44 protein-coding genes and 2 tRNA genes (1 of these 46 running past the window's edge) are annotated in these 51,103 nt (G+C 39.2%); 31 read left to right on the forward strand and 15 right to left on the reverse strand.

The window, feature by feature from the left end; translation table 11 throughout:
* The 4 genes from KTH84_RS16545 to KTH84_RS16560 all read right to left on the reverse strand — a co-directional run.
* Positions 1-228: the start of an ABC transporter permease gene (locus tag KTH84_RS16545; protein WP_262474288.1), read on the reverse strand. The gene continues 486 nt to the left of window position 1, outside the view; 228 of the gene's 714 nt are visible here — the first part of the coding sequence; it begins with the start codon at positions 226-228; its stop codon lies off the left edge, out of view.
* On the reverse strand, positions 225-914 hold the full coding sequence (locus tag KTH84_RS16550) for an ABC transporter permease (RefSeq protein ID WP_080027501.1): 690 nt from the start codon (positions 912-914) through the stop codon (positions 225-227). The genes KTH84_RS16545 and KTH84_RS16550 overlap by 4 nt, the downstream gene beginning before the upstream one ends.
* A gap of 91 nt (positions 915-1,005) precedes the next feature.
* Positions 1,006-1,791 (reverse strand): ABC transporter substrate-binding protein, encoded by a 786-nt coding sequence (locus tag KTH84_RS16555; RefSeq protein ID WP_262474292.1) that lies wholly within the window; start codon positions 1,789-1,791, stop codon positions 1,006-1,008.
* 174 nt (positions 1,792-1,965) lie between these two features.
* Entirely contained in the window at positions 1,966-2,994 is a 1,029-nt protein-coding gene (locus KTH84_RS16560) for a LysR family transcriptional regulator (protein ID WP_042897199.1), read from the reverse strand.
* Positions 2,995-3,191: 197 nt separating this feature from the next.
* Here KTH84_RS16560 and KTH84_RS16565 point away from each other — a divergent pair, with 197 nt between their 5' ends.
* Genes KTH84_RS16565 through KTH84_RS16575 form a run of 3 tightly spaced genes read left to right on the forward strand, consistent with a single transcriptional unit; the run spans position 3,192 to position 9,083 of the window.
* Positions 3,192-4,412 carry an efflux RND transporter periplasmic adaptor subunit gene (locus tag KTH84_RS16565; protein WP_262474295.1) on the forward strand — a complete coding sequence of 407 codons (1,221 nt, stop codon included), beginning with the start codon at positions 3,192-3,194 and terminating at the stop codon, positions 4,410-4,412.
* Between the two features lie 6 nt (positions 4,413-4,418).
* A complete protein-coding gene (adeG, locus tag KTH84_RS16570; RefSeq protein WP_262474297.1) occupies positions 4,419-7,595 on the forward strand; it encodes a multidrug efflux RND transporter permease subunit AdeG in 3,177 nt (1,058 codons plus the stop codon).
* Between the two features lie 12 nt (positions 7,596-7,607).
* Complete coding sequence (locus KTH84_RS16575) at positions 7,608-9,083, forward strand: efflux transporter outer membrane subunit (RefSeq protein ID WP_262474300.1); 1,476 nt, start codon at positions 7,608-7,610, stop codon at positions 9,081-9,083.
* A 62-nt stretch (positions 9,084-9,145) separates the two neighbouring features.
* Here the strand turns inward: KTH84_RS16575 and glyA are convergent, their stop codons facing one another.
* A complete protein-coding gene (gene glyA / locus KTH84_RS16580; RefSeq protein ID WP_133972496.1) occupies positions 9,146-10,399 on the reverse strand; it encodes a serine hydroxymethyltransferase in 1,254 nt (417 codons plus the stop codon).
* A gap of 59 nt (positions 10,400-10,458) precedes the next feature.
* Here glyA and KTH84_RS16585 point away from each other — a divergent pair, with 59 nt between their 5' ends.
* Positions 10,459-10,620 (forward strand): hypothetical protein, encoded by a 162-nt coding sequence (locus KTH84_RS16585; RefSeq protein WP_133972494.1) that lies wholly within the window; start codon positions 10,459-10,461, stop codon positions 10,618-10,620.
* Positions 10,621-10,643: 23 nt separating this feature from the next.
* Here the strand turns inward: KTH84_RS16585 and KTH84_RS16590 are convergent, their stop codons facing one another.
* On the reverse strand, positions 10,644-11,873 hold the full coding sequence (locus KTH84_RS16590; RefSeq protein ID WP_262474304.1) for an alpha/beta hydrolase: 1,230 nt from the start codon (positions 11,871-11,873) through the stop codon (positions 10,644-10,646).
* A 247-nt stretch (positions 11,874-12,120) separates the two neighbouring features.
* Here KTH84_RS16590 and KTH84_RS16595 point away from each other — a divergent pair, with 247 nt between their 5' ends.
* The 11 genes from KTH84_RS16595 (at position 12,121) to KTH84_RS16645 (ending at position 21,281) form a co-directional block, all read left to right on the forward strand.
* Positions 12,121-12,807, forward strand: coding sequence for a 3'-5' exonuclease (locus tag KTH84_RS16595; RefSeq protein ID WP_133972490.1), 687 nt, complete (start codon positions 12,121-12,123; stop codon positions 12,805-12,807).
* Between the two features lie 148 nt (positions 12,808-12,955).
* Positions 12,956-13,588, forward strand: coding sequence for a hypothetical protein (locus KTH84_RS16600; RefSeq protein WP_133972488.1), 633 nt, complete (start codon positions 12,956-12,958; stop codon positions 13,586-13,588).
* A 99-nt stretch (positions 13,589-13,687) separates the two neighbouring features.
* Positions 13,688-13,764: transfer RNA gene (locus KTH84_RS16605), tRNA-Arg, on the forward strand.
* A gap of 116 nt (positions 13,765-13,880) precedes the next feature.
* Positions 13,881-14,816: an ABC transporter ATP-binding protein gene (locus tag KTH84_RS16610; protein WP_003650650.1), complete on the forward strand. Its 936-nt coding sequence runs from the start codon at positions 13,881-13,883 to the stop codon at positions 14,814-14,816.
* Positions 14,813-15,586 (forward strand): ABC transporter permease, encoded by a 774-nt coding sequence (locus KTH84_RS16615; protein WP_262474307.1) that lies wholly within the window; start codon positions 14,813-14,815, stop codon positions 15,584-15,586. Before KTH84_RS16610 ends, KTH84_RS16615 begins: the two co-directional genes overlap by 4 nt.
* Positions 15,583-16,395 carry an NADPH-dependent 7-cyano-7-deazaguanine reductase QueF gene (queF, locus tag KTH84_RS16620; RefSeq protein ID WP_262474309.1) on the forward strand — a complete coding sequence of 271 codons (813 nt, stop codon included), beginning with the start codon at positions 15,583-15,585 and terminating at the stop codon, positions 16,393-16,395. The genes KTH84_RS16615 and queF overlap by 4 nt, the downstream gene beginning before the upstream one ends.
* A gap of 23 nt (positions 16,396-16,418) precedes the next feature.
* Positions 16,419-17,069 carry a hypothetical protein gene (locus tag KTH84_RS16625; RefSeq protein ID WP_003650645.1) on the forward strand — a complete coding sequence of 217 codons (651 nt, stop codon included), beginning with the start codon at positions 16,419-16,421 and terminating at the stop codon, positions 17,067-17,069.
* 127 nt (positions 17,070-17,196) lie between these two features.
* A complete protein-coding gene (gene rodA, locus KTH84_RS16630) occupies positions 17,197-18,339 on the forward strand; it encodes a rod shape-determining protein RodA (RefSeq protein ID WP_262474311.1) in 1,143 nt (380 codons plus the stop codon).
* A gap of 19 nt (positions 18,340-18,358) precedes the next feature.
* Positions 18,359-19,360 carry a lytic murein transglycosylase B gene (gene mltB, locus KTH84_RS16635; protein ID WP_262474313.1) on the forward strand — a complete coding sequence of 334 codons (1,002 nt, stop codon included), beginning with the start codon at positions 18,359-18,361 and terminating at the stop codon, positions 19,358-19,360.
* Between the two features lie 289 nt (positions 19,361-19,649).
* A complete protein-coding gene (locus KTH84_RS16640; RefSeq protein WP_003650639.1) occupies positions 19,650-20,261 on the forward strand; it encodes a septal ring lytic transglycosylase RlpA family protein in 612 nt (203 codons plus the stop codon).
* A 570-nt stretch (positions 20,262-20,831) separates the two neighbouring features.
* Positions 20,832-21,281, forward strand: coding sequence for a DUF962 domain-containing protein (locus KTH84_RS16645; protein ID WP_133972478.1), 450 nt, complete (start codon positions 20,832-20,834; stop codon positions 21,279-21,281).
* 47 nt (positions 21,282-21,328) lie between these two features.
* On the opposite strand, the gene KTH84_RS16650 is transcribed toward KTH84_RS16645, so the two are convergent.
* The 6 genes from KTH84_RS16650 to rpsB all read right to left on the reverse strand — a co-directional run bounded on the left by KTH84_RS16650 (position 21,329) and on the right by rpsB (position 25,705).
* The gene (locus KTH84_RS16650) at positions 21,329-21,643 is read right to left on the reverse strand and encodes an AzlD domain-containing protein (RefSeq protein WP_262474315.1); all 315 of its coding nucleotides are present in this window, start codon (positions 21,641-21,643) and stop codon (positions 21,329-21,331) included.
* A 1-nt stretch (position 21,644) separates the two neighbouring features.
* The gene (locus tag KTH84_RS16655) at positions 21,645-22,361 is read right to left on the reverse strand and encodes an AzlC family ABC transporter permease (protein WP_262474317.1); all 717 of its coding nucleotides are present in this window, start codon (positions 22,359-22,361) and stop codon (positions 21,645-21,647) included.
* A 93-nt stretch (positions 22,362-22,454) separates the two neighbouring features.
* Positions 22,455-23,279: an AraC family transcriptional regulator gene (locus tag KTH84_RS16660; RefSeq protein WP_133972472.1), complete on the reverse strand. Its 825-nt coding sequence runs from the start codon at positions 23,277-23,279 to the stop codon at positions 22,455-22,457.
* A 105-nt stretch (positions 23,280-23,384) separates the two neighbouring features.
* A complete protein-coding gene (locus tag KTH84_RS16665; RefSeq protein WP_262474318.1) occupies positions 23,385-23,873 on the reverse strand; it encodes a DUF3465 domain-containing protein in 489 nt (162 codons plus the stop codon).
* Positions 23,874-23,938: 65 nt separating this feature from the next.
* Complete coding sequence (gene tsf, locus KTH84_RS16670; protein ID WP_042897221.1) at positions 23,939-24,814, reverse strand: translation elongation factor Ts; 876 nt, start codon at positions 24,812-24,814, stop codon at positions 23,939-23,941.
* Between the two features lie 138 nt (positions 24,815-24,952).
* Complete coding sequence (gene rpsB / locus KTH84_RS16675) at positions 24,953-25,705, reverse strand: 30S ribosomal protein S2 (RefSeq protein WP_003650626.1); 753 nt, start codon at positions 25,703-25,705, stop codon at positions 24,953-24,955.
* A 209-nt stretch (positions 25,706-25,914) separates the two neighbouring features.
* Between rpsB and map the strand changes: the two genes are divergently transcribed.
* The 4 genes from map (at position 25,915) to KTH84_RS16695 (ending at position 31,186) form a co-directional block, all read left to right on the forward strand.
* Positions 25,915-26,739, forward strand: coding sequence for a type I methionyl aminopeptidase (gene map / locus KTH84_RS16680; RefSeq protein ID WP_042897223.1), 825 nt, complete (start codon positions 25,915-25,917; stop codon positions 26,737-26,739).
* Between the two features lie 206 nt (positions 26,740-26,945).
* Positions 26,946-28,040 (forward strand): OmpW/AlkL family protein, encoded by a 1,095-nt coding sequence (locus KTH84_RS16685; protein WP_262474320.1) that lies wholly within the window; start codon positions 26,946-26,948, stop codon positions 28,038-28,040.
* Positions 28,041-28,452: 412 nt separating this feature from the next.
* Complete coding sequence (locus tag KTH84_RS16690; RefSeq protein ID WP_262474321.1) at positions 28,453-29,799, forward strand: MFS transporter; 1,347 nt, start codon at positions 28,453-28,455, stop codon at positions 29,797-29,799.
* Between the two features lie 172 nt (positions 29,800-29,971).
* Positions 29,972-31,186, forward strand: coding sequence for an MFS transporter (locus KTH84_RS16695; RefSeq protein WP_202741549.1), 1,215 nt, complete (start codon positions 29,972-29,974; stop codon positions 31,184-31,186).
* A gap of 243 nt (positions 31,187-31,429) precedes the next feature.
* Here the strand turns inward: KTH84_RS16695 and sthA are convergent, their stop codons facing one another.
* Entirely contained in the window at positions 31,430-32,842 is a 1,413-nt protein-coding gene (sthA, locus tag KTH84_RS16700; protein ID WP_017387960.1) for a Si-specific NAD(P)(+) transhydrogenase, read from the reverse strand.
* 196 nt (positions 32,843-33,038) lie between these two features.
* Here sthA and lipA point away from each other — a divergent pair, with 196 nt between their 5' ends.
* The 3 genes from lipA to KTH84_RS16715 all read left to right on the forward strand — a co-directional run bounded on the left by lipA (position 33,039) and on the right by KTH84_RS16715 (position 37,286).
* The gene (gene lipA, locus KTH84_RS16705; RefSeq protein ID WP_004790988.1) at positions 33,039-34,052 is read left to right on the forward strand and encodes a lipoyl synthase; all 1,014 of its coding nucleotides are present in this window, start codon (positions 33,039-33,041) and stop codon (positions 34,050-34,052) included.
* A gap of 281 nt (positions 34,053-34,333) precedes the next feature.
* Positions 34,334-36,796 carry an acyl-CoA dehydrogenase gene (locus tag KTH84_RS16710; RefSeq protein ID WP_262474323.1) on the forward strand — a complete coding sequence of 821 codons (2,463 nt, stop codon included), beginning with the start codon at positions 34,334-34,336 and terminating at the stop codon, positions 36,794-36,796.
* A gap of 106 nt (positions 36,797-36,902) precedes the next feature.
* A complete protein-coding gene (locus KTH84_RS16715; RefSeq protein ID WP_262474325.1) occupies positions 36,903-37,286 on the forward strand; it encodes a carboxymuconolactone decarboxylase family protein in 384 nt (127 codons plus the stop codon).
* A 38-nt stretch (positions 37,287-37,324) separates the two neighbouring features.
* Here KTH84_RS16715 and KTH84_RS16720 read toward each other — a convergent pair whose 3' ends face one another.
* Positions 37,325-37,861: a cysteine peptidase family C39 domain-containing protein gene (locus tag KTH84_RS16720; protein WP_262474327.1), complete on the reverse strand. Its 537-nt coding sequence runs from the start codon at positions 37,859-37,861 to the stop codon at positions 37,325-37,327.
* A gap of 222 nt (positions 37,862-38,083) precedes the next feature.
* Here KTH84_RS16720 and ahcY point away from each other — a divergent pair, with 222 nt between their 5' ends.
* The 6 genes from ahcY to KTH84_RS16750 all read left to right on the forward strand — a co-directional run bounded on the left by ahcY (position 38,084) and on the right by KTH84_RS16750 (position 47,943).
* Positions 38,084-39,466 (forward strand): adenosylhomocysteinase, encoded by a 1,383-nt coding sequence (gene ahcY / locus KTH84_RS16725; protein WP_042897237.1) that lies wholly within the window; start codon positions 38,084-38,086, stop codon positions 39,464-39,466.
* A 74-nt stretch (positions 39,467-39,540) separates the two neighbouring features.
* Positions 39,541-40,377: a methylenetetrahydrofolate reductase [NAD(P)H] gene (gene metF, locus KTH84_RS16730; RefSeq protein WP_042897238.1), complete on the forward strand. Its 837-nt coding sequence runs from the start codon at positions 39,541-39,543 to the stop codon at positions 40,375-40,377.
* 18 nt (positions 40,378-40,395) lie between these two features.
* Positions 40,396-41,118: a 16S rRNA (uracil(1498)-N(3))-methyltransferase gene (locus KTH84_RS16735; protein ID WP_075431479.1), complete on the forward strand. Its 723-nt coding sequence runs from the start codon at positions 40,396-40,398 to the stop codon at positions 41,116-41,118.
* 134 nt (positions 41,119-41,252) lie between these two features.
* Positions 41,253-44,105, forward strand: coding sequence for a putative bifunctional diguanylate cyclase/phosphodiesterase (locus KTH84_RS16740; RefSeq protein WP_262474330.1), 2,853 nt, complete (start codon positions 41,253-41,255; stop codon positions 44,103-44,105).
* A gap of 237 nt (positions 44,106-44,342) precedes the next feature.
* Complete coding sequence (locus KTH84_RS16745) at positions 44,343-46,613, forward strand: NADP-dependent malic enzyme (protein ID WP_262474331.1); 2,271 nt, start codon at positions 44,343-44,345, stop codon at positions 46,611-46,613.
* Positions 46,614-46,704: 91 nt separating this feature from the next.
* A complete protein-coding gene (locus tag KTH84_RS16750) occupies positions 46,705-47,943 on the forward strand; it encodes a multifunctional CCA addition/repair protein (protein WP_133972454.1) in 1,239 nt (412 codons plus the stop codon).
* Between the two features lie 42 nt (positions 47,944-47,985).
* Here KTH84_RS16750 and KTH84_RS16755 read toward each other — a convergent pair whose 3' ends face one another.
* A complete protein-coding gene (locus KTH84_RS16755) occupies positions 47,986-49,161 on the reverse strand; it encodes a S1C family serine protease (RefSeq protein WP_133972452.1) in 1,176 nt (391 codons plus the stop codon).
* 194 nt (positions 49,162-49,355) lie between these two features.
* Here KTH84_RS16755 and KTH84_RS16760 point away from each other — a divergent pair, with 194 nt between their 5' ends.
* The 3 genes from KTH84_RS16760 to KTH84_RS16770 all read left to right on the forward strand — a co-directional run bounded on the left by KTH84_RS16760 (position 49,356) and on the right by KTH84_RS16770 (position 51,103).
* Positions 49,356-50,114, forward strand: a complete 759-nt coding sequence (locus tag KTH84_RS16760; protein ID WP_262474335.1) for a Nif3-like dinuclear metal center hexameric protein — start codon at positions 49,356-49,358, stop codon at positions 50,112-50,114.
* A 144-nt stretch (positions 50,115-50,258) separates the two neighbouring features.
* The gene (locus KTH84_RS16765; protein WP_133972448.1) at positions 50,259-50,885 is read left to right on the forward strand and encodes a superoxide dismutase; all 627 of its coding nucleotides are present in this window, start codon (positions 50,259-50,261) and stop codon (positions 50,883-50,885) included.
* Between the two features lie 146 nt (positions 50,886-51,031).
* Positions 51,032-51,103: transfer RNA gene (locus KTH84_RS16770), tRNA-Asn, on the forward strand.

Here is a 51,103-nt window from a genome sequence, read left to right on the forward strand (position 1 = left end):
CAGCAATTGGATGTACAGTGGTGTGCCACGGAAAATATAGGTATACAACCAAACTGGGCCACGTAACCAAAGATTTTCTGATACTCGTGCAAGTGACAAAGGCACAGCAAGCACAAAACCAATACCAATAGAAAGTACCAACAACCAAGCAGTCATCGCCACTCCGGTTATTTGTAAACCATCTGTCCAAAGGTATGCCTGCCAATATTGTTGAAGGATTTCAATCATAATTGTCCCTTCCTCACACCGGCAGAATAACGACGTTCAAGCCACATTAAAATCAGGTTCGAGACGGTAGTAATTGCCAAATAAATCGCAGCAGCCACGATGCTGAAAAAGAACAGCTGCATGGTACCTCTACCTGCATCTTGCGTAATTTTTACAATGTCAGTCAGGCCAATAATTGAAACCAGTGCGGTTGCCTTAATCAAGACTTGCCAGTTGTTACCAATACCTGGCAACGCAAAACGCATCATTTGAGGGAATAATACACGGCGAAAAACCTGCCAAGGGGTCATACCATAGGCCATTGCTGCTTCAATTTGCCCTGTTGGAACCGATTGAAATGCACCACGAAAGGTCTCGGTAAAATATGCACCATAAATGAACGCTAAAGTAATCACCCCAGCCACAAATGGGTTGATATCAATTTGGTCCATTTGCAGTGATTCAGTAATTTGGTTTAGACCCAACTGCAAGCTATAAAATAACAGCAGCATAATCACCAAGTCAGGCACACTACGAATGAGTGTGGTATAGGCGGTCGCAATATAGCGTAAGGCTTTAAAACTAGAGAGTTTTGAGCTCGCACCAATTAAGCCAATAATGACAGAAAGCAAAAGTGACAACAGCGCAAGCTGGAGGGTCATCCATGTCCCGCTGAGAAGGAGTGGCCCATAGCCAGATAAAAACATGACTCATCTTCTCCTTAAAAACAATATCTAATATTGATGAGATGAGAATAGATTTAAAAATGTCGGCACTCAGCCGACATTTTTCACATCATTAGTAAATGTTAAAGGAGAAATATTTTTTCTCTAGTTTCTTGTATGTACCATCTGCAATGATTGCTGCGAGTGCTTTATCAATATTCGCTTTCAAATCTGCATCTTCTTTGCGTAAACCAATCGCTGCGCCTACACCCAGTGTTTTTGCATCAACTACATTGCCACCGACAAAACCAAAGTTTTTGCCTTTTGGTTGTTTTAAGAAAGCACCATCAACCATGATTGCATCTTGTAACGTTGCATCTAAACGACCTGACATCATGTCTTGATAAATCAAATCTTGCACTGGATAAGGTACAACGGTTACACCTTTTGGTGCCCAATAGGTTTTAGCATAAGTTTCTTGAATTGTGCCCTGTTGTACACCTACACGTTTACCTTTCAATGATGCAGCTGTCGGTAATAACGGCGAGCCTTTTTTTGCAACCATGCGCGTTGGCGTATTGTAGATTTTGCTACTAAACAAAATTTGTTTTGCACGTTCATCAGTCACCGTCATTGATGAAAGAATGCCATCAAATTTTTTCGCTTTAAGTGCTGGAATCATCCCATCAAAAGAGTTTTCAACCCAAACACATTTGGCTTTAAGTTTTGCACAAATGGCATTACCCAAATCAACATCAAAACCAGTTAACTTGCCATCTGGTGTTTTATATTCAAACGGCGCATAAGAGGACTCAGTACCAAAACGAATCACCTTCCAATCCTTTGCTTGCACATTCGACGCAACAGCAGCCAGAACTAAGGTTGTTGAAACGAACATTTTTTTCATAAAGCTTGCCATCTTGAAGCTTCTCCTTGAAATCCAAATAAGGTGATAAAAACTTGAGTATTTCAAACTTACTCTTCTGCCGAAATAATTGCAATTTTTATACCATAAGTTAAAGAATCAGGAAGATGTCAAAACAGCAGATCTTATTAACCGATTAAATGTTGAAAAAACAATCAAATTGAAAAGTTAGTTTTTGAGTGTATAAGCCTCTGCCATATTTTCATTTTCGACCAATGTCCGAATGGTGTATTCATGGTTATGTTCTTTGGCGCTGGCAAATTCACATTTCTGATCCCATACCATTGAGCAACCACTCAACAATGGACAACCTGCAAATAATTCGGCAACCCAATCAACAAACACACGAACTTTAGGCGATAAATGACGGTTTTGTAGATATACGACTGAAATTGGCATGGGTGCTGGCAACCATTCAGTCAGCACTTCCTTGAGCGAGCCATCCTCCAGATGTTTCGCCACCATATAATATGGGCACTGAATTAAGCCAAAACCCTGTACAGCCAAATCGACATATGAATCACCATCGTTGACAGAAACGCGCCCTTTCACGCCAACGCTATGAATCTCATCATCAACCATAAAATCCCAGTCGATATTACGTCCGGTACGACTATTAAAGTAATGCACGACCTGATGTTTTTTTAAGTCATCAATAGTTTCCGGTTCGCCATGTTCCGCCAAGTAACGAGGTGCAGCAACGGTCACACACTGAATTGTTCCGATACGACGGGCAACTAAACTTGAATCTTTTAACTGTCCAATACGAATGACACAGTCCACCGCATCTTGCACCAAATCGACTGGGCGATCACTCATTCCAATCACCAAATCAATATCGGGATACTTGGCATGAAAATCACAAAGCATCGGAATGAGAATCAGCCGCCCAATCGAGGCTTTAACATCAATACGTAGTCGTCCTCGTGGCCCACGTTCCGAATCATGAAAATTCGATTCAACATCTTCAACATCGGCTAAAATTCGTGCAGAACGTTCATAATAAACCGCGCCATCGGGTGTCAAACTGAGTTTGCGGGTGGTTCGGTTCAATAACCGAACTTGTAAATGTTTCTCTAAACCCTGAATGGTTGTCGTCACAGAAGCGCGCGGTAAGCCTAAACTGTCAGCCGCTAAACTGAAACTATTTGTTTCGACAACTTTGTTAAATACTTTCATGGCATGAAATAGATCCACACGCACACTCCTATTAATGCATTTTTTAATTCAAACACATCAATTGTTATAAAAATACGAATAGTGTTATCGAATTTAATATATTTATTCGTGATTGACAAACTTTTATGCTCCGTTCATCCCATAAACCCTGTTTCTCCCATACGGACCATAACTAAAAGTCTGAAAACAGGTATCCAAATAAGTAGGAGCACCTCATGTCATTTTCTCGCAAACAGTTCGCGCTGTCTGCCATCTTTGTCGCCATTTTGGCAACGGGTGGCAGTTTTATGTTTTTACATAAAAATGCCGATGCAAAAGCTGCACCGACCACAGCCCAACAAGCTGCTACTGTTGATATTTCTAATGTCATCAGCAAAACCATTACCGATTGGCAAGAATATTCCGGTCGCTTAGAAGCTATTGATCAAGTTGATATTCGGCCTCAGGTTTCAGGAAAACTCATTGCCGTACACTTCAAAGATGGTAGTCTGGTTAGAAAAGGCGATTTACTTTTTACCATTGACCCACGTCCTTTCGAAGCAGAACTGAATCGTGCAAAAGCTCAACTTGCTTCAGCCGAAGCGCAAGTCACCTATACAGCAACCAATCTTTCCCGTATTCAGCGTCTAATCCAAAGTAATGCTGTATCACGCCAAGAGCTGGATCTGGCAGAAAATGATGCGCGTTCAGCCAGTGCTAACCTACAAGCAGCCAGAGCAGCCGTTCAATCTGCACGCTTAAATCTGGAATACACACGTATTACTGCACCAGTCAGCGGCCGAATTTCTCGTGCGGAAGTGACCGTGGGCAACGTGGTTTCTGCTGGTAACGGAGCACAAGTTTTAACAAGTTTAGTGTCTGTATCCCGACTCTATGCATCTTTCGATGTTGATGAACAAACCTACCTCAAATACATCAGCAATCAGCGCAATTCAACACAAGTACCAGTCTATATGGGGCTTGCCAATGAAACTGGATTTTCTCGTGAGGGAACCATCAACTCAATCGACAATAACCTAGATACAACCTCAGGTACGATTCGTGTTCGTGCGACTTTCGATAATCCAAATGGGGTTTTACTTCCTGGCTTATATGCTCGAATTCGTCTTGGTGGTGGCCAACCTCGTTCAGCAATTCTGATTAGTCCAACAGCTATTGGGGTCGATCAAGATAAACGTTTTGTTGTGGTTGTCGATGCTAAAAATCAAACGGCTTATCGCGAAGTGAAGCTTGGTACACAGCAAGATGGCTTACAAATTATCAATAGCGGTTTACAAGCGGGTGACCGTGTAGTGGTGAATGGTCTACAACGTATTCGACCCGGTGATCCTGTTACGCCGCATCTCGTTCCAATGCCGAATGCACAAATTACTGTAAACACAAACACGCCTCAACCTCAGCCAACAGAAAAAACATCAACTCCGGCAAAAGGTTAATAAAATATGAATATTTCTAAATTTTTTATTGATCGGCCGATCTTTGCTGGTGTGTTATCAGTATTACTTCTACTTGCTGGTTTACTTTCAGTATTTCAGCTACCAATTTCTGAATACCCTGAAGTTGTTCCGCCTTCTGTGGTAGTCCGTGCTCAATATCCAGGTGCAAACCCAAAAGTCATTGCTGAAACCGTTGCCTCTCCACTTGAAGAATCGATCAATGGCGTAGAAGACATGCTGTATATGCAGTCACAGGCCAACAGTGACGGTAACTTAACCATTACTGTGAACTTCAAACTCGGTATCGACCCGGACAAAGCTCAACAATTGGTTCAAAACCGTGTGTCGCAAGCATTGCCTCGTTTACCCGAAGACGTACAGCGCTTAGGGGTAACAACCCTAAAAAGCTCCCCCACATTAACCATGGTTGTGCATCTGACTTCACCAGATAACCGCTATGACATGACTTACTTACGTAACTATGCCGTACTTAACGTGAAAGACCGTCTGGCACGTTTACAAGGCGTAGGTGAAGTTGGCTTATTTGGTTCGGGTGACTACGCCATGCGTGTGTGGCTCGATCCGCAAAAAGTGGCTCAGCGCAACCTTACAGCAACTGAAATTGTAAATTCAATCCGTGAACAAAACATTCAGGTTGCAGCAGGTACGATTGGTGCCGCACCAACTAATTCACCTGTACAACTTTCAGTCAATGCTCAAGGTCGTTTAACCACCGAACAAGAGTTCGCAGATATCATCTTAAAAACTGCACCCGATGGCGCAGTAACCCGATTGGGTGATGTTGCTCGTGTTGAACTTGCAGCCTCACAATATGGCTTACGTTCATTACTCGATAATAAGCAAGCTGTTGCGATTCCAATTTTCCAAGCACCGGGTGCTAATGCTTTACAAGTTTCTGATCAAGTGCGCAGCACAATGAAGGAACTTTCAAAAGATTTTCCATCTTCCATTAAATACGACATTGTGTACGACCCAACTCAATTCGTTCGTGCAAGTATTAAAGCAGTCGTTCATACCCTGCTTGAAGCCATCGCACTTGTCGTTTTAGTTGTGATTTTATTCTTACAAACATGGCGTGCCTCTATCATTCCATTGCTTGCAGTACCGGTTTCTATTATTGGTACATTTGCACTTATGCTTGCCTTTGGTTATTCCATCAATGCACTGTCACTGTTTGGGATGGTACTTGCCATCGGAATTGTAGTCGATGACGCGATTGTGGTCGTTGAAAATGTCGAGAGGAATATTGAAGCTGGTTTAAGCCCAAGAGACGCGACCTATCGTGCTATGCGAGAAGTAAGTGGTCCAATTATTGCGATTGCTTTAACCCTTGTTGCTGTGTTTGTTCCGCTTGCCTTTATGACAGGTTTAACAGGCCAGTTTTATAAACAATTTGCCATGACCATTGCCATTTCAACAGTCATTTCGGCATTTAACTCGCTTACACTTTCCCCAGCTTTGGCGGCTATGTTACTTAAAGGACATGATGCCAAACCTGATGCATTAACTCGCATTATGAACCGTGTGTTCGGCCGTTTTTTTGCACTGTTTAACCGCGTATTTACACGTGCGTCAGACAACTATGGTAAAGGCGTAAGTCGTGTGATAACTCATAAAGCATCAGCAATGGGTGTCTATGCTGCTCTTCTTGGGTTAACAATAGGTATTTCTTATATTGTCCCTGGTGGTTTCGTACCGGCACAAGATAAACAATATTTAATTAGCTTTGCTCAATTGCCAAATGGCGCTTCATTAGATCGTACCGAAGCGGTTATCCGCAAAATGAGTGACGCTGCACTTAAACAACCTGGTGTAGAAAGTGCTGTTGCCTTCCCTGGCCTATCCATTAACGGTTTTACCAACAGTTCAAGCGCTGGTATTGTCTTTGTGACTTTAAAGCCATTTGATGAACGTAAGGCTAAAGATTTATCTGCAAATGCAATTGCAGGTGCTCTCAACCAGAAATATTCAGCAATTCAAGATGCTTATATTGCAGTTTTCCCACCGCCACCGGTAATGGGTTTAGGTACCATGGGCGGCTTTAAACTCCAACTTGAAGACAGAGGTGCCTTAGGCTATTCGGCACTGAATGATGCAGCCCAAAACTTTATGAAAGCAGCACAATCAGCACCGGAACTCGGTCCAATGTTCTCAAGTTATCAAATTAATGTGCCTCAACTTAATGTAGATTTAGATCGTGTTAAAGCCAAGCAGCAAGGTGTCGCTGTAACCGATGTCTTTAATACCATGCAGATTTATTTAGGTTCACAGTACGTTAACGACTTCAATCGCTTTGGTCGTGTTTATCAGGTTCGTGCTCAAGCCGATGCCCCTTTCCGTGCTAATCCTGAAGATATTTTGCAACTTAAAACTCGTAACAGTGCTGGGCAAATGGTTCCGTTATCTTCATTGGTAAATGTGACCCAAACTTACGGTCCTGAAATGGTTGTCCGCTATAACGGCTATACCTCAGCTGATATTAACGGTGGTCCTGCACCGGGCTATTCATCTAGCCAAGCCGAGGCTGCTGCTGAACGTATTGCCGCACAAACTTTGCCACGTGGCATTAAGTTTGAATGGACTGATTTAACTTACCAAAAAATCTTGGCAGGTAATGCAGGACTTTGGGTCTTCCCGATTAGTGTATTACTCGTATTTTTGGTATTGGCAGCTCAATATGAAAGTCTAACTTTACCTTTAGCTGTGATTTTGATTGTACCAATGGGAATCTTGGCAGCTCTGACAGGTGTCTGGCTGACAGGTGGAGATAACAATATCTTTACTCAAATTGGTCTAATGGTACTGGTCGGGCTGGCCTGTAAAAATGCCATCTTAATTGTCGAGTTTGCACGAGAACTCGAAATGCAAGGCGCAACTGCGTTTAAAGCGGCGGTTGAAGCAAGTCGATTACGTTTACGTCCAATTTTAATGACTTCAATTGCCTTTATTATGGGTGTTGTACCATTAGTCACTTCTACTGGTGCCGGATCTGAAATGCGCCATGCCATGGGTGTTGCCGTGTTCTTCGGCATGATCGGGGTGACACTGTTTGGATTATTCCTGACCCCAGCATTTTATGTCCTGATTCGTACATTGAGTAAACATAAATTGCACTCGGCCGCTGTTCATGAAGCACCACTAGCCAACCCACATGATCACTAAGGAGCACATTTGATGACAGCATTGAAACAAAAATGGTTAGTGTCCTCACTCATGAGCAGCCTGCTCCTTGCAGGCTGCTCATTGGCTCCGGAATATCAACCTGCAAAAGTCATAGTTCCTGTTAAATTTAAAGAATCTGACCAAAAACTTGAAGATAACAACTGGAAAATTGCTCAACCTGCCGATGCACAATCTCGTGGCGAATGGTGGCGTGTTTTTAATGATGCGCAGTTAAACGAACTAGAGCAACAAGCAATTGCTGGGAATCAGAGCCTTAAAGCCGCAGCAGCTAATATTCAGGCTTCACGCGCTTTAAGATCGGCTGCGCAAGCAGAACGCTTGCCTAGTATTGGTGCTGGCTTTGGACCGACACGACAAAAGCCTTCTCCTGCTTCATTAGGTTTAGATGAAAATGCTCATACATCTGCACAAACATTATGGCGTGCTCAAGCTAGTGTTTCATATGAACTTGATTTATTTGGTCGTATTGCCAGTAGCGTTAACGCAGCGACGGCCGATGTACAGCAACAAGAAGCTTTATATCAGTCGGCACTTTTAGCGTTACAAGCAGATGTTGCTCAAGGTTATTTTCTGATTCGTCAGTTAGACGCTGAACAAGCAATTTATAATCGTACTATTAAGCTGCTTGGCGAGACACGAGACTTAATTCAAACACGTTTTCGTAATGGTCTAGTCAGCGAGCTAGATGTTTTCCGTGCACAAACTGAACTGGCTACAGCCCAAACCAATGCGTTAAATATTGCTCGTAATCGAGCAAGTGCAGAACATGCGCTTGCAGTATTGCTAGGGAAAACACCAGCTGACTTCAGCTTAGCCGCTCAGCCATTAACTACAAACAGTATTCGCCTTCCAGCCGGTTTACCCTCTGCTTTACTTGAGCGGAGGCCAGATATTGCCGCCGCAGAACGCGCAATGGCAGCAGATAATGCCCGAATTGGCATTGCTCGCGCTGCTTTTTTCCCCAAGTTAGATCTGACAGGCGCTCTTGGCTATGAGTCATCAAGTTTAGGTGATTTAGGCAAATGGTCGAGTCGTACATTTTTGCTTGGTCCAGTCGCGGGTACAATCTTATCTTTACCGCTATTTGACGGGGGGCAGCGTAAAGCTGGAGTTGCTCAAGCGCGAGCAGCTTATGAAGAAAGCATCGCAAATTATAGACAAACAGTGCTGAATGCATTTCGTGAAGTTGAAAATGGTTTGTCCGATCAACGTATTCTTGATCAGCAAATTCAAGCTCAGAATCAAGCCCTCTCTTCTTCACGTCACGCAAATCAACTCTCACATTTACGTTATCGAGAAGGCGCTATCAGCTATCTAGATGTAATTGATTCTGACCGTACTATTTTGCAACAAGAGCAACTTTCTGCTCAACTTAATGGTAGTAGAGTCATTGCCAGTGTAGATTTAATCCGCGCATTAGGTGGTGGATGGCATAATACCGAGTCATCGGTAAAATCTAAAAGTTAATTCTCACATAATTAACTTGATATAAAAAAAGCGCCATATGGCGCTTTTTTTATATCTACAACTTATTGTGCATATACAGGGAATTTTGCACAAACAGTTTCAACTTTCGCTTTTACGTCAGCAATAACTTTTTCGTCACCTTTGCTGTCGATTACATCAGCAATCCAACCAGCAAGTTCACGAACTTCAGCTTCACCGAAACCACGAGTTGTTACCGCTGGAGTACCGATACGGATACCAGAAGTCACAAATGGAGAACGTGGGTCATTTGGAACTGAGTTTTTGTTAACAGTAATGTGAGCAGCACCTAACCAAGCATCAGCTTCTTTACCAGTTACGTCTTGTTTGATTAAAGATAACAAGAACAAGTGATTGTCAGTACCGCCAGAAACAACGTCATAACCACGAGCGATTAATACTTCAGCCATAGCTTGAGCATTTTTCACAACTTGTTGTTGGTAAGTTTTAAAGTCATCAGACATCGCTTCTTTGAAGCAGATTGCTTTAGCAGCAATCGCATGCATCAATGGACCACCTTGGTTACCAGGGAATACAGCTGATTGAAGTTTTTTCTCGATTTCTTCATTCGCTTTCGCAAGGATTAAACCAGAACGCGGACCACGAAGTGTTTTGTGAGTCGTAGTTGTTGTTACGTCAGCAATTTGCACTGGGTTTGGATATACACCAGCAGCAACTAGACCTGCAACGTGAGCCATATCAACAAACAGGTAAGCGCCAACTTTGTCCGCGATGTCACGGAAACGTTGCCAATCCACAACACGGCTGTAAGCAGAGAAACCAGCAACGATCATACGTGGCTTGTGCTCTAATGCTAAACGTTCAACTTCTTCATAATCGATCTCACCTGTTTCAGAGTTTAGACCGTATTGAACTGCATTATAAGTTTTACCAGAGAAGCTTACTTTTGCACCGTGAGTCAAGTGACCACCGTGAGCCAAGCTCATACCTAAAACAGTATCGCCTGGGTTAAGAAGCGCTAGATAAACAGCAGAGTTAGCTTGTGAGCCAGCGTGTGGTTGAACGTTTGCGTAATCTGCACCAAAAAGTTCTTTAGCACGATCAATCGCCATTTGCTCAATGACATCCACATATTCGCAACCGCCATAATAGCGTTTACCTGGATAACCTTCTGCATATTTGTTCGTAAGTTTTGATCCTTGCGCTTCCATCACAGCAGGAGAGCAATAGTTTTCAGATGCAATTAACTCGATATGTGCTTCTTGACGCTCACCTTCAGAAGCAATTGCTTGAGCTAATTCTGGATCAAATTCAGAAATGGAAATATTGGCAAACATTAGCGGGGGTCCTATAAGTAGGGCTTTTAAGCCGTGCTAAGATTGCGACATATTGTAGCATGAAGTTTATAATTAAACAGAATCAAGTTAGCTCAGTTTTAAATAAAAATGGCTCAAGTTTTATAAAAAATGAGCCATTGTTTATAAATCAATTAAAAAGCTCGCTTAAAGCTTATATTTTTAAATTTCCCATCATTAACTTTATCTTACAACATTGTTAAAAATACTTTAAATATCAATAGCTCTATTGCGCTGTTAGTAAAATTTGAACATTGCCAACAATGTTGTCCACATTACTACTCATTGCTGTCCCATGGTCCCAGTTACCCGTCACATAACTATTAATTTTATTACCTACTACTGTGGCATTAGATATCAAGATATCCGTTGCTACTTTAGGTACTGTGGTATCGCCCAACCCTTGATAAATAATGATTGGTGTAGTGACTTTGGCTTGTAGCGGCTGCGAATCTTTATCTAAAAAGGTTTTAACTAACGGTACGGCCATAAAATTAGGCTGTGTGCGTGTGTAGTCATCCAGTGTTCCATTATGTTTTGTAGCATAATCTGTCATGTCAGCTCCAAAGGCTTGCCCCAATGGTCCAGAACAAATCGTTTCTGCTTGTGCTGCAATACCTGAGATTTGCGAAGTAAATACTTGCCCATAATCAAAGCTCGGCTGTGTGTTACGCATCCCTGCTGTAACCAAAGCTGTATATGTATTAAGTTGTGCATACATTGGGATCTTTTTATCCAAGGTTGCATTCGCAACAGATTGCTCTCCAGCAATTAAAATAAAACCCAAATTAGAGGCTGGCGCTACCGCTACCGTACCTTTATAGTCTAGCTGCGCACGACTCGCATATTGCGCAGCACCCAGCGCAGCATGCCCACCTTGTGAATGCCCTACTGTCATCCATTTTTTTGACGTTAACAAATTACGTTGTGTTAAGTAGTTACGCGCTGCAACCACAGCATCTGTAATTGAAAAGGCCTCGCTTTTAACATTTAAAAATGGGTGGATTCCTGGTGTCCCCAAGCCTTCATAGTCAGGTGCTACAACAACATAACCTGCTGCAAGTAATTTACTAATTAAATCTTTTGTACTGTCTGCTAAAGCGGCTTTACTTGGCGCACAAGCATCTGCAACACCTGTGGTTCCATGTGCCCAAACCACAATTGGCCAACCACCTACTGGTGGCGGTGTATTTGGTGTGAATACTAGACTAGTTGCCTGCACTTCTTGTCCACTTTGGCCCAACATTTTATAAGTCAAAATACTACTTTCAGCAGCAACTGATCCTAAATTGGTACTTGTGTAAGCATCAACTTTAACAACTGGATTTTGAATATTATTGTTTGGAGTACCTGATGGATCAACAATTGGTGAGTCATCATCACTGCTCCCTCCTCCACAGGCGACTAAAAATAAACTCGTGCTAAGAACGCTCGTCATTAATAGTTTCATTTTCATTGCTATATCCCTTAAATTCCATTTTTGTTGTGCTTTAGTTTTTTAATCAACATTTTAAATGTCTTAAAAAGAATTACGCCTAATCTTTATTTTCCGCAAGTTATATTTGATGAAAATATACACTGAATATTCTAATTTTTTAATCTAAATTACCCTTGTAGACTGCTTTCTATATTACTTCAGGTTTTAAAGTGAATAGCCAGCTGTTACCATTCATAACTATTCGTAATTGTTTGAAGGGCCAAATATGCAAGCCATTATTTTAGATACAGAAACTCATACACTAAATGGTTTGCCTATTGAAATTGCGTACGCCCCGATTGAACTTAATGGAGGCAAGCTCACCTTAGATAAAAGCAAATTGTTTGATCAGCTCTATCAGGTCGGTGCCCCTATCTCTTATGCTGCGATGGCAGTACACCACATATTAGAAACAGATTTAGAAAACCAGCCACACTATAAAACCTTTAAATTGCCAGAAAGTACGACTTATATTATTGGTCATAATATTGATTACGATATTGCCGCGATTGCTCGTTGTGGCGTAGATGTATCGAATATTAAACCGATTTGTACTTTAGCTTTAGCGCGCAAAGTTTGGGCAGATGCAGAAGCTCATAATATCTCAGCACTGATCTATATGATTTCTCAAGGCAGCAGTAAAGCTCGGGAAATGCTTAAAGGTGCTCACCGTGCCGATGCCGATATTATTTTAACTGCTAATATTTTGATGCATATTGTCTATCATTTAAATATTCAAGATATTGAAGAGCTTTACCGAGTTTCTGAAGAAGCACGTATCCCTACTACGGTTAACTTTGGTAAACATAAAGGCACAGCAATTGCTGAACTTCCTAAAGACTATATTCAATGGTTATTACGCCAAGATGAGCTTGATGTCTATCTTCGCAAAGCATTAGAAAGTGCCTTTTAATAATTTAACCAAATGATATTTATAGATTATTCATCATATTGTCATTTTTAGGTTTTATTGTTAACCCCATTTATATTTTATTAAAAACAGTACTGTTCGACTCAGAAGATTGAACAGTCTGATTTATTTTTTATATTGGGGAAAAGTAATGGCTGGTTTTTATAGAACCAATTTGGGAAGAGTTGCGCTTCAACAACGCAATATTGTTTTAAATGCAAAACAAAGACGTTTATTACTATTAATAGACCATGAAGATTTTCAAAACTTAAATGGTGAATTTAAAAAACGTATTGCATCTCCAGAACTGATTCAACAGCTTATTGAATTAAAACTTATTGCCCCAATTGCTTCTACCGAAACATCTACTGGTGAAGAAATTATTTTTAAAACATCAGCCATAAATAAAGTAGAAGAAAATCAAAAAGAATCTGTTGATAGCTCTATGCCGCATTCCGCTCATCTTGTTGGAGAAATCCAGCTTTCCGAGCAAAAAACTTTAGATCAGCCCAGTACTACATATTTTCAACCAGTAATATCTTCTGAGGCTCTTTCTTTCGAAGAAATACAACAGTTAATGATAAAAACACTTGCCGACCATTGTGGGCTTATGACTAAACCGCTTATTTTAAAAATAGAGAAAATTACAACAATACAAGAGCTTAAAATATGCCAAATACAATGGATTACCAGTTTGCAGGAATCACGTATTTCTCCTAATCAACTTGCCCACGCCTTGCATACAATTAACTATTCAATTCGGCTTATTCAACAAAGCATATAAATATTAAAGAAAATGCTGTTTAATTAAGCATTAAACTCATTTTGCATGTATTTCATGCTTTACCTGCAAGTGTTTTTTTCCTATGATGTGCCCCAGCATGCGCTCGTAGCTCAGTTGGATAGAGTACAGGTTTCCGAAACCTGGGGTCGTGGGTTCGATCCCCGCCGGGCGCACCAGCTTTTATATAATAATTTCTAAATTTATCTTAATTTTATAAAATTCCGACTATTTTACTTGGTTTATTAATCATTATCGCTCAAAATATACCCCTCTTTCATAATGTGAGAATTTCATGACTGATGCTTTGGTTTTAAGAGATTTGTCCAAAACATATCGTAATGGTTTTCAGGCGTTAAAAGGTATTAACCTCACTGTGCCTGAAGGTGAATTTTATGCGTTGTTAGGCCCAAATGGTGCCGGCAAATCAACAACCATTGGTATTATCAGCTCGCTCACGAAAAAAACCTCAGGAACAGTTGAGATTTTTGGGCATAATCTTGACACTCACCCATCCCTAGCAAAACAGCAGCTTGGCGTCGTTCCTCAAGAATTTAACTTTGGTCAGTTTGAAAAAACATTCGATATTTTAGTCACTCAAGCTGGCTATTACGGTATCCATAAAAAGATTGCAGAAAAACGTGCCGAACATTATTTAGAAAAACTCGGTCTGTGGGAAAAACGTAATATACAAGCGCGTATGCTGTCTGGTGGAATGAAGCGTCGTCTGATGATTGCCCGTGCCATGATGCATGAGCCTAAACTTCTTATTCTAGATGAACCTACTGCGGGTGTAGATATCGAATTACGCCGTTCTATGTGGGATTTTCTGACCGAAATGAACGAAAGCGGTACTTCTATTATTTTAACGACTCACTATTTAGAAGAAGCAGAAATGTTGTGTCGTCGCATTGCGATTATTGACCGCGGTGTAATTAAAGAAGACACCAGCATGAAGAGCTTCCTGAATCAGCTCAATGAAGAGTCATTTATCTTCGATTTAGCCGAACCGATTGGGCCGCTCCAGTTAAACATTATTGGTGTCAAGTTCAACTTAATTGATAGCAATACTTTAGAAGTAACGATGGATAGAGCACATACATTGAATGACCTATTCCAGCTATTAGAATCTCAAGGTATTCGTGTTCATAGTATGCGTAATAAATCGAACCGTTTAGAAGAATTATTTGTCAAAATGGTCGAGAAAAATCTTGAAGGAGAGGCAAAATGAATTTTAGCCAACTGCAAATTGCTCTCTGGACCATCGTTCGTAAAGAAGTACGCCGTTTTCTACGCATTTGGCCACAAACCTTATTACCACCGGCAATTACAATGAGTTTGTACTTCGTCATTTTTGGTAATTTGGTTGGTTCACGCATTGGACAAATGGGTGGCGTGAGCTATATGCAATTTATTGTGCCTGGCTTAATTATGATGGCTGTCATTACTAATAGTTATGCCAACGTGTCTTCCAGTTTCTTTAGCGTAAAATTCCAAAAAAGCATTGAAGAACTCATCATGAGTCCTGTGCCACTACATATTATTTTGTGGGGCTATGTGATTGGTGGTATTTGCCGTGGGGTATTGGTTGGTACAATTGTGACTGCAATGAGCATGTTCTTTACTGACCTTTTCATACATAACTGGTTCGTAACTATATATACAGTCTTAATTACTTCGGTTCTTTTCTCATTAGGTGGTTTTATTAATGCAGTCTATGCAAAATCATTTGATGATATTTCTATTATTCCAACCTTTGTTCTTACACCTTTAACCTATTTAGGTGGTGTGTTTTATGCCATTAGTGCACTTGGTCCTTTTTGGCAAAAACTTTCTTTAATTAATCCTATTGTTTATATGGTTAATGCTTTCCGTTTCGGCATTTTAGGTCATAGTGATGTGAATGTTTCATTCTCTTTAATCATTGTGACATCATGCTGTGTTCTACTTTACGGAATTGCTTACTATTTACTTGCTCGTGGTTCAGGAATGCGTGAATGAGTGTCGAACAGTCCTTATTGGGGAAAGAAACCCAATATCCAACTAATTATCAACCTGATGTTTTATTTCCAATTGCCCGTGCTCAGTCTCGTGAAAGCTACTCGCATATTGAAGGCATTACCCAAGGTAAAGATTGGTGGCATGTTTTTGAAATCTCATGGTTAAATGCTCATGCTATCCCGCAAGTTGCAATTGGCAGAATTACACTGCCCGCTTCTTCGCCAAATTTAATTGAGTCAAAATCATTAAAACTTTACTTCAATAGTCTTAATTTCACTCAGTTTGATTCTAAACAAATCTTCATTGAAACTGTTGAAAAAGACCTATCGGCGGCAGCGGGTGCAAAAGTTGAGTTAACCCTATTTCAGGTTGATGATTTAGAGATTTCTAAACCTCAAGGCATTTGTATCGATGACCTTGCTCCAGAACGTTTAGAACAACATCCAGATGCGACCCTTTTAAAACGAGATGAGGCTGGTGAAGAAGTTGAAATTGAACTGTATTCTCATCTTTTGAGAAGTAACTGCCCAGTCACGGGACAGCCTGATTGGGGTACAGTTTTTATCCGTTTTAAAGGCAAAAAACCTTGTTATCGTAGTGTTTTAGCTTATATTATCTCGTACCGTCAGCATAACGGCTTTCACGAACAGTGTGTCGAGCAGATATTTGCCGATATTTGGCAAAATCTAGAGCCTGAAAAGCTGATGGTTTATGCAACTTATACTCGTCGCGGCGGACTTGATATTAACCCCTGCCGAGTATCGGATCTTTCATGGATGCCAAAACCGATTCGATTGGCACGACAATAAAACGAATAATTTGAGGATACACCATGCCGTTTTTTGGTTTTACCCCTTCTGAAGGCTTATTAAACGATATGCAAACTGGAATTGCGAATAAAAATTCTAGTGAACCTTTATATCCACTTCGCGATAAGATTGCTTTACAACTGAATGAAGAAATTATTAATAATGTCTTAATTAAGTTAGTTCAGCATTTCCCTGCAAGTGAAAAACGTGATACTGCCGAAAAACTAGCAGGCTATGTCAAATCAACTGTTGCTGTTCTTTTAAAGCAATTGTTAAGCAAAGCGCCAAATGATGTGGTTAAACAGTCAGTAGAATTTTCTGAAAAAAGCTTATTTAAAGACCCACAAGGCCAATATAAAGTAGGCGTAAATTTAGATGCAGGTTTAGTGACTAACCTTAAGCATAACTTTGCTGAGCTTGAAGCTGGCAATGATATTAATAAAGCCGCTTTAGCTGAATTATATAAACAATTCGGCGATGCCATGATCAAACACTTCATGTCTGATTTTAATAAAACATTAGACCTTGGCATGATCAAGCGTAAAGCAGCCGACATTGGTGCAGCAGCCGTAACAAAAGCTGTTCACATTGCAATCGATAAACTGATTCCAAGCTTAAATCGCACTGAACTGAAAGCGATGGCTGAATATCATGATGGCCTATTCTTTAACTAATAAAAAATAGACTATCGGAAACCTAGCGCGAGCTAGGTTTTTTTATTGCAAAATATTGATATACATTGCCATTAACCAGGTTTATGTTAGCATGCGCCAAGCACTGATTGACCTTAGTTAACGCCGCATGTCTCCTAGCCCACAATATAAATTTTTACGCCAAGCTCCTCGAGATGGTCTTAGCACCGCTATGCAACCATCAAAGTGGCAACAACTCCATGTTGACCCTTGGTTATGCCTATTTCTGCTCTTAAATGCTTTATTAGGTTTAACCGTACTATATAGTGCTTCTGCACAGGACGTAGGGTTAGTGAGTAAACAAGCCATGAGTTTTGGTATTGGCTTTTTAGTTATGTTTGGTCTGGCCCAAATTCCGCCCAAGGTCTATCAAGCTTTTTCACCATATTTTTATTTGTTTGGCTTATTTTCACTTGTGGCAGTCATGGTGTTTGGTGAAGTCCGAATGGGTGCTCAGCGCTGGATTGATATTCCCGGTGTCGGAAGTGTCCAACCCAGTGAGTTCATGAAAATCGGCATGCCCATGATGGTTGCATGGTTCTTAGCACGAAAACCCCTTCCCCCTAGCTTTTCACAAGTTGTTTTATCATTAATATTAATTGGTATTCCTTTTTTATTAATTGCAGAACAACCAGATTTAGGGACTTCCGTGTTAGTGCTAGCAAGTGGCATATTTGTCTTATTTTTAAGTGGACTATCATGGCGTATGATCGGTGCCGCAGGAGCTTGTGCTGCGGTCATTATTCCGATTGCTTGGGAATTTCTTTTACACGACTATCAACGCCAAAGGGTTTTAACGTTGCTTGATCCAGAGGCAGATGCGCTCGGTACAGGTTGGAATATTATTCAATCTAAAACTGCAATTGGTTCTGGTGGTTTTTCAGGTAAAGGATTTCTTGAAGGAACTCAATCACATTTGCACTTTTTACCCGAAGGTCATACCGACTTTATTATTGCTGCGTATTCCGAAGAATTTGGGCTCATCGGTGTACTTATTTTAGTTATTCTTTATTTTGCTATTATTTTTAGAACATTCCAAATCGGTTTACAAAGCTTCCATAACTATGGACGTTTAGTTGCTGGCGCCTTTGGTTTGTCTTTTTTTGTTTATGTATTTGTAAATGCGGGAATGGTCAGTGGTATTTTACCTGTAGTAGGTGTTCCTTTACCTTTTATGAGTTATGGCGGAACAGCTATTATTACTTTAATGGCCACTTTTGGTTTAGTCATGTCCATTCATACACATCGATAATCTGGAATTTAAAAACGATATGTTGTCTCAACACTTAAACAAAACTTTAAAAATGCTCGCTTTGTGTACTGGTTTAATCAGTACAAGTCATTTCGCTCAGGCCAACGATTTTGCAACACATCCTGATTATGTAAATTTTAAACAAAAAACCATGAGCGCTTATGGGTTAAGTGGCGATCAGGTTGATGCGGCCATGAATGGTGCAAAAAATTTACCAAACATTCTAAATATTATGACTCGCCCAGGGGAAAGTAAACCTTGGTATGACTATCGTTCTATGTTTTTGGTTGAAGGAACAATTCAACGTGGTGTCCGTTTCAAAAACCAATATACAGATGCTTTAAACCGTGCTGAACAACAATATGGTGTACCTCAGGCTGTCATTTTAGGTATTTTGGGTGTTGAGACAGGTTATGGCGCGAATAAAGGTTCTTTTATTACACGTGATGCCTTAGCCACACTTGCTTTTGGCTACCCTCGCCGCGCTGAATATTTTGGTGATGAGCTAGCTGCCCTTATTGCATGGACTTATAAAGAAGGCTACCCAACAAATAGTATTGTAGGTTCATACGCAGGTGCAATTGGCTATCCACAATTTATGCCGAGCAATATTAGTAAATATGGTGTCGATTATGACGGTAATGGGCATATCGACTTAAGAAACTCTGCGGAAGATGCAATTGGTTCAATCGCAAACTACTTAGCAAAACAAGGATGGCAACGCGATCAACCTATCGGGTTTATGGCACGTTACACGGGATCAAATCCGGAAAGTATTATTGCTAAAGATTTAACTCAGCCTTTTCCATATGGTGCATTAAAGACACTAGGGATTTCACCCTTAAATCCTCTAGTTAAAATTGATGATCTGGATATGGTGAATGTTATTCAATTACAAGACTATAACGGTCCAATTTACTATTTAACTTACCCGAATTTCCAAGTAATTACGACCTATAATAAAAGCCGTATGTATGCGACTGCTGTATGGTTATTAGGCACTGAAGTGGCTAGCCGATAGGCTAGCTTTTTTATGAGTTATGTAAAAGTCAATAAATATTTTTGTTAAATAGATCACAATATGCACAAATTTAATATTTTGTTACACTTTTGATTATTTTTTAACCCAGAACTGTAAGTTTTTGCCCTTTTTGTAACGATTTCTCGTTAAAGACTAGACACTCTCCGTAAGCGATGAATATTATCCACCCCAATGTAGCAATTGCAAAAGTGAATAATCAGACATGTTCACTTTAAATTTCAGCCCATAGCTGAAAGAAAAAAGTACATGTTCTCAGGAGTTTATACAAATGCAGTTATCGCTGAAATACGTTCTTGCACTGACGGCTAGTTTAAGCATGGCCCCATTGCACGCTGAAATGGTGCAATCATCATCATTAAATAGTGATGTAGATGGCTCTAATTTAGCAGCTCGTGTATTGAGTAAAGATACTCAAAATTTTAATTCTCGTTTTTCTAACATTAACAGTCTTTCAATCACTGAACGTTCTGGCGATCAAATCCGTCGTCAAGCGATCGCAGCAAAAATTGAAATCCCTGAAGATGAGCCTTCAGTGATTGAAAAACTTAACACAGTAGCTTCAAACACTGTTCGTAAGTTTAGCCAAACTGGCATGGCTTCATGGTATGGTCGTCAATTCCATGGACGCAAAACAGCAAGTGGTGACACATTCGATATGAATGCTCTCACTGCTGCTCACCGTAGCCTACCATTGAACTGTTACATCCGTGTAACCAATAAAGACAATGGTAAAAGTGTGGTTGTAAAAGTAAATGACCGTGGTCCTTTCCATGGCAATCGTGTACTTGACCTATCATACGGTGCAGCTAAACGTCTTGGTATTACCAATGCTGGAACTGCAAAAGTAAATATTGAACGTGTTGATGGTCCAACTTCATAAGTTATAGCCTCTAGAGTTCATGTAAAAAGCCGCAATTTTTTATGCGGCTTTTTTATGTTTTAAACTATAAAAATAATTTCTAGCTTAGGCTTAAAAAATCCTCTTTTTTAACCCTTCTCCAACATCAAATTTGCATATTTTTCACACAAAAGAATATGTTTATTTTATCCAAGCTTATTTGGCTTCTAAATTGCGTTTAGAGCAACTTTATTAAATTTAAGCTACCCCAGTACCATTTTTCTAAAATCAGGGCTATTTATGGCGTTTTTAGAGTAGATGAGTAGAGCTTTTTCATACAATTTTCCCACTCATCTCAAAATTACACTTTTTTTGATGATTTCATCATCTAGCAACCTATAAAAAATATTCTGAAATATTGCATCGTTCGCAAGGTTACATTGAGTACTTTTTCAATAACCAGAACATTAGGTTTTTCTCATGCTTTTTTAACCCCCCTATTGCGAGGTTTCTATAGTTCAATATTATCGGTTTCTTGTCGAATTCCCCCAGAACAGGCTAAAATACACTCAGAAAAAATAAATCAAAGTTAAAACAAGGAGTGTGCCATTAATGAAATCCATTACAGAGTGGTTTGATGAATATAGCGAAAGCCATCAAAACCCAACCAATAAACAAATTCACTGGCTCTGCGTTCCTGCCATTTTATTTTCTATTATTGGAATCATTGCCCATTTCAGCACTTTACTCACTGCTCTATTACTTGTACTGACTCTCGTATTTTATGCACGTTTAGATCTTGTACTTGCTGTTGCAATGGCTGCTTTACTGGTCGTTATGGCGTGGCTCATTTACACCCTACCCGTAGGAGTAGGATTTTATATCGCTATTTTTGTGGTTGCTTGGGTCGGACAGTTTTATGGACATAAAATCGAAGGCAAAAAACCATCTTTCTTTAAAGATTTACAATTTCTACTGATTGGACCGGTTTGGTGCATGGATGCCTATCTAGGAAAAGTCTTACCTAAATGGAAAAGCAGACAAAAACACGCTCTTTCCTAACTGTTAAATTAAAGCTGGATCATCTCGATTCAGCTTTTTACATTTTACTAATTTATTAGAAAATTTATAAAATAGAAAAAAACTAAACTAGTGATAACACTTAAAAGTACTCTTTTTAAATAAATAGAAATCACAAGACAAAAGATTGCTGCATAAATATAAGGATTATCTACAATTCCCTTTAAATTATCGCCATCGAAAAAAACAACTGGAATACAAATTGCTGTTAACAAACAAGGCGCAGAATAATTAAGCATTTTATTCATAACAACAGGCAGTTTAACTTTAACATTCGGTTCTAAAAAATAATAACGATTAAAAAAGACGATTGCTGCCAAGCCTAAAATCATAAACCAAGACATATTACTGCTCCTTACCTATTTTTTCAGTTAACACAGCAACCAACATCCCTATTAACCCTGAAAGTAAAATCGCCCCTTCAACTTGATAAAATTTAAAGAAAAACCCACTTAAACAAGTCACTAAAATACCAGCGACTACTGGCAACCCCTTACATAACGGCACTATCATGGCAATAAAAATAGCCACAATTGAAAAATCTAAATGATAATTTAATAAATTAGGAATCACTGTTGCCAAAAGTATTCCTACCAAGCTAAACACTACCCAGAATAAATAAAAAGATAGACCTGCACCCAACAAATATTCTGGCTGTCTTTTTTCACCAGATGCACACACCGCAAATAATTCATCTGTTAATAAAAAGCCTAAACTTAACCGTTTCGAAAGAGGCAAAATAGAAATGTCATTTCTTAAAGTTAATGCATAAATAAAATGCTGAGCCGTTAAAAAGAAAATAGTCACATAAATTGTAAAAGCGGATGCGCCTTCCATTACCATGCTTAAACTAACTAATTGAGCTGCTCCAGCAAAGATAATTCCTGACATCGCAAGTGCTTTATAAAAAGATAAACCTGCATGAATTGCCATAGAGCCTGCTAAAATTGCCCATGGAATGACAGAAATTGACAACGGTAAAATATCCATTGCGCCACGTAAAAAGAGATAGGATGGCTTATTTTTTGGAAACCCAACCGACTGATTAAGCTGAATATTCATATATAAAATCCAATATAAGAAGCATCTCTACAACATGCTTGATGAAGGCCGACTTATATTGAATAAAATTGCTGTAAATAATTTTTTAATAATTTAGTTATTTAAACTAGCTACATATTGAGTTGGTGTCACTCCCATAGCTTTTTTAAAGTGGCGATTAAAATGACTTTGATCAGAAAAGCCACATTGCTGCGCCACCATGGCAATTTGGTCACCCTGTTTTAATAATTGCCTTGCTTTTTGTAAGCGTGCTTGCACAAGCCATGCATGAGGTGGCAAGCCCACATATTTTTTAAATTGTCTTAAGAAATGCCATGCGCTCAATCCCACCATGTTAGCCAGATCTTGCAAAGAAAAATTCGTTTCAGGCATCTCTACTAGTAATTCTTTAACTTTTAATATTTTGGAATATGCCTCTGGTAACTCACAAAAAGTGTGATTTGATTTACCATGTCGTTTCATTAAACAGGCTAAAGTAGACAAATACATTGTTTCTTTTAACAAGAAATTATCTTTTTGTTCTAATAAATCAAAAAGTAAACAAAGTTGTTGAGCCAAACCCAAGTCACGAATCACAGCTTGAGGAAACCATGGTGCCCCACGTGAATTTTCAAAAAAATCTTGGCTGACTTCTGCCAACATTTCAGGTGTAGGGTAAATCGCCCGATATCGCCAACCCGACTCAACAGCAGAGGAACCCGTATGAATCTCGTCCGCATTTACTAAAATAATATCGCCTTTGGGAGCCACATGTAGCTGGCCCGTCCGAAAAAAAGACTGTGCTCCCTCTTCAATCACACCGATACAATACCCTTCATGAGTATGCTTCGAAAATTGTGTTTGGTGATAATGTGCTTTTAGTAACTCTAAACCGCCCAGCTCTCGCACATGCAGATAATCGGCTTGCTCCCGCTGCATAAATACGTCTCATCTATTCAATAAAAAAACCATAGCATGTTTTAAGAAACTGAATAGAATAAAATTGCTCTATAAAAAACAATATTTTTATTCGTTTATTTGGCTTTATTGATAGATTTGCCCATCATGTTTGAGCCAACCGCTTTCATGACGAGTTTGTGGATCACGATGTGTCCAGTGTAATACACCACCTTTAGGGTTATATTCATATTCGCCATAAAACTCTACCACGTCACCTTTTTTCAAATTAGGAATTTCATTTGCTAAATCAATATTATGCGCGACTAAAATTGAAAGGCCATTTTTTAAAACAAGAATAAATTTCTGGTGTCTCGACCCATCATTATCATCTCTTAAAATTGCTTTTACTCGACCACTTCCCTGCACTTGAACATTACTTTGTCTCTGCTCATAAGCAGCTTTTATTGTGTCGACCTTATCATTGCTTGATAGTGTAGTTTCATTATGCTGAGCTTCGGGTATGGTTGATAATGGCGATTGATTCTGCTTATGCCCAGATAAATCCAGACCAAAATATGCAGCGATCAATAAAATAATGACACCACCAATACTAAGATTTTTTTTATTTATCATTATATACCCTCATTTTAGTTGAGATAAAAAAAGCCCCAAAGGGGCTTTTTTTATCGTGATACGAATTACTTCGCAGCAGCTTGAGCAGCAGCAACTTCTTCAGCGAAGCTAAGTTCTACTTTCTTCTCGATACCTTCACCAACTTCGAAACGTACGAAGTTAACAACAGTAGTACCAGTTGCTTTTAATACATCAGCAACTTTTTTGTCGTTGTCGATTACGTACATTTGACGATCAAGAGCAACTTCGTTCAAATATTTATCAACAGAACCAGTTACCATTTTTTCAACGATATTAGCTGGTTTGCCAGATTCTAACGCTTTCGCTTCAGCAATTTCTTTTTCTTTAGCGATAAGGTCAGCAGGAACAGCTTCAGCATTTACAGCAACTGGGTTGAATGCAGCAACGTGCATTGCAATACCTTTACCAGTATCAGCATCACCTGTATAAGAAACTACAACACCGATTTTTAAACCGTGTTTGTAGATAGCCAAGCTTTCGCCTTCAACGATTTTCGCGCGACGAACTTGGATGTTTTCACCGATTTTTTGAACAAGAGCAATACGTGCTTCTTCAACAGTAGCACCATCTTCAAGTTTCAATTCAGCAATTTTAGTCGCATCAGTTTCATTTGCAGCAAGTGCAGCAGCAGCAACTTTAGCAGAGAAACCAGCAAAGTTTTCGTCTTTAGCAACGAAGTCAGTTTGACAGTTTACTTCTAAAAGAATCGCTTTATTGCCTTCTTGAACGATTGTGATTGCACCGTCAGCAGCAATGTTACCTGCTTTTTTAGCAGCTTTTGCTTGACCTGATTTACGAAGGTTATCAATCGCTAATTCAACATCACCATTAGATTCTGTTAATGCTTTTTTGCATTCCATCATTGCAAGACCAGTACGGTCACGTAATTCTTTTACCATGCTCGCAGTAACTGCAGTCATGTTGTTCTCCTAAATACGGTAGAAAAATAAATCTTTTCAACAAAAACGGCCCAAAGAAACTCTGGGCCGTTTGCACTCTCGACGCTTAATTTGCCACCATTACATGTCGCAAAAATGACAAGCCTGCGTCAAAACGCATTAAGCCTCTGGAGCTTCTTTAGCAGCTTCTTCGCCTTTAGCTTGTGCATTTGCTTGTGATTGAGCATATTCTTTACCAGCAAGAATCGCATCAGCCATAGCAGAAGCATAAAGTGTAACCGCACGGATTGCATCGTCATTACCAGGAATAACGTAGTCTACGTTGTCTGGGTTAGAGTTTGTATCAACGATACCGATTACTGGAATACCAAGGTTTTTAGCTTCTTTAATCGCAATTGATTCGTGATCAACGTCAATTACGAATAATGCGTCAGGTAAACCACCCATGTTTTTAACGCCGCCTAAAGCACGTTCAAGTTTTTCCATCTCACGAGTACGCTCTAAAGCTTCACGTTTAGTAAGCTTAGCAAAAGTACCATCTTGAGATTGAGTTTGAAGATCTTTTAAACGGTTGATAGATTGGCGAAGTGTTTTCCAGTTCGTCAACATACCACCTAACCAGCGGTGATCTACATATGGTTGACCAGCGCGTTGAGCTTGTTCACGGATGATGTTAGAAGCAGCACGTTTTGTACCAACGAACAAAACTTTGTTCTTTTTGCTTGCTAATTGGTTAGCGAAGTTCAAAGCATCATTTAACGCAGGAACAGTATGCTCAAGGTTAATGATGTGAATTTTGTTACGCGCGCCAAAAATGTATTGACGCATTTTTGGGTTCCAGAAACGTGTTTGGTGACCAAAGTGCGCGCCAGCTTGAAGAAGGTCACGCATACTTACGTTGTAATCTGCCATTTTCTATACCTTAAAGTTTGGGTTAGGCCTCCATATATCCGCATTCTCCACCCTTTTACAGGCACCCAGAGTAATGTGACGATATATGTGCGGATTTTTACCCCATCTATCAAAATTGTTCGTAAAAGATATTCACGAAAAGCATTTGATAAAATGGGCGGCTATTTATACCATAGACACTTGTAAATTACCAAAAGTTTTTAGAGATCATGAACAGTACTTATACAGCTCCACGTCGATTAATTAAAACTCCAGATGAAATTGAAAAAATGCGCATTGCAGGACGACTGGCGGCTGAAGTTCTAGAGATGATCAAGCCCCATATTAAGGCAGGTGTAAGTACACTTGAACTTGATACCATTTGCCGCAATCACATTGAAAATGTGCAACATGCTATTCCTGCCTGTGTCGGCTATGGTGGAGCTCCTGGACGCCCTGCTTTTCAGCACTCTATTTGTACTTCGGTTAACCATGTTGTCTGTCATGGTATTCCTTCTGAAAATAAAACTTTAAAAAACGGCGATATTCTTAATATTGACGTAACTGTGATTAAAGATGGCTATCACGGCGATACAAACATGATGTATGTCGTCGGTGGCGAAACTTCTATTTTGGCTAATCGTTTATGTAAAGTTGCTCAAGAAGCGATGTATCGAGGAATGGCAACAGTTAGAGATGGTTCATATTTAGGTGATATCGGCCACGCAATCCAAAAATATGTAGAGTCAGAACGCTTTAGTGTAGTGCGTGAATATTGTGGCCACGGTATTGGAACTGTTTTCCATGATGAGCCTCAAGTATTACATTATGGTCAAGCTGGTACAGGAATGCGTCTGGAAGCAGGTATGACTTTTACCATTGAACCTATGGTAAATGCAGGCGTATGGCAAACTAAACTATTAGGTGACAAATGGACTGTTGTAACGAAAGACCATAAACTTTCAGCTCAATATGAACATACTATTTTAGTGACTCAAACGGGCATTGAAGTTTTAACTGCGCGCCCTGAAGAAGACTTATCTCGCTTCAACTAATCATTTAATTACATTTAATAAAAGGCTACTTTATGTAGCCTTTTATTATTTATTATGTATTTTTAATTAACAAATATTGCCAAATATAAACAATTATTTCAAAAAAATTACAATTATTAATTTTTAATAAACAATCATTTTAATAAAACGCGGTATGGTTGGCTCAATAAAAATCAGTAAACAAATGCCGGACATGGAGTCCATTTATGATGAAAAAGTCATTATTTTGTATGACAGCTGCCTTTTTTGCTCTGCCAACAGTCACTTCCGCCGCCTCTCCATATTTTAGCTTAAAAGATGGTGATGGCTTCAAACGTTTTTCAGTCTCTGCTGGTCCCTTATATGTCAAGCCTACAGGAAAAGCTCAACCTTTTTTTGTGAATACCGCAGTGAAAAAAGGTGAACAGGCTAAAGTTGGTGATGTTTCCATTAAAACAGTTAAAGATAGTATGTCCAAAGATATGGATCCTAATTTATCTACGTTCTTTATAGATTTCTTGGATAAACTTGGAAGAAAGACTTTACCTGGAGAATTAAGTGGTAATGCGAATATTTATGGATTAGATCAATGGGATAATCCAGGTACAGGCTTGGAAGCGGATGATGTTACAACTTTAGGGATTATGACCAATTATTTTTTTACAGATAATATCTCGCTAGAAATAAAGGCCGGCGTACCTCCAAAAGTAGACTTACAGGGCAAAGGTAAAATTTATGCCCCACTAAAAGCCCAAGCTCATCCATCAATTGAACTTCCTGTAATTGGAGGAATTGGCTTACCTTCAATTGATTTAGAAAAACAAATTTTTATTACAGACCTTGAAGGACATGGCAGCGCCGCTTCAGCACGCGCCTGGACACCTGCCTTTGAGTTTCAATATCATTTCGGCAAAACTGGCGTAAATAAATTTAGACCTTATGTAGGCCTAGGTGTGATGTATGCCTATTTTAGCGAATTAGAAATGAACCCAGCGATTGAGAAAGACTTAGTCAATGCTGGTCATATGATCGTCAATATTAAAGATGGTAAAGCAGGTGCAGCTCTCGATCATTTAAAAAGCTCTGGTGACCCCAAAGTAGAACTGGAAGCATCTGATGCGATTGCACCTGTTGCGACCGCAGGCTTTACTTACGACTTTAATGACAAATGGTATGCCGTTGGCTCTGTCTCTTATGCCCATTTGAAAACAGATACGACCATTACAGTCAACGACGCTAAATACGGCGAATTAATCAATGCAAAAGCGGATATCGAAATTAACCCAATTCTAGGTTACGCCGGTATTGGTTATCGCTTCTAAACTCAGCTAGATATAAAGCTATAAAAACTTATGCACGTTTTTATAGCTTTCTTTCAATTTATTCCGCCTAGAAATTGCTTCTTTTTAAATCAAAATGCTAAAAAAATGAGCATTTTTTATAAAAACTATAGATAAACCAACCTTCTTACTCTCGTATTACTTCTCCTCCATTTTTCGTGATCTTTTTATTATTTTATATTCGCAAACTAACTCAATAAAATTAGAAAGTAATTTTTCCTTTTTAGTAAAATTCATTTTTTGGCACGCCCTTTGCTTTATTCATTGCATGATGAATCAATGTTGATTCAATGAATACACCAAGACGGCCAACGATGTCCGCTCTGATCGGTCTGCAGATAGGCAATAAATTGCCATGCAAATTAAAATTTCGTTCAGTTCAGGGGGACGGCGTATGTCTTCAAATGTAAATCTAGATGCAAAAAAAGCAACTGAGATTAAATTATTCAGTTTTTCAACTCCAGCAATGCGTGCCTTCCACATGACATGGCTCGCTTTCTTTGTTTGTTTCTTCGCATGGTTTGCGTGTGCACCATTAATGCCCGTTATTAAAGGTGAGTTTGGATTAACAAAAGATCAAATTGCCAATATTAATATTGCTGCCGTTGCTATTACGATTTTAGTTCGGCTTATTGTCGGACCACTCTGTGACAAATATGGTCCACGTATTACGTACACCACTCTCCTGTTAGTTGGCAGTATTCCCGTATTTGGTGTAGCTGCTGCCAATAGTTATGAATCTTTTCTGTTCTTTCGATTACTTATCGGTGCTATTGGTGCAAGCTTCGTAATTACTCAATATCATACAAGTGTAATGTTTGCTCCTAATATAGTCGGTACAGCAAACGCAGCTTCAGCTGGTTGGGGAAATGCTGGCGGTGGTGCAACACAAGCCTTAATGCCTTTGTTGCTCGGTGCAATTGTGATGTTTGGTGTTGAGCAAGCCATGGGATGGCGTGTGGCATTAATTGTACCTGGCGTAATGATGGTTATTGTTGGCATCCTTTACTGGAAATTAACTCAAGATTGTCCTCAAGGAAACTTTAAAGAAGTCCGCGCACAAGGTATTGAGGTTGGTAGTGGTAAAAAAGGTGGTACGGCAATTTTAATGCAAGCCGCTCGTAACTATCGTGTCTGGATTTTATTTTTAGCATATGGTGCAAGTTTCGGTATTGAGATTTTTATCCATAACGTTGCAGCAATGTACTATGTTGATCAGTTTAAAATGGATTTAAAAACGGCTGGGTTAACTGCAGGAATCTTTGGTCTACTGGCATTATTTGCTCGTGCTCTTGGCGGTATCATTTCCGATAAAGTTGCACTCAAGAAAGGATTAGATGGTCGCACGAAGGTACTTGTACTTATGATTGTAGGTGAGGGTCTATTCTTAATACTCTTCTCACAAATGAATGCTGTTGCGCTCGCAATTATTTCGATGACTATTTTTGCACTCTTTACACATATGGCGTGTGGAGCAACTTACGCACTCGTACCATTTATTGATCGTAATGCATTAGGTGGTGTAGCAGGAATTATTGGCGCAGGCGGCAATGTTGGTGCTGTCGCAGCAGGTTTCTTACTTAAAGGCTTACTTGATGTTCAAACTTGCTTGTTTATTTTAGGGGGGCTAGTTATGGTCGCAGGCTGTAGCGTAATTTTGATTCGCTTCACCACCGAACATAAAGAAAAGGAACAAGTTCTGTTTGAACAAGCATTACTTGAACGTAATTCCGCAGCTTAATTCTTATAAGAAGCAGAGATCAAAATGATTTCTGCTTCTTTAATTTTCTCATCATAAAATACGATCCTTACGAACTTTTTAATTCTTCTTAAATATTCTTTCCAGACATATCGATATTACTCGATATATCTTCTACAATAAATGATCACATTATTATAATTTTCCATTAATCATGACTAAAACTGGCAATCACTTTTCCCAGCCCCTCATTTATATGTTGATTGGAAGTGCAATTATTTTGGCACTTTCTTTAGGCGTTAGGCATGGTTTTGGACTTTATCTCGTACCGATGAGCCACGAATTTGGCTGGGGCCAACATGTTTTTAGTCTCGCGATTGCCATGCAAAACCTGATTTGGGGAGTCGTTCAACCTTTTACAGGCGCAATTGCTGACAAATATGGCAGTAAAATTGTGGTCGCGGTTGGTGGACTCCTTTATACCCTTGGCCTACTCTTAATGGCCTTTAGTTCAAACGTATTAATCTTAAATTTAAGTCTAGGGCTAATTATTGGTTTAGCTTTATCAGCAACCTCTTTTACGGTTTTACTGAGTGCAGTAGGTCGAGCTGCTCCACCAGAAAAAAGAAGTATGGCAATGGGGATTGCAAGTGCAGCTGGTTCTTTTGGTCAGTTTATTATGCTGCCCTCTACCCTTCTTTTACTCAAAAATGTCGGATGGTCAGCAGCCCTAATGGTGAGTGCGTTGTTAATTGCTCTTATTATTCCGCTAGCGTGGATGTTAAAAGGGCCCAGCAATCAAACGCCAAAAGCAATTGCACAGCCTCAGCTCACATTTAAACAAGTGCTTAACATTGCCAGAAAACATAAGCCCTTCTGGTGGTTAGCTTTAGGCTTTTTAGTGTGTGGATTCCAAGTCGTCTTCTTGGGCGTGCATTTACCCGGCTATTTAATTGATCACGGATTTGATGCAACTACTGGTACTGTATTCCTCGCTTTAATTGGCCTATTCAATATTGTGGGAACCTATGGCGCGGGTTGGTTAGGCGACCGCTTTTCAAAACCTAAATTATTAATGGCGCTTTACGGTAGCCGTGGCATCGCGATCATTGCTTTTTTATTATTACCGTTAAGCACTTATACGGTATATGCTTTTGGGGTCATTATGGGCCTTTTATGGCTCTCTACAGTTCCGCTCACAAATGGCATTGTGGCAAATATGTTTGGGGTAAAATATCTATCGATGCTGAGTGGTATTGTATTTTTCACTCATCAAGTTGGTTCTTTCTTTGGTGGCTGGCTTGGCGGCGTTAACCATGACTTAACAGGTAATTACAATGCGATTTGGTTATGTTCTATAGCCTTAAGTATACTAGGGGTAATCGTACATTTCTTTGTGAATGAGGATGCCGTTATCCATGACGCATAATGCCTTACTTTTGAAAACAATTATGATTGCACTAATAGGCAGTTTTTTAGTTCTCTCTATTATTCTATGGAAGCAGACACCTGATTTGTTTGAATATTTTAACCAAGCATTTTGTGCTCACTAGAATATAAAGTATATAAATAAATCTCTAAAACTGTCATAAAAATATAAAAATCGTATGATCTAATGAAAAGAAAAAAGCCCGCAGATTTGCGGGCTTTTTTCTTAAAAACTTATTTAAAATCAAAATAAGCGATTCATACCGTTGAGCGCAGCTACGCGATATGCTTCAGCCATTGTTGGATAGTTAAATGTCGTTTCAACAAAATATTTCAAGGTATTGTTTGGGCTGTGCATAACTGCTTGCCCAATGTGGATAATTTCAGCAGCGTTATTACCAAAACAGTGAATACCTAAAATTTCCATAGTGTCACGATGGAAAAGAATCTTTAACTCGCCTACCGTATCACCTGTAATTTGTGCACGAGCTAAATGACGGAAAGAAGCTTGACCCACTTCATACGGAATTTTCTCTTCCGTTAATTCCTGTTCATTTTTACCAATTGATGAGATTTCCGGAATGGTATAAATACCTGTAGGAATATCACGTACTGGTTTAGCATCTTCACCACTCATGTTTGCGCCAGCACAGCGCCCTTGGTCATAAGCAGCCGAAGCTAGTGAAGGCCAACCAATAACGTCACCAGCAGCATAGATGTTTTCAACTTCAGTCTGGTATTGATCATTTACTGAAAGTTGACCACGGTTGTTTGGAACTAATCCCACGTTCTCAAGACCTAAGCCTTCTGTATTACCTGAACGACCATTACACCAAAGAATCGCATCGGCTTTAATCTTTTTACCACTTTGTAAATGTAGAACAACGTGATCATCAAACGTTTCAAGATGGTCCATTTGTTCATTGTGGCGAATCAATACACCTTGTTCGCGTAAGTGATAAGACAAAGCATCAGCAATTTCATCATCTAAATAGCTTAATAGTTTTTGCTGTGTGTTAATCAAGTCAACTTTATGATCTAAACCAATAAAGATTGAGGCATATTCACAGCCAATAACACCAGCGCCATAAATGATGATTTTTTGAATTGAGTAATCAAGATCAAGAATTTTATCTGAATCGAATACGCGAGGATGGTCAAAATCAAGACCTTGTGGATGATAAGGACGGCTACCTGTCGCAATCACAACCTGTTTACAGATAATCGTTTCTTTAATGCCTTCATGACTGAAAACTAAAACTGTATTTTTATCTTGAATATATGCCCGCCCGTGGAAGACACCAATCTTGTTACGGTCATAAAAACGTGTATGTGTATCAACTTGTTGTTGAATCACTTTATGAGCATTACGCAACACCTGTTTCATGGTGAACTGTTTCCATTCACCTACTTTTTGAAACATTGGATCACGTTGATAGCGAATAATACTAGAAACTGTTTGACGTAATGCTTTACTTGGAATTGTCCCTACGTGGGCACAGTTACCACCAAGTTGATCACGCACATCTACAATTGCAACACGCTTACCCGCTTTTGCAAGCTTCATTGCCGCGCCTTCACCTGCAGGTCCAGAACCGAGAACTACCGCATCGTATTTAACGAAATTCCCACTAACGACCTCTTTTTTACGTGGCATTGAAAGCTCCTTCCTCTCTTGAATGACCATATTTTATAATAGATTATGACTAATATGCGGTGAATTTATGTATTTCTCAACCCTATATTTCTGAATAACCACATTTATTATATGAATAGTTATTTTCCGCTATTAACTGAAGAACTTCGCTATAATACAATGTCAATGTCTCTATAAACGAGTGGAAAAGTTAAATATGTCAGAACACCGTAAACCTGAACAGGGTGTAAAACTTCGTGGCGCAGAAAAAGTCGCAAGAATTCCTGTAAAAGTTGTACCTACGGTTGAAGTGCCGCGTAAACCTGACTGGATTCGTGTCAAGATGACGGCACCAGAAGAAGTTCAGCGTATTAAAACGACTTTACGTGCTCAAAAACTCCATACCGTTTGTGAAGAAGCAGCTTGTCCTAACCTCCCAGAATGTTTTGGTGGCGGTACGGCAACATTCATGATTATGGGCGATATTTGTACACGTCGTTGCCCTTTCTGTGATGTTGCACATGGTCGTCCAAATGCCTTAGATGCTGACGAACCTCGTCACATGGCAGAAACCATTTCAAATCTGAAACTCAAGTACGCAGTAATTACTTCTGTTGACCGTGATGACTTGCTTGACGGCGGTGCACAACATTTTGTGGACTGTATTAAAGAAGCTCGTGCGCTTAGCCCAACTACATTGCTTGAAATTTTAGTACCTGACTTCCGTGGACGTATGGATATTGCTTTACGCATTATGACCGAATGTCCGCCAGACGTATTTAACCATAACATTGAAACTGTACCTCGCTTATATAAAGCAATGCGTCCAGGTTCAGACTATCAACATTCTTTAACCTTACTTAAAATGTTTAAAGAATATTGTCCAGACATTCCAACAAAATGTGGTTTGATGGTTGGTATTGGTGAAACTGAAGAAGAAGTCATTGCATTACTTGATGATTTACGCGCTCACGATGTTGACTATGTCACTATTGGTCAATATTTACAGCCTTCTAAGCAACACGCGCCAATTGACCGCTTTGTAACGCCAGAAGAGTTTGAACGTTATGCAGAGCATGGCCGCAAACTTGGCTTTAGAAATATTTGGTCTGCGCCAATGGTTCGTTCAAGTTACTTTGCTGACCGTCAATACCATGGTGAGCCAGTACCAGAAGTTCGTCGTAAAGTAGATCCAGCTAAAAAAATTGCTGTTCAAACCGTCGAAGCTTAATAAATTAAATATCTATAAAAGCCCTCTAACACAGAGGGCTTTTTATTTGTATAAGAAAATCAATAACATTTCTTGACAAATCAATAAAATAACGCCTTACACTTTCACTCAAAAATATCTTATACCTAAAAGTACGATATATCCCTGCTCTAGCATATACATCAATATTTGCGACATAAAAACTCAAATTTAAACAGCAACTAAACAGCTAGTTAAGCCTTAAATATCTCCTCGCTTTTGTAACGTCATCCACCTGAGGGCTTAGCTAGTAAGGAGCAAGTATGATTTTCCTACTCTTTATATTAAGTATTATTATTCAGCTTATTGCAGTATGGGCAATTTTCTTTTTTAACTTAAATAAAGTTCTTGGTAGCGGTGTGGCCATTATTATTGCCATACTTTCGGCATTCTTGCTAACACCGTGGTCTCTGCTTTTAGGTATTCCAATTATTGCACTCAGCATCATTATTTTAGTTGAACCATTACGGTTTAACCTGATTACCAAGCCTGCTTATAAGACTTTAGCAAATTCAATGCCGAGCATTAGTACCACCGAACAAGAAGCTTTAGAGGCTGGTACCAGTTGGTGGGAAAAAGAGTTATTTATGGGAGCACCTGATTGGTCTCAATTTGAAAATTATCCCTACCCAACGTTGTCAGAAGAAGAGCAAAGTTTCATTGATAATGAAGTTGAATTGCTTTGTAGCATGCTCAATGAATGGGAAATTCATCATCACTTAAAAGATCTCCCTCCTGAAGTTTGGCAATTTATTAAAGATAAAGGTTTTTTAGGCCTCATTATTCCGAAATCGTTTGGTGGTAAAGAATTTAGCTCATTCGCACAAAGTCGCATTATGAGCAAAATTGCTTCACGCTCACTGACCACCGCGGTGAGTTGTATGGTTCCAAACTCGTTGGGACCCGGTGAGCTGCTCATGCACTACGGTACTGATGCTCAAAAGCAGCAGTATCTGCCCGACCTTGCCAAAGGTGAAGAAATTCCTTGCTTTGGTTTAACCAGTCCAGAAGCGGGTTCAGACGCTGGTGCCATTCCAGATTCAGGCGTTGTTTGTTACGGCGAATATGAAGGTGCTCAAGTACTTGGCCTGCGCATGAATTTCTCTAAACGCTGGATTACCCTTGCACCAATTGCCACCGTTGTTGGTCTCGCATTTAAACTTTATGATCCAGAAGGTCTACTCGGCGATAAAAATAAAACAGAATACGGTATTACCTGTGCATTAATTCCTGCAAGCCATGCAGGCGTAAAAATAGGAGCACGTCATTTCCCAGGTTCTCCATTTATGAATGGAACCGTAGAAGGAGAAGATGTTTTTATTCCAATTGACTGGATTATTGGTGGGCAAGAAAATGCTGGTAAAGGCTGGCGAATGCTCATGGAGTGCTTAGGCGTTGGCCGTGGTATTTCCCTTCCAGCCCTAGCAACCGCCGCAGGTGAAATGAGCTATTTAACTGTGGGAGCTTTTGCGAAAATTCGCCAGCAATTTAATATCTCTGTTGGTAAATTTGAAGGTGTCCAAGAAGCGGCCAGTGAAATTGCAAGTGATGCTTATATGCTTGAAGCATTCCGTTATTTAGTGACATGTGGTCTAAATCAAGGTGGAACACCCGCGGTGATGACCGCCATGGCAAAATACTATGCAACCGAAACGATGCGTAAAGTGGTCAATCATGGAATGGACATTGCCGGAGGACGTGCAATTCAACTTGGACCACGCAACTTCCTTGCACTTACCTATCAAGCTATTCCAATTGCAATTACAGTCGAAGGCGCAAATATTTTAACTCGTTCATTGATGATTTTTGGTCAAGGTTCAATGCGTTGTCACCCTTACCTTTTTGAAGAGTTGCAACTACTTCAGTCTGAAGATAAAAGCACTTCAGTCAAAAAATTCGATAATTTGTTATTTAAACATTTAGCCTATACCTTTAACCGAGGCGCAAAATCATTTGCTTATGGTTGGACAGGTGGTTCAAGCGATGCTCCTCAGTCAGTAGATCAATTTACTGCCAGTTACTATAAGACAATTAACCGTTTTAGCGCCAACTTTGCTTTGGTTGCAGATATGGCGCTTGGCTTACTTGCCGGAGACTTAAAACGCAAAGAAATGTTGTCAGGTCGTTTGGCCGATATTCATGCCCACCTTTTTATTTCTACTGCGATTTTAAAATTTTATGAAGCTGGCCAAAAAACTGAGGCTGAACAACTTCACGCTAAATTAGCTCTGCAAAAAGCTTTCTTGAATATTCAGGAAGCATTTTGGGGATTATTTGAAAACTTCCCAGCTAAACTTCCCGCAGCATTTGTGAAATGGATCTGTTTCCCTTTTGGTCGTGTAATTTCAAAACCAGATGATGAGTTAAAACAGCAAGTCGCGGAACTCATGATGCAAGAACATCCATTTAGAGAGCAACTTAAACATCATGTGTTTTATTCAACCAAAGCCGATGATGCGACTGGACGTTTAGAACATGCATTCCAAATTTTACGAACTCTTGAGCCACTTTGGGATAAGTTTAAGAAAGCTGAATCTAAAGGCAAGTTTACCGGACTTACTTTTGAAGAGAATATTGCACACGCTACAAAAGAAGGTTTCATTTCTGAAAGCGAGGCTCAACAATTATTGCAATACAACGCAATTCGATTCGACAGCATGCTGACAGATGTTTTTGATGAAAATTTAGATAAAGATCTTCCTTTGTCGAATCCTCATCAAATTTAGTGACTGACGCCTCCACTAATTCACTATTGCAATCACTTGTGATTCGCATTAATTAATAAACAGCCATAAAAGCGTCAATCGACGCTTTTATTTTTAGGAGAAATTAATGTCTAAGCAAGATTACGAAAATGGATTAAAAGTTCGCACCGAAGTGATGGGAGAAGCTTTTGTAAAACGTGCGCAAGACAACACTGTTCCGTTTACACAGCCATTGCAAGACTGGATTAACGAACATGCATGGGGATCGACTTGGCAACGTGAAGGCATATTACCGCGCAAATATCGTTCATTAATTACTTTGGCAATGTTAACTGCACTTAAGTCACCAACTGAACTCAAAGGCCATGTTCGCGGTGCGCTCAACAATGGTTGTACAGTTGAAGAAATTCAAGAAACGTTATTGCATAGTCTGCCATATTGCGGTGCGCCTGCTACACAAGAGGCTTTTCGTGCTGCTTTAGAAGTCATTCAAGAATATCAACAAAAATAACTTTAATATGAGCCAGCACTCTACTGGCTCTTTTTTATCTAATTTAATTTGATTGAATGCATTTGAAAATTACGATCATCAATCACGATAGCCTGACGACAAATGCCTTCCACTTGACGTTGCTTTTCAAAGACTGCCGCTGACATCGGTTCAAAACTATCAAAAAAGCAGATTTCATTTTGATCTATAGAATATACAAGTGACTGGTTCCCCACTCCTGCTAAAGTGTCGTAATAGACAATGACCATTTTTCCATTTTGAATTGCAGCTTGAATATCCTGATAGCTTAACGCTGGGCTGGTTGGTATTTTCAATACATTTGCTTCTTTATAACTCATGCGCTCGCTTGGGCTAATATTTGGATCTTTATCCGAATAAAATGACACATCAAACCCAAATTTCTTTAAAGCAACAGCCAAGGCAATTGTATAGGTGCCGTCTTCATCGTATCGACAAATTTGAATAAGCTCGGAAATATCAATTTGAACCCCATGATGCCAAAGTACCATCCAAACCGCAAAAACACCGCTATTCGCTTCAAGGTTTGCCAAAGATTCGGGAATATTTAAGGCCATAATTTAAATCTAAAGTCGTAATTAAGCAGATAATAAACAAAACTGGATTGGCACTAAAAGCTTTTCCAAGTACAATGTTTCGCTAGTCGAGGGATGCTGCGACAAATGATCGGCACTAAAGATCAATTTGCCAGGCTCGACAATCGGTTAAACACTCGTTTTAACCAACAACGGCATCCGCGAACAGAACGATCCATACTATTTTTTCCCTAGGAGATCCTGATGAACGCGGTTAATGCTTCATTTACAGATTATAAAGTTGCTGACATCTCACTTGCTGACTACGGTCGTAAAGAAATCAAACTTGCTGAAGCAGAAATGCCAGCTTTAATTGGTTTACGTAAACGTTATGCAGCGTCTAAACCACTCGCTGGTGCAAAAATCCTTGGTTGTATCCACATGACCATTCAAACAGCGGTTCTTATTGAAACGCTTATTGAATTAGGTGCTGAAGTTCGTTGGACTTCATGTAACATTTTCTCAACTCAAGACCATGCTGCTGCTGCAATTGCTGCTCGCGGTATTCCAGTTTTTGCTTGGAAAGGCGAAACTGAAGAAGAATATATGTGGTGCCTTGAACAACAAGTTAATGTTAATGGTCAACCTTGGGATGCCAACATGATCTTGGACGATGGCGGTGACTTAACTGCTCTTGTTCATGACAAATATCCAGCTCTTTTAGAACGCATTCATGGTATTACTGAAGAAACCACAACAGGTGTTCAACGTCTTATCGAAATGTGGAAAGACGGTTCTTTGAAAGTACCTGCAATCAACGTAAATGACTCAGTTACTAAGTCTAAAAACGACAACAAATATGGTTGCCGTCACTCATTAAATGATGCAATCAAACGCGCAACTGATATGCTTTTGTCTGGTCGCCGTGCGCTTGTGATCGGTTATGGTGACGTTGGTAAAGGTTCTGCTCAATCTTTACGTCAAGAAGGCATGATTGTTCGTGTAACTGAAGTTGACCCAATTTGTGCAATGCAAGCATGTATGGACGGCTATGAAGTTGTATCTCCATACAAAAACGGCGTACAAACAGGCAAAAAAGAAGATATTAACCAAGACTTACTTGGCAACACTGACCTTGTTGTAACTACTACTGGTAACTACCACGTATGTGATGCTGCAATGTTAGATAGCTTAAAAGCTGGTGCAGTTGTATGTAATATCGGTCACTTCGACACAGAAATTGATACTGCTTATTTACGTGGTTACAAGTGGGTTGAAGTTAAGCCACAAGTTCACCAAGTTTATCGTTCTGAAGATGAAAATAACTACCTCATTCTTCTTTCTGAAGGTCGCCTTGTAAACCTTGGTAATGCAACTGGTCACCCATCACGCGTGATGGACGGTTCTTTTGCTAACCAAGTGTTAGGTCAAATTCACTTATTCCAAGAGAAATTTGCTGACCTTCCTGCAAACGAAAAAACTGCAAAAATTCGTGTAGAAGTTCTTCCTAAGAAACTTGACGAAGAAGTTGCTGCGGCAATGGTTGCAGGTTTTGGTGGTGTACTTACTCAATTAACTCAAGAGCAAGCTGGCTATTTAGGTGTTGCTGTTGAGGGACCATTCAAGTCTGACGCTTACAAATACTAAGAACTTAAGGGCAGACGGTGAACCGACTGCCCTTTTTTCTAAAAATATTGTTTCGCTGTTTACAAGGATTTGACATGACTAAACGTATACCCATTTCTTTTGAGTTTTTCCCACCGAAAACTGATGCCGGTGCTGAAAAACTTCGTATTGTTCATCAAGAATTACAACCCTTAAATCCAGATTTCTTCTCGATTACCTATGGTGCTGGTGGTTCTACTCGTGAACGTACTCTTGCTGCTATTGACGATTTCAATGGCAAAGGTACACCAGTTGCTCCTCACCTTTCTTGTATTGGTGATGATAAAGCGCGTATTGCTGAGCTACTCGACCTCTATAAAGCGCAAGGCATTAACCGTATTGTCGCTTTACGTGGTGATTTACCTTCTGGTCAAGTCGGACTGGGCGAACTCCCGTATGCTCAAGATTTAGTACGTTTCATTCGTCAGCATTCAGGTGATCATTTTCATATTGAAGTTGCAGCTTATCCTGAAATGCATCCTCAAGCTGAGAACCTTGATTCAGATATCCAACGTTTTATTGAAAAAGTACAAGCTGGCGCTAATGCAGGAATTACTCAATTCTTCTTTAATCCAGACTCATACTTTTATTTTATGGAGCGCTTAGAAAAAGCTGGAGTTAATATTCCGGTGGCTCCTGGCATCATGCCTATTACCAATGCCAGCAACTTAATTCGTTTTGCTGATGGTACTGGTGCAGAAATTCCTCGCTGGATTCGTAAACAATTACAAGCCTATGGCGATGACAGTGAGAGTATTAAAGCTTTTGGTCATGAAGTTGTTGTTAAACTATGTGAACGCCTGATTGCAGGTGGTGCACCAAGCTTACATTTCTATTCAATGAATCAAGTCGAACCAACTCGTCAACTCGTCGTTGATCTTGGTTTAAATTAATTTTGTAAGGCGTACCCAATGAATCGTTTTTTTATCGAAACTGAACTTACAGTTGGTTCAACAATTCAACTAACTGAATCAGTATTTCATCATTGGGTGCGTGTTTTACGTGCACAATTACAAGAACAAGCTATTCTCTTTAATGGTCAAGGTGGTGAATATCTCGCGACACTAACCGAAATTAATAAAAAAAATGCATTTATCACGATTGAGAATTTTAACCCCAATAACCGCAGCGCTCCATTTAAAGCTATTCTTGGTCAGGTCATGAGTAAAGGTGACCGAATGGATTATGCCATTCAGAAAGCCACTGAACTTGGGGTAAGTCAAATTCAACTACTTACAAGTGACCGCTGTGAAATGCGCTTAAAGTATGACCGAGATCAAAAAAAATTAGATCATTGGCAAGCTGTAGCAATTGCAGCTTGTGAACAATGTGGTCTTAACATCGTTCCAGAAGTGTTAGCACCCATTTCTCTAAGTGAATGGCTAAGCTCTACTCAACTACCCGCTTCAAAATTTGTTTTAGCCCCAGAAAAAGAACAAAAAGATGTATTAGCAGGCATACAACCTGAACTTGCCTTATTGATTGGACCAGAAGGCGGTTTAAGCGAAAATGAAATTACTCAAGCTAATCAAGCTGGTTTTATGAACTGGTGTATTGGTGACCGTGTTTTACGTACAGAAACTGCGCCTGTCGTTGCTTTATCAATTTTAAATTATCGGTTTTTATCCACCTAAGTTCATTGAACATTGATTAAATCGCTATTTAAAGTTAATTTACTTTTGTTGTATGAATAAAATTTTAAATTCTTTATTACTGATAAATCAGATTCTTTCTGTATATATGTAAAAAAATAGGATAGAAAAATCTTATGTCTGGGCTTCAGGAAGAATATTTACAGCATCAAATAAAAATTGAGCAGCTAAAACTTTCAATTCAATATATACGCTGGTATTTGATTAGCTTAATACTATTATGTCTGATCTCATACGCTATTTTTTCTTATTATTTTTCATCGTCAATAACCGTATTTAACTGGTCTATCGGCCTTACTATTGCATCTTTTACCTGCCTATTATTTGTTCCAAATATTTTAACCCACTACCGTACTATTAATTTTATTAAAAAAGCTGATTTTATCTTACAAAGTATTTGTTTTATTACAGGCGTTTTATTAGGTGCAACCGTTACAGTTATTCATTTCTATCTTCCTCAAGAGTTAGTTGCGCTATCAGATGCTCATATTTTAATTGCTTTGTTTATCACTTCTGCCCATATCATTGGCCTGACTTTTTTAACGCAACAACCTCGATACTTTTATCTTTTATTCATTCCCAGTACATTACCCCTTTTAATCGCTCAATTTACACATACGCCCATTACTCAGCTACCTTTTTATTTCGCCTATAACATCGCTTTCGTGGCTACAGTACTCTGTGCATACGCAGCTCAACGTAACTATAAAAAGATTTCTCAACTATTATTTAAAAATAAACAGCTTGTTCAAATTTCAGATCAACATACTCAGTGGGCTGAAGAGTTATGTGTACAGCTTCAACAAGAAGTGAATAAATCTAAAGATATTGAAGCACAGCTTCAGTTTAATAACCATTTGCTTGAACAAAAGGTACGTGAACGCACTTACGATCTCACCAAAATGAATGAGCAACTCGAAAACCATCACTACAATTTAGCTTTTGCACATGAAACGGCAGGCATTCGGCCTTGGGACTGGGATATTGAAAATCAAAAATTAGAAATTACGTTTTTCGATCAACAAAAGCAAACACAGACAACCATTATTCATCTCAATAGCATTTTAGACCGCGTACATCCAAGTGATAAAAAACTTTTTGAAGAACGTTTAAAACAACATCTGGAAGGAACTACAGATCATTTTAATATTAATTTCAGAATTTTACGTCGAGACGGTTCATGGCGATGGATTCAGGATGTGGGCCGTGTCATTACGAGAGATTCCAAAACACAAAAAGCGCTTCGAATGGTTGGTATGACCCGAGACATACATCAAGAGAAAAAAGATCAAGAACACTTAAGGCTATCGGCAATTGTGCTTGAACAAGCTGCGGAAGGCATATTTATTTTAGATGAGCACCTGAACTATATTGATATTAACCCTTACTATGAGAAATTAACTGGATTTTCTAAAACAGAACTTCTAAATAAAGAATTGTTTAGCATTACAATTAATCAAAAAGAACTCCAACAACAATTTCATACCTCAATTACCCAGCAGCTCCTCGAAACCGGAGAATATATGGGCCAATTTGATGAAAAGTTTAGTTCTGGTAAAAGTGTATATTTGTGGTTGCACATCAATGTAGTCAAAGATGAGTTCAATCAAATTACTAATTATATTGGATTTGCACGTGACCTCACTGAGCAAAAACGTCAGGAGCAGCATCTATCTTATTTAAAAAATTATGATAGTCTCACCCACTTGCCTAATCGTCTTTATTACTATAACCAACTTCATCAATATCTTGTAAATCCTTCATATAACATTAAAAACTTAGCATTAATACGAGTAAACATTGACCGTTTTCGCGCCTTCAATGAGTTTTTAAATAATGATAGTGGTGATGAACTTCTTAAACAATTTGCACAACGATTACGCTTAATCAATATTAATGCAATTTTAGTTGCCTATTTAAATAGTGACGATTTCGCAATTATTTATGAAATTTCTCCAATTCATCCCAATATTGAGCAATATTGCCAAAATATCTTGCAAGCACTTAACGCACCTTTTTATATTGATAATCACGAATATTTTATTACGGCATCTATCGGTGTTGCATGCTTTCCTGAGCATGGCCGACAAATTGATCATCTTAACAACCATGCAGAACAAGCACTTTCAGAAGCAAAACGCTTAGGAGGCAATACCATTTCTTACTATTGCAATAAAGCAGAACATCCATATAAAACTGCTGACTTAGAACAAGAGTTACGTAAGGCCATTCAAAATAATGAATTTGTCATTTATTACCAGCCCAAAATTAGTCTACAAGATCAATTAATTATAGGTTTTGAAGCATTAATTCGTTGGCAGCATCCCGAAAAAGGATTAGTCATGCCAAATATGTTTATACCTTTTGCTGAGCGTAGTAGCCTGATTTCAGATATTGGCAAAGTCGTTTTAGATAAAGTTGGAAAACAATTACAAGAATGGAAAAATGCAGGCTACGCAAATATTCAAGTCTCTGTAAATATTGTTGCCCAGCAAATACATCGAGGCTTATTACTCAATGATATTGATGAAATTTTGCAGAAATATAATATACAAGGTGCAGATCTTGAACTTGAAATTACTGAGTCGGCTCTCTTGGATAATACTGATAACGTCAAAACGTTATTACATGCGATAAAACAACGAGATATTTCAATCGCCCTAGATGACTTTGGTACTGGTTATTCCTCTTTGGCGTATCTGACAGAATATCCAATTGATGTATTAAAAATTGATCGCGCTTTTATTTCTAAAATCGGTGATCACAAACAAGAAGCGATTGTAAATGCCATGATTGCAATGGGTAAAAGTATGGGGCTTAAACTGGTTGCCGAAGGTGTAGAAACAGAGGAACAAGTTGCCTATCTACAAAAACAGCAATGTGATTTTTTACAAGGCTATTTCTTTAGTCGTCCTATCCCTGCTGAGCAGATTATTCCTTATCTACAAACAAATTCGCATATTTCTTAGTTGTTCAAACGGTCGATTTTTACATATGCTGCTTTTTCCAAAAATGAGCGTTTTTGACTGTGAGAAATAAAGAAGTAGTGTTATATTCTTTAGCATTTAGCTCACTACAGGGCTATTGGCAATTCGTCTACTATTCTCTTAATTGATAAAAATTAAAGCATAGTAAACAAACCGAGTTGCCTTCCCCTGAATGAGTGATTTGACTAGTTTGCTTTTTTGTATCAAATAGAGACTCAGATGGACGATCAATCTTTAAAACAGGCCGCTTTAAATTACCATGAATATCCAAACCCAGGGAAAATCAGCGTCACCCCAAGTAAGCAACTTGTCAACCAACGAGATTTGGCTTTAGCCTACTCACCCGGAGTTGCTGCGCCATGTTTAGAGATTGAACGTGATCCTTCAACTGCTGCTAAATATACAGCACGCGGAAACTTGGTTGCTGTAGTCACTAACGGTACCGCTGTTCTTGGTTTAGGTAATATTGGCCCATTGGCTTCTAAACCTGTAATGGAAGGTAAAGGGGTTCTCTTCAAGAAGTTCGCTGGTGTTGACGTATTTGACATCGAAATTGCAGAAAACGATCCAGATAAAATCGTCGATATTGTTGCCTCTCTTGAGCCAACTTTCGGTGGTATCAACCTCGAAGACATTAAAGCGCCAGAATGTTTCTATATTGAAAAGAAACTTCGTGAACGCATGAAAATTCCTGTATTCCATGACGACCAACATGGTACAAGTATTATTGTAGGTTCAGCTTTGCTTAATGCATTGCAACTTGTAAATAAGAAAATTGATGAAATCAAAATCGTAGCTTCAGGTGCAGGTGCAGCAGCACTTTCATGTTTAGACTTGCTTTGTGCGCTTGGTGCTAAAAAAGAAAATATTATTGTTGCCGATTCTCGTGGTCTATTAACGACTTCTCGCGAAGGGCTTGATGAATCTAAAAAACGTTATGTTCAAGATATTACAGCATCTCAGCTTCATGAAGTAATGACTGGCGCTGATATGTTCTTGGGTCTTTCTGCTGCTGGTATTCTCACCAAAGAAATGGTGAAACAGATGGCTGAAAACCCTATTATTTTTGCTTTGGCAAACCCAGATCCAGAAATTTTACCTGAACATGCACATGAAGTACGCTCTGACGTGATTATGGCAACTGGCCGTTCTGACTATCCAAACCAAGTAAACAACGCATTATGTTTCCCATACATTTTCCGTGGTGCACTTGACGTTGGCGCAACTACTATTAATGAAGATATGAAAATTGCATGTGTACATGCAATTGCGCGTATGGCTCATATTGAAGCTGACGCAGCAACATATGGTGAAAAATCTGCTTCATTCGGTCGTGACTATTTAATTCCACGCCCACTTGATCAACGTTTAATTTTAGAAATTGCACCAGCGGTTGCTAAAGCTGCAATGGACTCAGGTGTAGCAACTCGTCCTATCGAAGATTTCGCTGTATATCGTCAAAAATTGTCTGAGTTTGTATATAATTCTGCATTCTTGATGAAACCAATTTTTGCTCAAGCAAAAGCTGATCCAAAGCGTATTGCATATGCGGAAGGTGAAGACGAACGTGTATTACGTGCAGTACAAATTGCTGTTGATGAAGATTTAGCTAAACCAATTTTAGTAGGTCGTACTGCTGTAATTGAAGCAAATATCAAAAAATTAGGCTTACGTTTACAACATGGCGTAAATATTGAGATTATTGATCAAGAACAAAATCCATTGTATGAAGAGTTCTGGAAAGACTACCATCAGACAATGCAACGCAAAGGTATCACTGTTGAATATGCTCAACGTGAAGCTCGTCGCCGTTCGACTTTAATCGCGGCTCTTCTCGTTAAGTTTGGCAAAGCAGATGGTATGTTATGTGGTACGTATAGTAGCTATAACATTCACCTTGACTTTGTACGCAATGTTATCGGCCTTAAAGAAGGCATGAACAACTTCTTCACATTAAATGCATTAATGCTTGAAGATCGTAACTTGTTTATCGCAGATACGTATGTAAACACTAACCCGACTGCTGAACAACTTGCTGAAATGACTATTTTGGCAGCTGAAGAAGTACGTCGCTTTGGTATTACTCCACGTGTAGCCCTGCTTTCTCATTCAAGTTTTGGTAGCGACCAAACCGATTCAAGCGCTCAAAAAATGCGTGAAGTTTACCGTATTTTATCTGAGCAAGCTCCTGAGCTTGAAGTTGAAGGTGAAATGCATGGTGATGCAGCATTAGACGAAAATATTCGTCAATTTGCGTTCCCAGGTTCGCGTTTTAAAGGTTCTGCAAACTTGCTCATTATGCCAAATCTAGATGCAGCAAATATTTCATTTAACTTGTTAAAAGCAACTTCTGGTAACAACGTTACCATTGGTCCAATTTTGCTTGGCGCAGCAAAACCTGTTCATATTTTGACACCGACAGCAACAACTCGTCGTCTTATCAATATGACTGCTTTAACTGTTGCTGAAATCCAGCAATTAGAAAAATAATTTAGAAAGAGCTTTTTACGAAAAGCCTGTCTAATGACTTGAGAAAACCTCTATTCTGTAGCATGATTGCTTGAAGAATAGAGGTTTTTTCATGCAAGTGTATTTAGTAGGCGGTGCCGTCCGAGATTCTCTACTTGGGCATCCCTATCAAGAAAAAGATTATGTTGTGGTCGGAGCAACACCTGAACATATGCTCGCCCAAGGTTTTCAACCTGTAGGCAAAGATTTTCCTGTGTTTCTTCATCCTGAAACTAAAGAAGAATATGCACTTGCACGTACTGAGCGAAAGTCCGGTAAGGGTTATCACGGTTTTCAGTTTTTTACTGATACCACGGTAAGTTTAGAAGAAGATTTAATTCGTCGTGATTTAACCATCAATGCCATAGCAATGGATCAAGATGGCAAATTATATGATCCCTATGGCGGTCAGACTGATTTAGAAAATAAAACCTTACGACATGTTTCAGAAGCTTTTGCTGAAGATCCTTTACGTGTTTTACGTGTCGCACGTTTTGCAGCTCGATATTCTTCATATGGCTTTCATATTGCACCTGAAACCTTACAACTCATGCAAACGATGGCGGAATCAGGTGAACTTGACGCCTTAACACCAGAACGTGTGTGGAAAGAAACGTCACGCGCTCTTTTAGAAGATCATGCAGATATTTATTTTCAGACATTACGGGATTGCGGTGCTTTAAAACATCTTTTCCCTGAAATTGATGCATTGTTTGGTGTACCACAGCGTCCAGAATATCACCCCGAAGTAGATTGCGGCATACATACCCTCATGTCTTTACAGCAAGCGTGTAAATCAAACTACTCGCTTGATGTTCGGTTTGCTGTTTTAGTACATGATTTGGGTAAAGCATTAACTCCAGCTAACGAACTTCCTCGCCATATCATGCATGAAGAACGCGGAGTGAAACCCGTTACCGAATTATGTGAACGTTTAAAGGTTCCAACTCAAACTCGACAGTTGGCTTTATCGGTGTGTAAAGAACACTTAAAATGTCATCAGATTATGTCGTTAAAACCAGGAACTGTATGGCGTTTATTACAACGTCTTGATGTATTACGTCGTCCTGAGAGAGTGGAAGCTTTTGTGCAGGCATGTGAGTGCGATGCTAAAGGAAGACTAGGCTTAGAAGATCGTCCCTATCCTCAAGCTCAATATATGTTAGATGCAATGCAAGTGGTTCGCTCTATTAAAGTTCAGGACTTACCAGAGAACATTAAGGGTGCTGAAATTGGTGAAATGTTAATTCAATATCGCATTGATGCTTTAACTGAGTTCAAACATCAACATCAAACCCCTACACATTCTTAATTTAAGCCAATAAAAAAGCCTCATTACGAGGCTTTTTTGTCTCTATTGTTTAGGTAACGGTATAAATTGAGATTGACTATTTTGGTTTTTTCTTTCACCAACTGTTACCACAAAGTTTTCTTGCTTCCCAGCTCGCTCAATCATTACATTAATTTCGCTATTAGGCGCTTGTAATGCAACATAATTAATCAAATGAGATGCCGAAGTGATTGGTTGATTATTTACCTGAACAATCTTATCACCGACTTTTATACCGGCTGAAGCTGCTGGCCCATTTTTCAAGACATCTGCAACCAAAACACCAATTTGTTGCTTCGGTGCTAATACATCTTCTTGTGTAGGTGGCACTAAACTAATGCCTAACCATCCACGTACAACGCGACCATCTTTCAAAATCGAGTTTAATACTTGTTGGCAGATTTTAGCTGGAATTGCGAAACCAATGCCTAAAGAGCCACCTGACTGAGAGAAAATAGCAGTGTTTACCCCAATGAGGTTACCAGCGACATCAATTAAAGCTCCGCCTGAGTTACCTGGGTTAATTGCAGCATCTGTTTGAATGAAATCTTCATAGGTATTGATGCCTAAATCGGAGCGTTCGGTAGCAGAAATAATACCTTGAGTTACCGTTTGCCCTACTCCAAATGGGTTACCAATCGCCAAGACAACATCACCCACTTCATTCCCACTCAACTTAAATGGCAATACAGGTAATTTATCTAAATCGATTTTAATTACAGCTAAATCCGTATCTGGATCTGTTCCAACAATAGTTGCTTCTGCACGGCGTCCATCACGTAATGCAACTACAATTTGGTCGGCCTGAGCAATTACATGATTATTGGTAAGAATATAACCATCAGCACGTACAATAACCCCAGAGCCTAGACTATTTTCATTTTGCTGTTGTTGTTCAGGAACCTGATTTCCAAAAAATTCGCGGAATACTGGATCACTTAACAATGGATGATTTTGTTTAACTTTCTGGGTCGTAAAAATATTGACGACTGCTGGAGCTGCAACTTTTACCGCTGCACTATAAGACACCACCCCACCCGTTCGTGAAGTATTAACCAGTGGTTCAACTTTCTCGGCAGGCATTTGCACCCCATCAACTGCAACAGTTGGTTTCGGCTGATGGTATTTTTGCCATGCAATAAAACTGGCAATTACAATAATAAGTAACACCCAAGGTAACCATGTAAAGGTGCGGCGCACGTTCATATCCTCTACGCAAAGAAGTTTTTAATTAAATTAATATATTGAACAAAAAGAGTTTTCAGTTAAGCATTTTAAATTAAATATGTCGATATACATAAAAAACTCAAAAAAGATTTGTCTAGCTTTAGTTACACAACAAAATATGTTTCTATAGCTTTAGCAATTATTTACTACTCAATTCAGGAAATATCATGGCGAATTTGCATGAAATTATTCAGTGGTGCGACCAAACCTTAAAAGCAGCAGAATTTAAAGATTACGCACCAAATGGCCTGCAAATTGAAGGTTCAACTGAAGTAAAACGTATCGTTTGTGCCGTTACTGCTTCCGAAGATGCGATTGATGCAGCGATTGCTCAAAATGCCGATCTATTACTCGTACATCATGGTTATTTTTGGAAAGGCGAACCGTACCCAATTACAGGAATGCGAGGCAACCGCATTAAAAAACTCATTCAAAATAATATTTCATTAGTGGCTTACCACCTGCCTTTAGATGCACATCCAAGTTTGGGTAACAATGTCGCCATTGCAGAAAAATTGGGCTTACACCATTTAGAGCCACTCGATTTAGCCGAAAAGCATCCAATTGGAAATATTGGATATTTAGAGCAAGCTGTTTCTATTGAAGAGTTTAAATCAAAATTACAAGATAGCTTTGATTTTAAAGTAATTCATTTACCAGCCGAGAAGCAAAGTATTCAAAAAGTAGGCTTTTGTACAGGTGGCGCTCAAGATTTTATTGCTAAAGCGGCTTTGCAAAATTGCGATGCTTATATTTCAGGTGAAGTCAGTGAACGGACTTTCTATGAAGCAAAAGAATTAGGCGTTCACTATTTTGCATGTGGTCACCATGCAACTGAACGCTACGGAGTTCAACGTTTAGCCCAAGCAATTTCAAAACAGTTTTCAATTGAATCTGAATATTTTGAATTGAATAATCCGATTTAATTAAGTCTTTTTTCAATCTGTGTTATGCGTATTAATTAGATCTTTATTGTGTATAGTTCTTTAAAACGATGCCCTATTGTGAACAGAATCATTTACAATAGAGCCACTTAATTGTATAACCCAGCAAATGCAAGGAATAGGAACATGACAACCATTACTTTACCTGCACTTCCATATGGCTATGATGATTTAGCGCCACATATTAGTAAAGAAACTTTAGAATACCATCACGATAAACACCACAATACCTATGTTGTTAACTTAAACAACTTAATCAAAGGAACTGACCTTGAAGGTAAAACTTTAGAAGAAATCATCCAAGCAACTGCTGGTGATACATCTAAAGCTGGTATTTTCAATAACGCTGCTCAAGTTTGGAACCATACATTCTATTGGAATTCTATGAAGCCAAATGGTGGTGGTAAGCCTACTGGCGCAATCGCTGCTAAAATTGACGAAGCTTTTGGTAGCTACGAAAAATTTGCAGAAGAATTTACTGCTGCTGCAACAACTCAATTCGGTTCAGGTTGGGCTTGGTTAGTTGCTGATGAAGTAAACGGTAAATTATCTATTACTAAAACTTCTAATGCAGACACTCCGCTTGCACATGGTCAAATTGCTGTATTAACAATTGACGTATGGGAACATGCTTACTACATCGATTTCCGTAACTTACGTCCTAAATACATCGCAACTTTCTTAGAAAGCCTTGTGAACTGGGACTATGCAAACGCGAAACTTGCAGGTCAACCAGCTGGTGTAGAGAAATAATTTTATTTCTTTATAAAAAACCACCCTATTTTGGGTGGTTTTTTTATTTTTAATACTAAAAAAGCATATTAATCAAGCAAACGATTCATTTTCTTTAATATTCTTATTGACGCTTTTAGATTTCATCCATAAAATGCGCATCAGATTCTCCAATAGCTCAGTCGGTAGAGCGACGGACTGTTAATCCGCAGGTCCCTGGTTCGAGCCCAGGTTGGAGA

The sequence above is a fragment of the Acinetobacter sp. WU_MDCI_Abxb74 genome, from assembly GCF_025513915.1.
GTDB classification, from domain to species: Bacteria; Pseudomonadota; Gammaproteobacteria; order Pseudomonadales; family Moraxellaceae; genus Acinetobacter; species Acinetobacter calcoaceticus_C.

Coding starts and splice junctions, on each gene's coding strand:
- KTH84_RS16550 (WP_080027501.1), bottom strand. CDS start 914: ATGTTTTTATCTGGCTATGGGCCACTCCTTCTCAGCGGGACATGGATG.
- KTH84_RS16555 (WP_262474292.1), bottom strand. CDS start 1,791: ATGGCAAGCTTTATGAAAAAAATGTTCGTTTCAACAACCTTAGTTCTG.
- KTH84_RS16565 (WP_262474295.1), top strand. CDS start 3,192: ATGTCATTTTCTCGCAAACAGTTCGCGCTGTCTGCCATCTTTGTCGCC.
- adeG (WP_262474297.1), top strand. CDS start 4,419: ATGAATATTTCTAAATTTTTTATTGATCGGCCGATCTTTGCTGGTGTG.
- KTH84_RS16575 (WP_262474300.1), top strand. CDS start 7,608: ATGACAGCATTGAAACAAAAATGGTTAGTGTCCTCACTCATGAGCAGC.
- glyA (WP_133972496.1), bottom strand. CDS start 10,399: ATGTTTGCCAATATTTCCATTTCTGAATTTGATCCAGAATTAGCTCAA.
- KTH84_RS16585 (WP_133972494.1), top strand. CDS start 10,459: ATGAAGTTTATAATTAAACAGAATCAAGTTAGCTCAGTTTTAAATAAA.
- KTH84_RS16590 (WP_262474304.1), bottom strand. CDS start 11,873: ATGAAAATGAAACTATTAATGACGAGCGTTCTTAGCACGAGTTTATTT.
- KTH84_RS16595 (WP_133972490.1), top strand. CDS start 12,121: ATGCAAGCCATTATTTTAGATACAGAAACTCATACACTAAATGGTTTG.
- KTH84_RS16600 (WP_133972488.1), top strand. CDS start 12,956: ATGGCTGGTTTTTATAGAACCAATTTGGGAAGAGTTGCGCTTCAACAA.
- KTH84_RS16610 (WP_003650650.1), top strand. CDS start 13,881: ATGACTGATGCTTTGGTTTTAAGAGATTTGTCCAAAACATATCGTAAT.
- KTH84_RS16615 (WP_262474307.1), top strand. CDS start 14,813: ATGAATTTTAGCCAACTGCAAATTGCTCTCTGGACCATCGTTCGTAAA.
- queF (WP_262474309.1), top strand. CDS start 15,583: ATGAGTGTCGAACAGTCCTTATTGGGGAAAGAAACCCAATATCCAACT.
- KTH84_RS16625 (WP_003650645.1), top strand. CDS start 16,419: ATGCCGTTTTTTGGTTTTACCCCTTCTGAAGGCTTATTAAACGATATG.
- rodA (WP_262474311.1), top strand. CDS start 17,197: ATGTCTCCTAGCCCACAATATAAATTTTTACGCCAAGCTCCTCGAGAT.
- mltB (WP_262474313.1), top strand. CDS start 18,359: ATGTTGTCTCAACACTTAAACAAAACTTTAAAAATGCTCGCTTTGTGT.
- KTH84_RS16640 (WP_003650639.1), top strand. CDS start 19,650: ATGCAGTTATCGCTGAAATACGTTCTTGCACTGACGGCTAGTTTAAGC.
- KTH84_RS16645 (WP_133972478.1), top strand. CDS start 20,832: ATGAAATCCATTACAGAGTGGTTTGATGAATATAGCGAAAGCCATCAA.
- KTH84_RS16650 (WP_262474315.1), bottom strand. CDS start 21,643: ATGTCTTGGTTTATGATTTTAGGCTTGGCAGCAATCGTCTTTTTTAAT.
- KTH84_RS16655 (WP_262474317.1), bottom strand. CDS start 22,361: ATGAATATTCAGCTTAATCAGTCGGTTGGGTTTCCAAAAAATAAGCCA.
- KTH84_RS16660 (WP_133972472.1), bottom strand. CDS start 23,279: ATGCAGCGGGAGCAAGCCGATTATCTGCATGTGCGAGAGCTGGGCGGT.
- KTH84_RS16665 (WP_262474318.1), bottom strand. CDS start 23,873: ATGATAAATAAAAAAAATCTTAGTATTGGTGGTGTCATTATTTTATTG.
- tsf (WP_042897221.1), bottom strand. CDS start 24,814: ATGACTGCAGTTACTGCGAGCATGGTAAAAGAATTACGTGACCGTACT.
- rpsB (WP_003650626.1), bottom strand. CDS start 25,705: ATGGCAGATTACAACGTAAGTATGCGTGACCTTCTTCAAGCTGGCGCG.
- map (WP_042897223.1), top strand. CDS start 25,915: ATGAACAGTACTTATACAGCTCCACGTCGATTAATTAAAACTCCAGAT.
- KTH84_RS16685 (WP_262474320.1), top strand. CDS start 26,946: ATGATGAAAAAGTCATTATTTTGTATGACAGCTGCCTTTTTTGCTCTG.
- KTH84_RS16690 (WP_262474321.1), top strand. CDS start 28,453: ATGTCTTCAAATGTAAATCTAGATGCAAAAAAAGCAACTGAGATTAAA.
- KTH84_RS16695 (WP_202741549.1), top strand. CDS start 29,972: ATGACTAAAACTGGCAATCACTTTTCCCAGCCCCTCATTTATATGTTG.
- sthA (WP_017387960.1), bottom strand. CDS start 32,842: ATGCCACGTAAAAAAGAGGTCGTTAGTGGGAATTTCGTTAAATACGAT.
- lipA (WP_004790988.1), top strand. CDS start 33,039: ATGTCAGAACACCGTAAACCTGAACAGGGTGTAAAACTTCGTGGCGCA.
- KTH84_RS16710 (WP_262474323.1), top strand. CDS start 34,334: ATGATTTTCCTACTCTTTATATTAAGTATTATTATTCAGCTTATTGCA.
- KTH84_RS16715 (WP_262474325.1), top strand. CDS start 36,903: ATGTCTAAGCAAGATTACGAAAATGGATTAAAAGTTCGCACCGAAGTG.
- KTH84_RS16720 (WP_262474327.1), bottom strand. CDS start 37,861: ATGGCCTTAAATATTCCCGAATCTTTGGCAAACCTTGAAGCGAATAGC.
- ahcY (WP_042897237.1), top strand. CDS start 38,084: ATGAACGCGGTTAATGCTTCATTTACAGATTATAAAGTTGCTGACATC.
- metF (WP_042897238.1), top strand. CDS start 39,541: ATGACTAAACGTATACCCATTTCTTTTGAGTTTTTCCCACCGAAAACT.
- KTH84_RS16735 (WP_075431479.1), top strand. CDS start 40,396: ATGAATCGTTTTTTTATCGAAACTGAACTTACAGTTGGTTCAACAATT.
- KTH84_RS16740 (WP_262474330.1), top strand. CDS start 41,253: ATGTCTGGGCTTCAGGAAGAATATTTACAGCATCAAATAAAAATTGAG.
- KTH84_RS16745 (WP_262474331.1), top strand. CDS start 44,343: ATGGACGATCAATCTTTAAAACAGGCCGCTTTAAATTACCATGAATAT.
- KTH84_RS16750 (WP_133972454.1), top strand. CDS start 46,705: ATGCAAGTGTATTTAGTAGGCGGTGCCGTCCGAGATTCTCTACTTGGG.
- KTH84_RS16760 (WP_262474335.1), top strand. CDS start 49,356: ATGGCGAATTTGCATGAAATTATTCAGTGGTGCGACCAAACCTTAAAA.
- KTH84_RS16765 (WP_133972448.1), top strand. CDS start 50,259: ATGACAACCATTACTTTACCTGCACTTCCATATGGCTATGATGATTTA.